Genomic DNA, 40,891 nt, shown 5'->3' on the forward strand with positions numbered 1-40,891 from the left:
CCACGGCATGCGGCGCCTTCGCATCCGCTGGGAACGCCGCGACGATATTCACGAGGCGTTCCTCGGCCTGGCTACCTGCGTGATCTGCTACCGACACGTCAAAACCCTCTGTTAGGAACTCTAAGCAGGCACATCCGCAGGTCGTCGAGGTCGAGGATTTCGTTCAAGCGCAGTTGCTTCGTCGGTCGCGCGCGGCTGGTGGATTCTCGGCCAGAAAGAAGCTGGTGCGGGGGTCGAAGCGGACCAAGCGGGTGTACCCGCTTCGAGGACGGGTGAAGTGTGGTTATTGCACTCGCCGGATGGAGGGCACGCCGCGCGGTCCGAGGACCTACTACCGCTGTGCGCTTCGGACGATGGTCCCCGGTTCGCCCGCGTTGAAGGGGCACCCGACGAACGTGTACCTGCCCGAGGCTGCGGCTATGGAGCACTTCAACAAGTGGATTGATCACCTCTTCGACCCGATGAACGTCGACAAAACGGTGTCGGCTCTCGTCGCGTCCCAAGAAAACGGCGAGACTGGCGCGTCCGACCATGCTGCGGCGAGGCAACGTCTCACCGATGCGGAAGCGAAGCTGCGCAGGTTCCAGGACGCCATTGCGGCGGGAATCGACCCGTCCGCCCTGGTCGAGGCGATGAACGAGGCGCAGGAGAAGCGCGCGGCTGCTCAAGCCGAGTTGAACGGGGCACCGAAACGCGTCGGGCGAAGCGCCGCCGAGATCCACGCCATGATTGATTCGCTCGGCGACGTGAAGAAGGTAATTAGACAGGCGGACCTCGCCGAGCTGCAAAGACTGTACGAGGCGCTGAACGTCGAGATCGTCTACAACGCAACGGGCCGGATGCTCGATGCGAGCATCCGGCCCGTTGGTAGGGATAAAGCTGGTGTCCGAGGGGGGACTTGAACCCCCACCCCCTTTCGGGGACTAGCACCTCAAGCTAGCGCGTCTGCCATTCCGCCACCCAGACTTACCGCTCAATCATAGAGGACACCAGAGCACCCCCTGCACGGGGGTCACCGTCGACGAAGACCCCCGGCGGCCGGACCGTCGAGGGCGTGGTGACGGGGCAGGGTCAAGGTGGGGAGCGCTGGGCGTGACCGCGCAGGTAGCCGCATGAGGTCATGCGGGAGCTCCGGCCGACCCCCCACACCACGTACAGCTGTACCAGCACGACTCATCCACCGATGACGAGATAGGTTGGGCCGGCAGCAGAGGAGGCCGGCCGGTGAAGGTGATCGTCGAGGCAGACGGCGGGTCGCGGGGCAATCCCGGGCCTGCCGGGTACGGGGCCGTCGTCCGCGACAAGCTCTCCGGCGAGACGCTGGCCGAGCGCAAGGGGTTCATCGGCGTCGCCACCAACAACGTCGCCGAGTACCAGGGGCTGATCGCGGGGCTCAGGGCGGCGCAGGAGCTCGGGGCCGAGACCGTTGACGTGCGGATGGACTCCAAGCTCGTCGTCGAGCAGATGTCCGGCCGGTGGAAGATCAAGCACCCTTCGATGCAGCCGCTGGCTCTCGAAGCGCAGCAGCTGGCTCGCACGTTCGGGCGGATCACGTACGAGTGGATTCCGCGTGAGCGCAACCGGCAGGCCGACCGGCTGGCCAACGAGGCCATGGACGGGAACGAGAAGCCGGATGCGAGCAAGGAAGGCGACAAGCAGCCGCACTGGAGTGGTGCCACGGGTGATCCGACGCGGTTGATCCTGCTGCGGCACGGGCAGACCAGGCTGTCGGTCGAGCGGCGGTACTCGGGGCGTGGGGATCACCCGCTGACGGAGCTCGGGCTGGAGCAGGCGGCCAAGGCTGCCGAGCGTCTGTCCAAAGTGGATGGTATTGCGGCGATCATCTCGTCGCCGTTGCAACGGGCCGTGCAAACCGCTCAGGCGCTCGGCCAGAGGACGGGTGTTGAGGTCGTCACGCACCAAGGGCTCATCGAGACGGACTTCGGCACCTGGGAGGGGCTGACGTTCGCCGAGGCGGCGCAGCAGGATCCGGAGATCCACCGGCGGTGGCTCGGCGACACCAGCGTCCAGCCGCCAGGCGGGGAGAGCTTCGACGAGGTCAACGCCAGGGTGCGCAAGGCGCGCAGCGAGATCATCGCGAAGTTCGGCGGCAAGACGCTCGTCCTGGTCAGCCATGTCACGCCGATCAAGACGGTGCTCCGCCAGGCGCTCGACGTCGGGCCGCAGTTCCTGTTCCGGATGCACCTCGACCTGACGGGTGTGTCGATCGCCGAGTTCTACCCCGACGGGCACGCGTCGGTGAAGCTCGTCAACGACACGTCACACCTCAGCTGACCTTCCGCAGGCGGGGCGTCAGGGCCAGTGTGAAACGACCGATCGCGGCCTTTAGCGCGGTGGCCGCTGCCGGTGAGCCCACGTTGCGGTCCAGCACGAACTCGCCGCGCACCACCTGGTCGGCGCCCTTGGCCGCGAGCAGCGGGTGCAGGGCGTAGTCCATCGCCACGAGGAAGCCCTGGCTGCCGCCCGTCGCGAGCGGCAGCACCGGGCGGCCTCGCAGCGCCTTCTTCGGCAGCAGGTCGAGCAACGCCTTCACCAGGCCGCTGTAGGCGGCGCGGTACACCGGTGATGCCACCACCACGCCGTCCGCGGACAGCACCGCGCTCACGGCGGCGGCGATCTGCGGGTCGCGGAGGTCCTCGGTGAGCAGGGACAACGTGGGCAACGAGCGCACGTGCAGCAAAGACACCCGGTGTTCTGCGGCCTCCAGCGCGGCGGACACCGAGGACACCACGACGCCGGTCGGAGCGGTGGGGGTCGGCGCGCCGGAGATGATCAGCAGATCGGACATGGCAAGCACTCCCTGAGGTCGCGGGTGAGAGAAAGCGCGCTCAGCGGAGGCAACACAGGCTGGCTGCCACGCGGCCGTAGTCGACGTGGCGACGTCGTGTCATGGGCTGAGTGAACCAACGTCCGGACCAGCGGACAACCGGTCTCAGCTCCTGGGATATCCTGGTGGGCGCGGATGAGTCGGCAGGGCGGCCGCGGCAGGAGACTGTCGAGGAAAGTCCGGACTCCACAGGGCAGGGTGGTTGTTAACGGCAACCAGGGGCGACCCTCGGGACAGTGCCACAGAAAGCAGACCGCCTCGGCGTGAGCCGGGGTAAGGGTGAAACGGTGGTGTAAGAGACCACCAGCGCCCCAGGTGACTGGGGCGGCTAGGTAAACCCCACCCGGAGCAAGGCCAAGAGGGCACGAAAGTGCCTGCGTGAGCGTTTGAGGGCGGCCCGTCCGATGCTCGCGGGTAGGCCGCTAGAGCCTGTCGGCAACGGCAGGCCCAGATGGATGGCCGCCAAGTGGGACGCGAGTCCCATGAACAGGATCCGGCTTACATGCCGGCTCATCCGCCCCTCATGATCGGCTCATGTCCGAGCAGGACGGCCTGGTGCGAGTCGCGCCGGCCGCGGCCACACCGGGACGGATGCACTGGAGCATCAAGCTCCTGGGCGACTTCCTCTGGCTGAACCTGCCGGAATGCCGCTGGAGAGACTCGACGTGCCCGAGTACCTCCCCGTCGCCGAACGGCTCGATCCCGCGCTGCACCAGGCGTTCAGGAACGAGATCCCGGCCTGAGGTCCACGTGGGACGGTGCCCCTGGCCGAAACCCGGGGCACCGTCGCACGATCAGAACGACGCGACGTTCAACAGCGGCTCGTGCGTGCTGTCCTTGTCGGTCGAGGTGTTCCAGTTGCTGGTCCCGGCGGAGCGCAGGGCCGTCTTCACGGTTGCCGGGGACGCGCTCGGGTGGGTCGCCTTGTACAGCGCGGCCGCACCCGCGACGTGCGGGCTGGCCATCGAGGTGCCCGAGATCGTGTTGTAGCCGCCGCCCTTCCAGGTCGACAGGATGCACACGCCCGGCGCGATGATGTCCACGTCGGCGCCGTAGTTGGAGAAGTCGGCGAAGGTGTCGTCGACGTCCGCGCGGCACGTCGACGCCGCGCCGCCGCCCGGCTGGCCGTTGAAGTCGGCCAGCGCGCTGACCGTGATGACTTCCTCGTAGGTGGCCGGGACGAACGTCGCCGAGTTCGCCGCGCTGTTGCCCGCGGCCACGACGTACGTCACGCCGGCGGACACGGAGCGGCAGATCGCCTCGTGCATCGCGTCCCGGTTGGAACCGCAGGCGCTGTCGCTGCCGGAGCCGCCGAGGCTCATGTTCGCGACCTCGATCTCGTCGGCGTGCGCGGTCACGTAGTCGATGCCGCAGATGATGGCCGAGAACGAGCCGCTGCCCTGGTTGTTGAGCACGCGGACCGGCCAGATGCGGGCACCGGGTGCGACGCCCACGACGCCGGCGCTGTTGTCGAGCGCTCCGATGGTGCCCGCCACGTGGGTGCCGTGGCCGTTGCCGTCGTCAGCGCTGCGGCCGGTGGAGCAGTTCTTCGCGCCCGCCGTGTTCACGTTGAGGTCCGGGTGGTCGAGGTCGACGCCCGTGTCGATCACGGCGACGTCCACGTTCACGCGTTCGTCGGTGCCGTTGATGCGAGCGGTCGGGCTCAGTTCGGCGTCGACGCGGTCGATGCCGGTCGGCACGGTCTGCGCGGCGATCGAGGCCACGCCGTCCGGCTGCACCAGCGCGACCCGCGAGTCACGGGCGAGGCGCGCGGCGGTGGCGGCGGTCATGCGCGCTGAGTAACCGCGAACAGCCGATTGGTAGAGGTTCTCGACGGTGATTCCCGCCAGGTTGGTCACGCTGGGCACACTCACGCCGTCTTTCAGCAGCACGATGTACCCACTGGTCTGGGCATCGGCAACGGCAGGAGCGGCAGGCACGGCGGCGGCGAGCAGGACGGCTGCGAACAGGGCTTTGACGGTGAGTCGTCGCATGTCTCTCCTCAAAGGGGCTTGAGCAGGGACCACGATGCTCGCACCCGAACGGACATATTCACTAGCCCGTTCGGGTGTAATCCGGAAGGGTTGCTCCTGTATTGATATGTCGTGCTGTCTCATCTGGAATGCGCCCGCTGCGGCCTGCACCACGACGCCGATCAGCAACAGAACCTCTGCCACTCCTGCTCCTCGCCGTTGCTGGCCCGCTACGACCTCACGAGGGTCGGCAGGCCCACCGGGGACAACAGCCTCTGGCGGTACCGCGACGTCCTGCCGGTCCGCGACCCCGACCCGGCGTTCAGCCTCGGCGAGGGCATGACCCCGCTCGTCCCGCTGCCCGCGCTGAGCCGCGCACTCGACGCCAAGATCCTCATGAAGGACGAGTCGCTCATCCCGACCGGCTCGTTCAAGGCCCGCGGCGCGGCCGTCGGCGTGGCCAGGGCCAAGGAACTGGGCGTCGAGGGCATCAAGATGCCGACCAACGGCAACGCCGGCGCCGCCTGGGCCCTGTACGCGGCCCGCGCTGGCCTCCGCAGCGTGATCGCCATGCCGGAGGACGCCCCGCTGATCACCCGCGAGGAGGTCGAGGCGAGCGGCGCCGAGCTCCGGATCGTGCCGGGCACCATCGCCGACGCCGCGCAGGCGATCAAAGACGTCGATCTCTTCGACGCCTCGACGCTCAAGGAGCCCTATCGCATCGAGGGCAAGAAGACGATGGGCTACGAGATCGTCGAACAGCTCGGCTGGCGCGTTCCCGACGTGATCGTCTACCCGACCGGCGGCGGGGTCGGCCTGATCGGCATTCACAAGGCGCTCAACGAGATGCGCGAACTCGGCTGGATCGACGGGCCCCTGCCGCGTCTCGTCGCAGTTCAGTCCACCGGCTGCGCGCCGATCGTCAGGGCCTTCGACGAGAGTGCGGACGAATCGGCGTTCTGGGACAACGCCTTCACGGCCGCGTTCGGCATCAACGTCCCGAAACCGTTGGGGGACTTCATCATCCTCCGCGCCATCAACGAAACCAATGGCACGGCAATAGCTGTGGACGATGGGCAGATCCTCGAAGACCGCGCGGAGTGCGCGCGACTCGAGGGCGTTTTCCTGTGCCCGGAAGGCGCTGCGACGATCAGCGCGGTCCGGGCCTTGCGCGGAAACGGCTGGCTCCAGGCGGGTGACGAGGTGGTCGTGCTGAACACCGGAGCAGGCATCAAGTACCCGGGTGTCCGCCTCTGACCGTGGTGCTGGCCCTGCCCAGCCTCCTGACCGAGGTCCCGCACACGAAGCCGAGCCATCCCGGCCGAAGTGAGCAGAACGGCCACCGCCGCGAGCCCGAGCAGGGTCGCGGCGGTGAGCTGTTCCCCGGTCAGCACGCGGGGCAGGGAGTGGAGTGGAACGGCGACACCAGGTTCGCCACGCCGTAGTCCATGCCCAGCGACGGCCCCACGATCTCGCCGAACATGTTGACCACCAGCCACACCACGAACGAGATCGCCACCGCCGCCCGTGGCACGAACCCCGCCGCCAGCATCGCCACGGCACCCACGACCAGCGCGGGCGGCACCTGCAGCAACGCCGCCGTCATGTGCCGCACCACGGTCAGCACCGCCATCAACGCGATCAGCGTGAACGCGATGTCGGCGATCTTCCACCTGATCAGGCCGGGCAGCGTCGGGGCGGTGAGCTGGCCGGTGAACGCGGTCAGCGCCGCATTGCCAGCCACGTCACGGGCGAAGGCGAGTGCGGCCTCAGGAGTGGGGAACAGACCGGTGTACTGGCGGGACACGCTCAGCGCCACGCCCGCGATCAACACGACCCAGGACGTCAGCACGACCCGGTCGCGGCGCAGCAGGAACCGTGACATGCAGCAGAAGCTGCACAGCTTTCACAAACCTGTGAACACTCAACGCTTGGCTGGTCGCCCGGAAGGCATCTTCAGCACGGGCCGGAACGGCTCGCCCGCGTTGTAGAGCTCCTCCAACTCGGTGACATAAGCCAGCACCGCCGGATTCACGATGTCGGCCAGCGAGCGCACCCCCGCCTGAGGTTCGTAGGACGCCAGATACGTCGCCGCCGCACGCGCGCGCTCGAGCACCGACCGGTCGAAGTTGATCGTCCGCTGGACCCGGCGCCGCGATTGCGGGCCCTCCCCGGTAGGCTGATCCACGCCTGGAGCACTAGGGGAGGCTGTGATTCCGTCCACACTTCCGTCCGGCACGAGGTCAGGTTCGAGCATGGGCGAATCTCCTCGGAGTCGTCGCTCCGGGCCGCACCCGCGGCGGGGTCGCGAACCGGCCGATCAGGGCATTCACATGGGTGTACGCGTGCGCATGTTTAGAACGCACGCACTGTGTGTGACCAGGGCGTTCGCAGTCGGGTGAACATTGCCAGCGACGGAGAGAATCCTGGTCCGGGTGTTCCCCACTGACGTCTCCTCAGTGATGATGTGTCGGCCAGATTAGACGTAATTCCTCCCAGGGGGAACGGCCAGATGATCTACAGCCCGCTCCAACAGCTTCACACGTCGTGACGAACTCGTGTTCTACTCGTAGCGCAAGCCCGAGCGCACTCTGGAGTACCTAATGACCGCCATGGACCTGGTGACACTCGCTCAGCAGCAGCCGCCGGTGCCGGGCACAGGCAATGTCCGCGACTGGATCCTGAACAACATCGTTCCGTTGCTCCTGCTCACCGTCGCGCTCCTGCTCCTCTGGCTGGGCGGTGGCAAAGGTGACAACGCGGGTGTCATGCGCCGCCTCGGCGGTGTGATCGTCGCGCTCGCCATCATCGGCCTCGCGGTCACGACCGACGCGGGATCGAACATCGGCAAGTGGCTCGCCGGCTTGTTCGTCGGAGGCTGACACGTGCGGGTCCGCACTGACGACGAGGTCTACCGGGTCGACGCCGTCTGGCTCGGCCCGCCCAAAGCGACTTTTCCCTGGCGCGCGCGGTACGTCGCGTGGGGCGTCGGGATCGTCGTTTTCCTCGCCGTACTCACGATCGAACGCCAGATGGGCATCGGGTTCGGGTTCTTCTCGACCGCGTGGGCCCTCGTGGCGACGATCATCCTCACACGCTTCATCACCCAGCGGATCAGCCATGAACGGCCGCTCACGGCCGTCATGTCGATGTGGGTCCGCGAGCTCACCGCACCTCGAGAGCGCACGGCAAGCACCGGCGGAGCGGCCAGCGCCGCCCGGATCCGGGTCAGCCCGCAGCGGCCTCGTCCCAAGTTGAGCAAGAAACAACGGGCGAGACAGCAGGCCCAGCACCGCCGGACGTCAGCCAGCCGTAAGAAGGAGGTTCGCGGTGTTCGGACGCCGGCGAGACCGTGACCGTCGCTCCGCCCAGCACATCGCCCAGCACGCCGCGGCCGACCCCCGCGAGCGCGCGCAGGTCTACTCCAAGCGCGGCCGCCGCCTGCCCGGCGAGCAGGCCGTCCCCAGCTACACCCCGTCGATCGCCGCCCGCAGCATCGACGGTCACCTGCTGCGCACCGGCCAGGAGGTCTACGCCTGGTACCGGCTCGCGCCGCAGCGCTGGTCGTTCCGCAGCGACTCGCAGCGCCAGGACCTGATCGCCGCGATCGCAGGCCAGTACGCCGAGCTGCAGGGCCGCTGGATGCACCTGCGGGTGACGACACGGCCGTACCCGATCCGCATGTGGGCCGAGGCGCACGTGCACAACGCCGTCAAGCGCCTGCCGGACACGCCCGGCACGCTGTCGTTCGACGACTACATGATCGGCGAGCAGCAGCAGCTCATGGGCCGCTCGATGGCGGAGAAAGAGGTCTACCTGGGCGTCCAGGTGCAGACCCGCAACATGATGGACCGCGCCGTCGAACGCGCCGCGCCCGTGCTGCGCAAGGTCTTCCCGGACGCCGTCGACGCCGAGCTGGTCGCGCTGGACTCCGAGGTCGAGCACCTCGACCAGGTCATCGGCTCCGCGGGTCTCGAAGGCCGTCCCGCGACGGCCGAGGAGATGTCCTGGCTGATGCACCGGTCGTGCTCGCTGGGCCTGCCCGCGCCGCGCAACCTGCCCGCCGTGCCGGGTGCCGCGTGGGAACCGGAGGACCTCGCGTCCTTCACCGACGCCGCGGACTTCCACCAGGAGCCGTACTCGCCGACGGTGACCGTGCGCGGCCGCACCGGCTCGAACGCGGGCATCAAGCGGCACGTCGCGGTGCTCACCGTCGGGCTCATGCACGGCCTGCAGATCCCCGAGGTCGACGACCCGTGGGTGCAGCGCGCGGACCGGCTCCCGGCCTCCGTCGAGTGGTCCGCCCGCATCTACGTGCGCAAGCCGGAGGAAGTCTCCGGCGAACTGTCGCGCCAGATGAGCAAGGTGCGCTCGCAGGTCCGCCACTACACCGACGAGCACGAGCTGGAGCCGCCGCAGTCGCTGGCCCGCCAGGCCGGTCGCGTGCTGGAGATCGACGACGAGATGACGTCGGGCTTCACCGCGCTGGGCACCCGGGTGCGCAGCTGGTGGCGGCTCGCGGTGAGCGGCCCGACCGAGCGCGAGGCGCTCCGGCTGGCCCAGCAGCTGCTGGAGCTGTACAAGCCCAAGATCGCGATCGAACACCCCGAGGCCCAGTACGCGATCGCCCGCGAGTTCATCCCCGGCGAACCGCTGTCCAACGGCGCGTACCTGCGCCGCGGTTCGGTGTTGTGGGCGGCCTCGGCCGTCCCCACGGCAACGGCCGAGGTCGGTGACCGCCGCGGCATCCTGCTCGGCGAGACCGTCACGGCCACCCGCCGGCCCGTCGCGTGGGACCCGTGGATGGCGCAGGAGCTCCGTGACGCCTCGGGTCTGACGGCGATGGTCGCGGGTCTGGGTGCCGGTAAGTCGTTCCTCGGTGGCGGCATCGTCTACAAGACGCTGCGCTCCGGCGCGCACTGGACGCTGCTCGACCCGTCCGGCCCGCTCGCGGCGCTGTGCGACCTGCCGGAGCTGCGGCCGTACGCGCGGCCGATCAACCTGCTCAACGCCCAGCCCGGCATCCTCAACCCGTACCGGGTGGTCGCCGAGCCGATGATCGAGCACTTCCTCGACGAGGACGACCCGGAACGGGCCTGGCGCCGCGAGAAGGCACTGGCCGCGGCGACCCGTCGTCGTCTGGTGCTGGACGTGCTGACGGGCCTGCTGCCCTACGAGGTCGCGCGTCTGCCCCAGACGCGCATCGTGCTGCTGCGCGCGGTCCGCACGGTCGGTGGCCGCTTCGACGCCCACCCCGGTCTCGTCTTCGAGGCGCTGCGACGGGACGCGTCCGAGCACCACGAGCACGCCGTCGTCGTCGCGGACTTCCTCGACGAGATGCGCGAGCGCATGTCGTTGCTCATCCCCGAGGAGAACCACGACCCGTACAGCGAGGTGCGCGACGACCGGCTCACCGTCCTCACCATGGCGGGACTGAACCTGCCCAAGGACGGCGTCGGCCGCGAGCACTGGACGGACGCGGAGTCGCTCGGTGTCGAGATGCTGAACCTCGCCGCGTGGCTCACCCAGCGTTCGATCTACGAGAAGCCGAAGGACCAGCGCAAGGGTGTCTGGATCGACGAGGCGTTCTTCCTCTCGGAGGTCCCGACCGGTCGGGTGCTGATGAACCGCTTCGCGCGTGACTCGCGCAAGTGGAACGTCCGTGTCCTGCTGTCGTCGCAGATCCCGGCCGACTTCCTGAAGATCCAGGGCTTCGTGGCACTGCTCGACTCGGTCTTCGTCGGCCGTCTCGACGACGACCAGGCGCAGGCGGACGCGCTGCGGCTGCTCAAGGTGCCGGTCGGCGCCGGGTACGAGCAGGTCGTCGCGTCGCTCGGCCGCCGCCCCGGTGGCGAGCGCACCGCGACCGAACGCGACCGCGCGCCGCGGCAGTTCATCTTCGGCGACGGTGCCGGTGGCGTGGAGCGGATCCGCATCGACTTCAGCGGCCCGCACCTCGAGCACCTGCGCAACGCGCTCGACACGACCCCGGACGCCAAGCGCGACAACGGCTCCGGCCAGCTCGCGAAGACGGACGACGACCACGCGGCTCCTCAGCCCGCCTACGTGCCCGACGAGATCGACGACGAACTGGCGGCGGACATGGAGCTCGGACTGACGGAGGAAGAGGCCCATCTGGTGGGCCACGGTGACGGCTCCAACCGCCACCGGGACGGCGCCGCATGACGGCGCTGACGATCGTGCTGGCGATCGCCGCCTTGCTCTGGGCGAGGCGGCGGTTCTCGGTACGCATGTCAGCTCGCACGAGGTCGGTCGGCCTCGTGGCAGCCATCCTGGCTCTCCAGGTGGTACTGGGTGCCCCAGCCGCGCACGCTCAATCCTGCAACGAGGCGCCGAATCCGGAGCGGCCGGGCGCGGGCATGGTCGGCGCGCTCGACCCGCCGGTCGGCAACGGCCTGCCGGGCTCGCCGTACCTCGACTACGGCTACGCGGGCATGGTGTGGCACTACTACCAGGCCAACTGCTCGATCGTGCCGAACGCCAACGCCACGCTCGACACGTGGGCGGGCAACGAGCTGTTCAGCATCGGCAAGAACATCGTCGGCGCCACGAACGCGTTGCACTACACGGTGATGGGCCGCGGCCTGCTGGTGCCGCTGGACGATGCCGTGAAGAACGGTGTGCAGAAGGTCTACGACAACGTCTACCTGCGCTGGTTCGGCCTGGTGGCGTTGATCCTGGCGATCCTGATGTTCCGCCAGATCTGGACCGGCGACTTCGCCACGATCTCCAAACGCGGGCTCTGGGCGTTGGCGGCCATGTGGCTGGCGACGTCCACCTTGGCCCTGCCGCAGTTCTACAACCTCCTCGACAACACGCTGGTCTCCAAGACATCGGAGATCCAGGCGGGGTTCATCGAGGCACCTGAGGAACAAGGCACACTCCACGTACTGCCCACGAAGCTGCACGACGCGGTCGTCTACCAGAGCTGGCTGCGCGGCGCGTTCGGCACGCCGGAGGCACCGCAGGCCACCGAGTACGGCCCGCGCATCCTCAAGGCCCAGGCGTGGACGACGGCGGAGATCGCCGAGCACAAGGACGCGGACCAGGCGGCTCTGCAGGCGAAGAAGAACGAGTGGATCGCGCTGGAGAAACAGCTCGGCACCGCGAAGGGCTACTTCGACGGCACGGACGGCAGCCGCACCGGCGCGGGTTTCCTGGCGCTGCTGCAGTCCATCGCGTTCTCGCTGTTCCAGCTGTTCGCGAAGGCCGCGGTGCTGCTCGCCCAGCTGCTGCTGCGCATCCTCACGCTCGCCGGACCGCTCATCGGTCTCGTCGCGCTGATCCACCACGACCTGCTGCGCAAGGTCGCGCGCGCGGCCGCCGTGACGGTGTTCAACGTGCTGGTGCTCGCGGTTCTCGCGGGCGTCCACGCGTTGCTGCTGCAGGCGATCTTCAACGCGACCGGGCTCTCGCTGCTGACGCGCACGTTGCTCGGCCTGATGCTGACGCTGGTGTGCTTCGTGATCGGCAAACCGTTGCGCCGCATGTGGCAGATGGTCGAGATGTCGGTCGGCTCCGCGAGCAACGTCCTGCCGATGAGCGGCGGCATCTGGTCGAAGATGATGGGCAAGAAGAAGCCCGGCCCGTCGCCGCAGGACGAGTTCTGGGAGTCCGTGCGCGAGAACGACACCGACGGCGAAGAGGTGCCGCAGCGCGGTCGCGGCCGTGTTCGCCCGGAGGCCTCCAGCCCGGTCATGGCGACGGCTCAGCGCCTCGACCGCGACGCCCAGCCCGGTCAGATCGTCAGCGGCGGGGACGGCTACGGCGTGCGTGCCGGTGCTCTGCCGGCGGGATCGGGTCCGGCGGCGTTGCCGGTCGCCCGGTCGCGCGTGGTCGACAGCCCGCCGGTCACCGACAGGCAGTGGGACCGGGTCGACGACGCGGTGCTCGTGCCGTCGCGGTCGAACGGCTACTCGGGCCCGGTGCAGGAACCTCGCAGGGCTGAGACGGAAGTGGTGGCAGGGCGTCAGGTGCACGTGATCTACCGACCGTCGCGCGGTTTCGAAGTCAGGGACAACTGAAGGGAGGCGTAGGTGCCGATCCGAACCAACCGCGGCCGTGCCGCGGTGTACCGCAGGCTCTGGGGATGGCCGCTGCGTTCCCCGCGTCACCTGGCCGCCTCGATCATCATCTTCGTGGTGGTGGTCGTCGCGCTGGGCGTGATCATCCCGAGGGTCCTGGACCGCAAGCCCGCGACGCCCACGGTCGCCGGCCAGTCGTCGTCGCAGCAGCCGAACCAGGTCGGGCAGCTGCCCTCCAGCGGCGCCTCGCTGCCGACCAAGGCGCCGGCACCGAGCAACTCCGCGAAGGCGGCGCCGCCTGCCGCCGACGCGCAGGTGACCGCGGAGCTGTGGGCCGAGACGTGGATCAAGCCGCCGCCCAACAACGACGTCAACCAGTGGCTCAAGGAGCTCGAGGAGTACACGACGCCCGAGTTCCTCGCGCAGATGGCCACCATCGACCCGAGGAACGTGCCGGACAAGCTCACCGACAAGGTCGTGGCGGTGAGCTCCACGACGTCGTCGGTCGACTTCGAGGTGCCCACGGATCTCGGCAAGGTGCGCATCACGCTGGTCAAGTCGCCCGGCGGCAAGTGGTTGGTGAACAGTTACACGAAGGCGGACTGACCCATGCGGCTCATGTTGCTGGTCGGGGCTCTCGTCGCGGTCGTGGTGATCGCGGTCGCGACGTCTGGCGTGACACAGGTGGTCAGCAACTCCACGAACCCGGCGGCCGTCGGCGGGCTCAAGCTGATGAGCTGCAACGCGGCCATCGGGCCGTGGGACGCGGGCGGCGGCGACAAGGGCCGTCATGACGCGTCGCGGCTCAACGAGGAACAGCGCAACATCGTCGCGCGCATCATCTCCATCGGCCAGGAGCGCAAGCTTCCGCCGCTCGCGTGGCAGATCGCCATCCAGGCGGGCATGACCGAGTCGGGCCTGCGCCCTCTGAACTACGGCGACCGCGACTCGCTCGGCATCTTCCAGATGCGCCCGTCGATGGGCTGGGGATCACCCGCCGAGGTGATCGACCCGACCTACGCGATCAACAAGTTCTACGACGTGCTGCTGAAGGTGCCGGACTGGGAGACCAAGCGGCCCGGCGACTCGGCGCAGGCGGTGGAGCGCTCGGCGTACCCCGACCGCTACCACAACTGGGAGGCCATGGCGGCCTTCCTGCTCGGTGAGCTCGGCCAGGTCACCGACCCGGCCGGCTGCGGCGCGGGCGCCGGTCAGTTCCTGCTGGCGTCGAACGCGGCGGGCGTGGCCATCCAGTTCACCAAGGAGCAGCTGGGCGAGCCGTACCTGTGGGGCGGCAACGGCCCGGACGCGTGGGACTGCTCCGGAATCCTGGTGAAGGCGTTCGCCGCGGCGGGCGTGAAGATCCCACGCGTGGCGAACGACCAGTACGAGAAGGGCGGCGCCCACCTTCCGGTGCGCGAAGCCCAGGCAGGCGACCTGATCTTCTGGGCGACTGACACGAACAACCCGCGAACTGTGCACCACGTGGGCATGTACCTCGGCGGAGACGAGTACATCCACGCGCCACAGACGGGTGACGTCGTGAAGATCAGCAAGATCAACTGGAACTATTACGAGTTGATGCCGCTGGCCGTCCGGCCGGGCGTGTAGATCGCGGGGAGGCGCTGCATGTTCAACCACGACCCCATCCCGAGGCCTTCCGGACCGCCCGCGTCGAGCACACCGGTGCGTGACTACATGGCTGCCGGTGGTCCAGGGATGTCGTCCGACTACGTCGTCGTCCCGCGCGCGCTGGCCGAGGCGATGCCGTTGCCCTGGCAGCAGCACATGACACACCTGCTCGCCGAGTTCCACCGCACCTACGGTCACCTGAACTGGCCGATCTACCGGGTGGTGCCGTCCCGCTACGAGAAGCTCGTGGACCTGGACGAGGACCAGCTGGCCGAGGTCGGCGCGATCATGGAGATCGACTCCGACGGTTCTCTCGTCTACCGGGACCGCTCCGGGCGTAAGATCGAGAACGCCGAGGACCGCACGGTGCTGGTGTCGTGTTTGGACCCGATCCCGTCGGAGTACGCCAACGCCAACCAGTCAACGCCGCCGCGGGGATTCCCGGCGCCTTTGGGAGGCGAACGCCGATGAGCGACAAGAGCGGTTGGTTCTACTGCCTGACCCACCAGACGGTCGAGCAGGGCAAGGGCTGCAAGGGCCCGGACCGCATGGGCCCCTACCCGGACGAGGCCACCGCGGCCCGCGCGCTGGAGATCGCCCGCGAACGCACCCGCGCGGCCGACGAGTCCGACAAGAAGTGGCGCGGCGACGACGAGGACTGAGGTCCTGATTCCCTAGGCTGTGCGGGTGGCTTCCATGGTGATCCGCACGGGCCGTGCGGACCTGTCCTTCGACGGCATCCGCACGGAGTTCGGGCTGCGGCCGGCGTTCCCCGCCGCAGTCCTTGCCGAGGCAGAGGCGGCGGTGTCCCGACCGGTGGGAGACCGCCCCGACCTCACCTCGATCCCGCTGGTGACGATCGACCCGCCCGGTGCCAAGGACCTGGACCAGGCGTTGTGCCTGGAACGGGCCTCCACGGGCTTTGTCGTGCACTACGCCATCGCGGATCTCGGCGCGTTCGTGACGCCCGGAGGGGCACTCGACAGCGAGGTCCGGCAGCGCGGCCAGACCATGTACCTGCCCGACGGCAACGTGCCGCTGCACCCGACCGTGCTGTCCGAGGGCGCGGCCTCTCTCCTGCCCGGCGTGGTGCGGCCCGCCGTGCTGTGGACGTTCACCTGTTCAGCTGAAGGTGTGCCGACTTCGGTCGAGGTGCGACGCGCGCTGGTGCGGTCGCAGGCGCAGTTCGACTACGCGTCGGTGCAGGAGACGTTCGACACCGGCAACCCGCACCCGTCCGTCGCGGCGCTGGCCGAGTTCGGTCCGTTGCGGCGGGCGCTGGCCCGTTCGCGCGGGGCGATCGAGCTGCAGCTGCCGGAGCAGGAGATCGAGTCCAACGGCTCCGCCTGGAAGCTGGTGACGCGGCCGCGGGCCCTCGTCGACTCGTGGAACGCCGAGATCTCGCTGATGACCGGGATGGCGGCGGCGTCGATCATGCTGGAGGCCAGGGTCGGGATCCTGCGCACGCTGCCGGATCCGGATGTCGCGGCTGTGGCGGCGCTGCGGAAGTCCGCGGCGGCTTTGCGGGTGCCGTGGCCCGCTGACGTGTCGCCGGGGGCGTTTCTGGCCGGGCTGGACGCTTCTCAGCCGGAGGCCTTGGCGCTGTTCACGGATGCCACGCGGTTGTTGCGCGGTGCGGGGTACTCGGCTTTCAACGGTGAGGTTCCCGAGGTTGTGACGCACGCAGGCGTTGCGGCGCCGTACACACACGTCACCGCGCCTCTTCGTCGGCTGGTGGACCGGTTCGCCACGGAGGTTTGCCTGGCGGTGACGGCGGGGGAGGAGCTGCCTTCGTGGCTGGCGGAGGCGTTGCCGCAGCTGCCGTCGTTGATGGGGGCGTCGGACTCGCTGGCCGCGAAGGTGGAGCGGGCGTCGCTGGACCAGGTCGAGGCCTGGGTGCTGGCCGGACGGGTGGGGCAGGAGTTCGAGGCCGTGGTGATGCGGGCGGGGGAGCAGGAGGCCGAGATCTTCGTGGCCGCGCCGCCGGTGCTGGCCAAGTGCGCTGGGAAGCGGCTGCCCGAGGGGGAGCGGATTCGGGTGCGGCTGGCTGAGGCGGATCCTGTTGAGCGGCGCGTGAGGTTCGAGCGCGCTTGAGTGCGCCCGGCACCACATCCGAGCGCAACGTCACGTTGCCCAGCCCGTCCTCGGCCGCCCGTGTGAAGATGCACGGGTGACAGAGATTCGTGACCTCACCGTTGGCGTCCTGGGGGGCACCGGAGCCCAGGGCAAGGGCCTCGCGATCCGCTGGGCCAAGGCGGGCCTCAAGGTGATCATCGGTTCCCGCAGCGCCGAGCGGGCCGAGCTGGCGGCCAAGGAGATCGTCGAGGTCGCCGGCGGCGACGTGCGGGGTGCGGACAACTCCGACTGCGCGGCCGACTCGGACATCGTGCTGGTCGCCGTTCCGTGGGACGGTCACGGTGACCTGCTCCAGAGCCTGCGCGACCAGCTCGCCGGGAAGATCGTCATCGACTGCGTGAACCCGCTCGGCTTCGACAAGCAGGGGCCGTTCGCCCTTCCCGTCACCGAGGGCAGTGCCGCCCAGCAGGCCGAGTTGCTGCTGCCGGAGTCGCGCGTCACCGCCGCTTTCCACCACGTGTCCGCCGTGCTGCTGGCCGACCTCTCCGTGTCCGAAGTGGACATGGACGTGCTCGTGCTGGGCGACGACCGCGACGCCACGGACACCGTGCGCGAGCTGGCCGAGCTGGTGCCTGGCTTCCGCGGCGTCTACGGCGGCCGGCTGCGCAACGCTCATCAGGTCGAGGCGTTCACCGCGAACCTCATCGCGATCAACCGCCGTTACAAGACCCACGCCGGTCTGAAGATCACGGGAGTCTGATGCTGCCCGTCGACGACCTCGGTGAGCCGGTGGTGCTCGACCAGCCGGCCCGCGTGGTCAGCCTGGTCCCCTCCATCACCGAGGCCGTCGCGGTCAGCGTTCCGTCCGCTCTCATCGGCGCGACGGACTACTGCACCCATCCATCCACTTTGGATGTTTCACGCGTCGGCGGCTCCAAGTACCCGGACGTCGACAAGGTCATGGCGCTGAACCCAGACCTCGTCATCGCGAACTCGGAGGAGAACCGCGCCGAGGACGTCGATCGGTTGCGCGCCAACGGCATCCAGGTCTGGGTGACGGAGGCTCCGAAAACCGTCCCCATGGCCCTGAAGTCGCTGCGGCGGTTCTTCGGCACCGCGTGGGACCTCGAACCGGACTGGCTGCGGCAGGCCGAGAACCTGTGGCGGGAGACGAAACCGGCGAGGCTCACCGCGGTGATCCCCGTCTGGCGCCGCCCCTGGGTGGTCGTCGGCCGCGATACTTTCGCCACCGACGTGTTGCGGCGCTTGGGGATCGAGAACGTCTACGCCTCGGACGACGAGCGCTACCCGCGGCCGAGCCTGCAGGAGCTGAACGACCGGCGCCCTGACCTGGTGATCCTGCCCGACGAGCCGTACGTGTTCACCCACGAAGACGGCCCGGAAAGCTTTCCCGGTCTGCCGTACGTGCTGGTCAACGGCCGACACCTGACCTGGTACGGCCCTTCCCTCGTCGAGGCGCGGGAAAGCCTCGAACGGGCCCTCGACTACGGCCAGGGTTGACAACCGTAGGTGGATTCGCGGCACTCGTTGCGCTGACAAGATCTTCGCCATGGGGAAACCAGCCGCGATCATCGCGACCGCCGCAGCCGTCACGACTCTCACCGCCGTCCCGGCCCAGGCCGAGCCGATGGTCCAGTACCAGCTCGCCGGCAGCAACCGCTGCCTCGCCGACAGCGGCACCGACATCGTGCTGAGGGCCTGCAACGAGACAGTCATCAACCAGATCTGGATCGTCCCGAACACCGACGCGGACGTGCCGCACAACAGGGCCACCGGCAACTGCCTGACCGCCACCACCTCGGGGAACGTCCTGGGCCAGGACTGCGGCACCGGCAACCAGCGCTGGCGCCGCGAACCTGTCACCAGCACGTCCTTCCGGTTCCGCAACATCGCCACCGGCAAGTGCCTGACCGCTCAGGTCACGGTTGCCGCGTGCACGACGTCGAGCGCGAAGTGGAACGGTCTGCGCTAGTCGCGGAACCGGTCCGTGGCCGCCAGCAAGGCGGACAGGATGCCGGGCTCGTCGTAGGCGTGCCCGGCGTCCGGCACCAGCACCAGTTCCGATCCCGGCCAGGCCTTGTGCAGGTCCCAGGCCGACACCGCGGGCGTCGCGATGTCGTAGCGCCCCTGCACGATCACGCCGGGAATGTCCCTCAGCCGCCCGGCATCCCGGATCAGCTGCCCCTCCTCGAACCACCCGTTGTTCACGAAGTAGTGGTTCTCGATCCGCGCGAACGCCAGCGCGTACGAGGGCACCGCGAAGTCCGCCACCAGTTCGGGCCGCGGCAGCAACGTCACCGTCGCGCCCTCCCAGGTGCTCCACGCGACGGCGGCCGGGCCGTGCACCTCGGGATCCGGGTCGGCCAGCAGCTTCGCGTACAGCTCGACGGGATCGCCGTCGAGTCCGGAGATCGGCTCCATGAACTTCTCCCACAGATCAGGGAAGAGGTTCGCCGCCCCACCGCGGTAGTACCAGTCCACTTCGGACGAACGCAGCGTGAAGATGCCGCGCAGCACCAGTTCGGTGACCCGCGAGGGGTGCTTCTCGGCGTACGCCAGCGCCAGCGTCGAACCCCAGGACCCGCCGAACACCTGCCACCGCGAGATGCCGAGCGACTCCCGCAGCAGTTCCATGTCGGCGACGAGGTGCCAGGTCGTGTTCAACGACAGATCGCCCGACTCGGAGGCGTGTGGCAACGAGCGCCCGCACCCGCGCTGGTCGAACAGGACGATCCGGTAGGCGGACGGGTCGAACAGGCGGCGGTGCGACGGTGAGCACCCGCCACCGGGGCCGCCGTGCAGGAAGACGACGGGCTTGCCGGACGGGTTGCCGCACTCCTCCCAGTACACGAGGTTGCCGTCACCGGTGTCCAGGCGACCTGACGCGTGGGGCTCGATCTCCGGGTACATGGGCCTATCGTCGACGACATGGCGCAGTTCACGAAGGAGACCTCGACCACCGGGGCGTTCGTCCGGCAGCCCAACCGCTTCACCGCGCGCCCGGAGCCCGAACCGGGCCGCTACCGGCTCGTCGTCAGCCTCGCCTGCCCGTGGGCGCACCGCGCGATCATCGTCCGCAAGCTCCTGAAGCTCGAAGACGCCATCTCGCTCGCGGTGGTCGACCCGATCCGGGACGAACGCGGCTGGCGCTTCCCCGAGACCGACCCGGTCCTGGGCATCGACTTCCTCAAAGAGGCCTACGACAGGGCTGACCCCGGCTACGACGGCCGCGTCACCGTCCCGGCGCTCGTCGACACCACCACCGGCGAGGTCGTCACCAACGACTACCCGCAGATCACGCTGGACTTCAGCCTCCGCTGGCGCCCGGACAGCACCCTCTACCCGGAGCACCTCAGGGACGAGATCGACGCCTGGATCGAGCCGATCTTCCACAACGTCAACAACGGCGTCTACAAGGCGGGTTTCGCCACGTCACAGGAGGCCTACGAGGAGGCGTACACCAACCTGTTCGCCGAGCTGGACCGCATCGAGGAGCACCTCGGCAGCCACAGCCACCTCGTCGGCGACCAGCTCACGGAGGCCGACATCAGGCTCTGGACCACGCTGGTCAGGTTCGACGCCGTCTACCACGGACACTTCAAATGCAACCGGGACAAGCTGACCGAGATGCCGAACCTGTGGGCGTACGCGAAGCGCCTCTACGCGATGTTCGGCGACACGGTCGACTGGGACCACATCAAGCGCCACTACTACGTGACGCACCACCAGATCAATCCGACCGGGATAGTGCCGGCGGGCCCAGACCCGGAGGTCTGGACCCGCTGACGAGAAACCTCAGTGGAAGGTGTGCTCGGGACCGGGGAACTGGTGCCCGCGCACCTCGTTGGCGAACTCGGTGGCCGCGCCCAGCATGATGTTGCCGATGTCCGCGTAGCGCTTGACGAACCGAGGCGCCTTGCCGCGGTTCAGGCCCATCATGTCCTGCCAGACGAGCACCTGGGCGTCGGTGTCCGGACCGGCGCCGATGCCCACGGTCGGGATGACCAGGTCGTGCGTGATCTGCTTCGCGACCTCGGCGGTCACCATCTCCAGCACGACCGCGAACGCGCCCGCCTCCTGCACCGCGATCGCGTCCTGGAGCACCACGTCGTGGTTCTCGTGACGCCCCTGCACGCGGTAGCCGCCCAGCTGGTGCTCGGACTGCGGGGTGAAGCCGATGTGCGCCATGACCGGGATGCCCGCGGCGGTGATCGCGCGGATGTGCGGCGCGAAGTACGAGCCGCCCTCCAGCTTGACCGCGTGCGCCTGGCCTTCCTTCATGAACCGGACCGCCGTCGCGACAGCCTGCTCGACCGACACCTGGTAGGAGCCGAACGGCAGGTCAGCGACCACGAGAGTGCGCTTGACCGAGCGCGTCACCGCGCGTACCAGCGGGACCAGTTCGTCCACCGTGACCGGCAGCGAGGTGTCGTGCCCGTAGACGGTGTTCGACGCGGAGTCGCCGACCAACAGGACGGGGATGCCGGCCTCGTCGAAGATCGAGGCGGTGAACGTGTCGTACGCGGTGAGCATGGGCCACGGCTCGCCGCGTTCCTTCATCTCACGCAGGTGATGGACGCGAACCCTCTTGGCGGGGGCCTTCTGGCCTGCTCCGCCGGCGTAGGGCGCGGAAACTTCGGCATTGGTCATCGTCGACCGTTCCTTTCCTCGAGGCCCGCGTGAGCAGGTCCCCGGGCGCGTTGTGCACGGTTGCCGAAGACCAGAGTGACACCGTTAGCCGGAAACAGGTCGTAGATGCGGCTACCGTCACACACGTGGCATCCCGAATCACCGAGCTGGTACTCGACTGCACCGATCCGGAACGCCTTGCCACCTTCTGGGGAGAAGTTCTGGGCTACGAGGTGCTCGGCCGCGGCGACGACTGGGCCGAGATCGGACCGCCGGACAAGCGCTCGACGTTGCTGTTCCTGCGCAACCCCGACCGCAAGCTGCAGAAGCTCCGGTTGCACATCGACGTGACGGCCACCGACCGCGAGCAGGACGCCGAGCTGGAACGGCTCCTCGCGCTCGGCGCCACGCCCGTCGACATCAGCCAGGGCGAGGTGAGCTGGCACGTGCTCGCCGACCCGGAGGGCAACGAGTTCTGCCTGCTCAGCGGTCGGGCAGACCCCTGAGGACCTCCCGGACGGCCATGACCACGGCATCCGGCCGGTCCATCTGAATCATGTGCCTGCTTCCGGGCACCGGCACGTTGCGTCCCCACGGCACTAGGGCGGCCAACGACTGGTGCTCCGGCCACACCCGACGCCCCGCCGTGAGCACGACGAACGGCACTTTGGGCAGCTCACGACGCCTGCGCAGGCGTTCCAGCGTCGCCACCTGACCGGGGTACGACGCGAGCTCGGCCAGCACCGCCCGGCCCACCCCCGGCCGCCGGTAGACCATCTGCACCAGGTCGGCGGGTGCCGGGTCGGTCACCCCCAGCGTCGACGCCGCCGTCAGCAGGTTGCGGAACGAGTGCCCGAAGCGCCGCGTCATCCGGGCACCGAGCCACCGGCTGCCGAACGCCCGGAGTCCCTGCGCGACCACCGCGGACACGTCGAAAGGCGCGCCCGCGCCCGGCGTCTCCGTGTCCGGATCGAGCAGAACGAGCCCGTTGACGCGGTGCGGCCGTAGCCGGGCATAGGCCTCGACGTGCATCGACGCCATCGAATGCCCGATCAGCACCGCATGCGGGATCCCGCGCAGCACGGCGTCCAGGACGGCCACCTCGCGCGCCAGCGACGGTCCGCGCCTGGCTGGTCCGCTCATACCGAGCCCCGGCCGGTCGAACACGATCACCCGAGCCAGCGGTTCGAGCAGCCGCACCGTCCGGTCCCAGTCGAACCACGCCCCGCCGAGCCCGGAGCTGAGCACCACGACAGGCTGGTCGACACGCCCGTAGGAGGCGACGTGCACCCGTCCGGCCGAAGACGGGATCATGGCGGTCATGGGTGGACCTCGGGAGCTGACGTGACACCGGCGTGGAAGTGGAAGGCCGCGGGCGCGATCGCGACGGTGGTGCAGCTCGCCGGGGTCTTGTCGCTCTTCCGGCTGGTCCTGCCGGAGGACAGCTGGTTCACCGACGTCGCGGACGGCGTCGGGTACCTCCTCGGCCTGCCGATCGACGGCAACCTCTTCATCGCCCTGGTGTTCTTCGTGCTGGGCTCCGCGTTGCGCAGGCACAAGCGAGCGGCGCTGTGGGCGCTGCTGCTGTTCCAGGTCGTCGGCCTGACGCTCGTCGGGTTCATCATGGTCATCTTGGCCGTAGCACCTGAAGAAGTCCTGGAGGACGGCGAGCAGGCGCACTGGGTGTCTCTGAGCGTCGGCCTCGCGAGCTCCGTGGTGTTCGTGACGCTGCTGTGGATCGTGCGTGACGCGTTCCCCGCCCGGCTGGCCCGCGGTGCGTGGCGGCAAGCGCTTGCGTCGTTCGTGCTGGGCATGGTCGCGCTGGTGCTCCTCGGCTGGGGCCTCGCCGAGGTCTTCCCCGGCAAGCTGGTGGAACAGCTCGACAAGCTGGCTTGGGCGGCGAACCAGGCCACGGGTGAGGTCGTCCGGCTGGGACGGCTCGACATCCCCGAGGGCCCGCAGTGGCTGAGTGTGCTCCTCGGGCTGGGTGGCACGCTCGTCGCGATCCGCGGTCTGTACGTGTTCCTCCGCGGTGTCCGCACCCAGAGCATGATCACACCGGACCAGGAGCTCGACGTGCGCCGGCTGCTGGCAGCCGACGGTGAGCCCGACTCGCTGGGCTACTTCGCGACGCGGCGCGACAAGAGCGTGGTGTTCGCGGCTTCCGGGCGGGCGGCTCTGACGTATCGGGTGATCGGGGGCGTGACGCTGGCGTCGGCCGACCCGATCGGTGACGAGGAAGCCTGGCCGGAGGCCGTGCTGGCGTGGCTGTCCGAGGCCCGCACCTACGGCTGGATGCCCGGCGTTCTGGGTGCTTCCGAACGGGGTGCGCAGGTCTACTCCGACGCCGGGCTCAAGGCGCTGGAGATCGGCGACGAGGCGATTCTGGACGTGCGCGAGTTCAACCTCGCCGGTCCGGAACGCCGAGGGCTGCGGCAGGCGGTGTCCCGCGTCGAACGCGCCGGGTACACCGCGCGGGTGCGCCGGCACAGCGAGATCGCGCCGGACGAGATGTCGTCCATTCTGGACCTCGCGCAGGCGTGGCGGGGTGCCGAGACCGAGCGCGGGTTCTCGATGGCGCTGGGACGTCTGGGAGATCCGAGCGACGGCCGGTGCGTGATGGTCGAGGCCTACGACGCCTCCGGTGCGTTGCGCGGGCTCCTGTCGTTCGTGCCGTGGGGCCGTCGTGGCGTGTCGCTGGACCTGATGCGGCGTGACCGGGCGGCGGAGAACGGCCTGAACGAGTACATGGTCGCCCAGCTCGCGGCCGCCGCCGGCCACCTCGGCGTGCAGCGGATCTCACTGAACTTCGCGATGTTCCGCGCGGTGTTCGAGGAGGGCGAGAAGATCGGCGCGGGCCCGGTGCTGCGGGCGTGGCGGAGGGTGCTGTCGCTCGCGTCGCGGTTCTTCCAGCTGGAGTCGCTGTACCGGTCGAACGCCAAGTACCTGCCGGACTGGGAGCCGCGTTTCCTCTGCTACCAGCGTTCCCGGTCGTTGCCGCGGGTCAGCATCGCCGCTGGCGTGGCAGAGGGTTTCGTGCCGTCACTGCGGTCGTTGCGCAAGCGCGCTCTGCAGAAGACGGACGTGAGTTCCGACTTCGCCGCGAAGGTCGCCGAGATCGACGCGATCCGCGTCGAACCGAAGGTGGTCCGGCGTCCCGAACAGGTGCGGGTGCGCATCGCGAAGGTCGAACGGCTCGTCTCGCAGGGCGTCGACCCGTATCCGGTCGGCTTCGACCGCTCGGATCTCCTCGTCGCGGCGCGGGACCGCTTCGGCGAGGTGGTCTCGGTCACCGGACGCGTGGTGGCGCTGCGGGAGATGGGCAAGCTCTGCTTCGCGCGGCTGCGGGACTTCAGCGGCGAGATCCAGCTGATGCTGTCCGTCGACTCGCTCGGCGACGCGCTCGCCTCCTGGAAGTCCGATGTGGACCTGGGCGACCACGTCGGCGTCACCGGCGAGGTGGTCAAGTCGGACCACGGCGAGATCTCCGTGCTGGCCTCCTCGTGGACGATGACCGCGAAGTGCCTGCACCCGTTGCCGGACAAGCGGAAGGGCTTCACCGATCCGGAGGCCCGCGTCCGTCAGCGCTACCTCGACCTCGTGGTGAACCAGGACTCGGCGGCGTTGCTGAAGCTGCGCAGCGACGTCATCCGCAGCGTGCGCGAGTTCCTGCACTCGCACTCCTACCTCGAAGTCGAGACGCCGATGCTGCAGGCGGTGCACGGCGGCGCGAACGCGAGGCCGTTCGTCACCCACATCAACGCCTACGACATGCGCATGTACCTGCGGATCGCGCCGGAGTTGTACCTGAAGCGGCTGTGCGTCGCTGGCGTGGACCGGGTGTTCGAGCTGAACCGCAACTTCCGCAACGAGGGCGCGGACGCCACGCACAACCCCGAGTTCACGATGCTGGAGGCCTACCAGTCCTATGCGGACTACCGGGTCATGCTCGACCTGGTGCGCAAGCTGATCCAGCACGCGGCGCGCACGGCGTTCGGCGCGGAGGTGGCCGAGCGGCCGGACGGCACGTTCGACCTCTCGGGGGAGTGGCCGGTGGTTCCGGTCTACACCGCCGTTTCCGCGGCGCTGGAAACCGTCGTCACACCGGACACGTCGGTCTCGGAGCTGCGTTCGCTGCTCGCTTCGCGGGGCGTCGAGATCAACGAGGACTGGGACCACGGCCAGCTGGTGCAGGAGGCCTACGACTCGTTCGTCGAGGCTTCCACCGTCGGCCCGACCTTCTACATCGACTTCCCGACCTCGGTGTCACCGCTGACCCGTCAGCACCGCGTCGACCCGCGCCTGGCCGAGCGGTGGGACCTCGTCGCGTTCGGCGCGGAGATCGGCACCGCGTACTCGGAGCTGACCGACCCGCTGGAGCAGCGGCGCCGGCTGGAGGCGCAGTCGTTGAAGGCCGCGTCCGGTGACGTCGAGGCGATGGAGCTGGACGAGGACTTCCTGCGGGCGCTGGAGCACGGCATGCCGCCGACGGGTGGGCTCGGCATGGGCGTCGACCGGTTGCTCATGATGCTGACCGGCACGTCGATCCGGCAGACCGTGCTCTTCCCCTTCGTCCGTCCCCAATGAGTTCGGCTCAGTGATCGAGGTACGCGAGCACGGCCTGGACCCGGCGGTCACCCGTGCCGTCCTCGGAGTTCAGGCCGAGCTTGAGGAAGACGTTGCCGATGTGCTTGTGCACGGCTCCCGCGCTGATGACCAACCGCTCGCCGATGGCCGCGTTCGACAACCCCTGCGCCATCAGCCCGAGGACCTCGCGCTCACGTGGTGACAGCACGCTGAGCGCGTCGTCAGCCTTGCGCCGCACCAGCAGCTGCGACACGACCTCGGGGTCGAGCGCCGTGCCGCCGTTCGCCACCCGGTGCAACGAGTCGAGGAAGTCCGCGACCTTGCCAACACGTTCCTTGAGCAGATAGCCGACACCACCACTCGTTCCCGCCAGCAGCTCGTGCGCGTAGCTCTGCTCCACCCACGCACTCAGCACGAGCACGGCGAGTTTCGGGTGCCGGCGTCGCGCCTCCACGGCCGCCTTGAGCCCTTCGTCCGTGAACGTAGGTGGCATCCGCACGTCGACAACGGCGATGTCCGGCTCATGCTCGGCCACGGCGTCGAGGAAGTCGTCCGGGTTGTCCGTGGCCGCTGCCACGTCGAGCCCTTCGTTGCGCAACAACAACGTCAGCCCCTCGCGGAGCAACGCGTCGTCCTCGGCGATCACGATGCGCATGGGTCACTTCCCAATCGGTAGTACGACGGTGAGCACGGTGGGACCGCCCTCAGGACTGGTGATGTCCGCCGTACCGTCGAGCGCCGCCACCCTGCCGCGAATGCCTTCCAACCCCGTCCCCCGCTTCTCGTCCGCGCCACCCTTGCCGTCGTCGTGGACGATGACGGTGAGCTTGTCGTTGTCCATCCCGAGGCTGACCCACGCGTGCCTGGCCCCGCTGTGCTTGGCCACGTTCGTGAGCGCCTCGGCCACCGCGAAGTAAGCGGCCGCCTCCACCGCCGCCGGCAACCGTCCCAGATGCTCGGCCTGCAACACGCACGGCACCGGACATCGAGCCGCGAGCGCCTGGATGGCCCCGTCCAGACCCAGATCCTCCAGCACGGGCGGGTGGATGCTGCGCACGACGTTGCGCAGTTCTTCGAGCGCCTCGCCCGCCGCGTCCTGCGCCCTGAGCAACGCCTTGAGCGCGTCGTCCGGGTTGTGGACCAGCGTCCGTTCCGCGATGCCGAGCATCATCACCACGCCGACGAGCTTGTTCTGCGTGCCGTCGTGCAGGTTCCGCTCGATGCGCCGCAGTTCCGCGCCGTGAGCCTGAAGCGCGGCGGCCCTCGTGGCCACGACCTCCGCCAGCCGCTTCTCCAACGTGGCCCGCGGCGGCGCCAGCAGCGCCCGCGCCCACCTCGCGTCCAGCGCCGCCAGCCGCGGCAGCTGGGTCAGGATCAACGTGAGCACGATCGCGATCGGCACGCTCAGGAACGCCTTCGCCCACGAGTCGACGTGGACGCCGAACGAGTTCTCCATCCCGCTCGGAAGCGCCCACCAGAGCAGCGGCACGAACGGCTGCTGCACCAGCGCCCCCGCGCTGCCGATGGCGATCGCCCCGAACAGCGTGCCGAAGAAGGCGTGCGCGACCAGCCACATCCCCTCACGACGACTCTCCGGGTCAGCCAGCACCCGTTGCGCCCGGTGCAGCCACGGCCCGTCGAGCGGCTCCGGCGACTGCACCTCGGCACCGGTGAGACGGGTGAGGCGCCGCCGGTCGAAGTCCACGATCCGGCGGATGTACGGCGCGGTGACCGGCAGCAACGGCAGGACGACGACGGACAGCAGCAGGACTCCGATCGCGAGCCACGACGCGATGGCCGTCAGCAGCCCCGTCGCCAGGTAGACGAACGCCGCCCAGATCCGTTTCATGTGGGCAAACGTATCGGCCGCGGTTTCAGCTCGCGGTAGAGCAGACTCCACTCCTGTGAAGCACCACCCGAAGAGGCTGGACGGCCTGACCGGACGTGCCTCGTACGTCACCCAGGCTCGCGGCGTCTACCTCGGCTACCGGCCGGTGAACCGTCAGGCGTGCTCGACGGCGGTGCGCCTCCGGAGGTCATCAAGCGGGCGGTGACCTTCCAGCAGCGCTGGGGCGGGCTGGTCCTGCCGCCCGCGCCGGAGTACGAGGGCGGCCCGCTGATCCTCGAGGCGGGCTTCCCGGAGCCCGGCCCCTCCGGCGAGTGGTACTTCGGGGCAGGCAGCGTGCGGGCCACCGTTCCCTACGAGTTCGTGGTCGGGCCACAGAACGAGTTCGGCATCGGAACGCACGTGTGGACCGTGCTGCACGCGACGGTGGACGGCTGGGTCGAGTCGGTCGCACTCGCGTACCACGCGGCCTGGACGGCGCGCCGGGTCACACGGGTGCGGGGCGCCGAGGTCGACGACATCGACCTCGACGGCTTCGAGCCCGTGCGCGCGGCGTGGTGGTGCGGGCCGGACGGCGTGATCGCGATCCACCGGGGTGAGGCGGAACTGCTCGGCGACCCCGCGCTGAAGGTCACGCGCGTCTACGAGGGCGTCACCCTGGACGGGTGGGAGGACTGATCAGCCCTCACGCCACCCGTTGGTGATCGGCAACCGCCGGTCCCGCCCGAACGCCTTGTTCGAGATCTTCGTGCCCGGCGGGTACTGCCGCCGCTTGTACTCGGCCTTGTCCACCATCCGCAGCACCCGATCGACGAGCTCCGGCGCGAACCCGGCCGCGAGCAGGTCGTCGTACCCGCGATCCCCGTCGACGTACTGGGTGAGCAGCGAGTCCAGCAGCTCGTAGTCCGGCAGCGAGTCCGTGTCGACCTGACCGGGCCGCAGCTCCGCCGACGGCGGCTTGACGATCGAGTTCTCCGGGATCGGCGGCACCTCGCCGCGCTTCTCCGCCTCGTCGTTGCGCCACCGTGCCAGGCCCCAGACCAGGGTCTTGAACACGTCCTTGATTGGCGCGTACCCGCCGACCGCGTCGCCGTAGATCGTCGAGTAGCCGACCGCGAGCTCCGACTTGTTGCCCGTCGCCAGCACCAGGTGCCCGTGCTGGTTGGACAGCGCCATCAGCAGCATGCCCCGGCAGCGCGCCTGGATGTTCTCCTCGGCGAGACCCGTCAGCGAGAGCTGGCCCACGTACGTCGACACCATCTCGCCGATCGGCTCGGTGGTGAAGTGCAGCCCGGTCCGGGCGGCCATGTCGGAGGCGTCCGAACGGGAGTGCTCGGACGAGTACGAGGACGGCATCGAGACGCCGTAGACCGAGTCGGCCCCAAGCGCGTCCACGGCCAGTGCCGCGACAACGGCCGAGTCGATGCCACCGGACAGACCGAGCACGACGGACCGGAAGCCGTTCTTGTGCACGTAGTCGCGCAACCCGGTGACCAGCGCGTGCCACACCTCTGCCTCGTCGGACAGCGGCTCGAACACGCGCGGTGCGGGCAGCGGTTCGTACGCCGGTCCGGCGTCGGACAGGAACACGCGGCGGACGTAGAAGTCGCCGATCTGGCCCTGCTCGTACTCCGAACCAGCGGGCAGGTCGAAGTCCACCAGCATCAGGTGCTCGACGAACTGCGGCGCACGGCCGATGAGCAGGCCATCAGTCGCAACCACCAGCGAGTCGCCGTCGAACACCAGCTCGTCCTGCCCGCCGACCAGGTTGCAGTAGGCGAGCGGCGCACCGGCTTCGGCGGCGCGGCGGACCACCAGCGGCAGCCGCTGGTCGTCCTTGTTGCGCTCGTACGGCGAGGCGTTGGGGGAGACCACCAGGTCGACGCCGGCGTCACCGAGCGCGGTGATCGGGCCGCCGTCCTGCCACAGGTCCTCGCAGATCACCATGCCGACCTCGACACCGTTGATCCGCACGATGTCCAGCGACGACCCCGGCTTGAAGTACCGCCGCTCGTCGAACACCCCGTAGTTGGGCAGGTGGTGCTTGCTCTGCCGCGCCACGACACGCCCGCCGTGCAGAACCGCCACGGCGTTGCGCGGCCCCACGGAGTCGTGCTCCAGGTACCCGACGAACGCGGCGATGTCGCCCAGGCCGGCCTCGACCAGCGTGGTGGCCAGCGACTCCAGCGCCTCGGAGGACGCGCGGGCGAAAGACGTGCGGATCGCCAGGTCCTCGACCGGGTAGCCGGTCAGCACCATCTCGGGGAACACCACGAGGTGCGCGCCGCCCTCACGGGCCTTGCGCGTCCACTCCACGACCAACGACGCGTTGCCGGAAAGGTCGCCAACAGTGGCGTTGACCTGGGCGAGCGCGATGCGAAGCTGCGGCATGCCCTCATCATCTCCCATACCATCGGGCTGTGGTCCGTCTCTTGAGCGTGTTGCTCGTCATTCCCCTTCTCGCGTCCTGCACGTCGATCGTCGACGGGACGGCCAAGCCCGGCGTGTCCCTGGAGAAACCCGGTCCAGCCGGGACTGTCCCGGCGGGTCTGGAGAAGTTCTACGGCCAGCAGCTCGCCTGGCAGGACTGCGCGCCGTTCGCCACCACGGGATCGAGCCGCCAGGCCTACGGGAGCAAGCGCGACGTCGAGTGCACCCGGCTGCAGGTCCCGCTCGACTACTCCAAACCGGACGGCGACACGATCACCATCGGTGTGCTCAGGTACAGGGCCACCGGCCAGAAGATCGGCTCGCTGCTGATCAACCCCGGCGGGCCGGGTGCGTCCGGCATGGCGTCGGCCGCGGGCCTGATCACGGACTACCGCAAGACCGAACTGGCGAAACGCTTCGACCTGATCGGGTTCGACCCGCGGGGCATCGGCGCGAGCGAACCGGCGGTCAGGTGCCTCACCGGAGCGGAGCGCGATGCCGAGCGTTTGGACCTCGACGTTGATACGAGCGCCGAGGGAATCGCCCAAACGGAGCAGGAGAACAAGGCGTATGCCGAGAAGTGTGCCGCCGGGACAAAATTCGGGGCGGCAATGCTCGCCAACTTGGGCACGCGGGACGTAGTTAAGGACATGGATGTCCTCCGCTCTGCGCTCGGCGACGCGAAGCTGAGCTATCTCGGGTACTCGTACGGCACCCGGATAGGTACCGAGTACGCCGAGACCTTCCCCCAGAACGTGCGCGCACTCATCCTCGACGGCGCCGTCGACCCCACCCAGGACCAGCTCGCGTCGCTGGTCGCCCAGGCCGCCGGCTTCCAGAAGGCGTTCGACGAGTTCGTCAAATGGTGCCGCGAGAAGAAGGACTGCCCTCTCGGCGACGATGCCAACGCGAGCTTCCGGCAGCTCACCACCCCGTTGATCCAGAAGCCGGTCAACGTCGGTGACCGCAAGCTGTCCTACAACGACGCGATCACCGCCACGATCCAGGCGTTGTACTCGGAGCAGCTCTGGCCGTTGCTCCTGGACGGCCTCGACGAGCTGAAGACCGGCAAGGGCGGCACACTGCTGCGCCTCGCCGACGCGTACCTCGACCGAGACGACCAGGGCAACTACTCGACGATCACGGACGCGTTCACCGCCGTGCACTGCGTCGACGACCCACGGCTCACGGACAAGAACGCGCTGTTGGAGACCGCGAAGAAGTACAAGGAGGCGGCGCCGTTCCTCGACGACGGCAACCCACCCGGCGCGGCACTCGACTCGTGCGCGTTCTGGCCGGCACCGGTGTCCGGCCGCACCGCGCCGCCCAAGGCCGACGGCATCCCGCCGCTGCTCGTCATCTCCACTACCGGTGACCCCGCCACCCCGTACCAGGCGGGCGTGAACCTCGCCAAGGCGCTCAACTCGCGGCTGCTCACCTTCGAAGGCGTCCAGCACACGGTCTTCCTGCAGGGCGACAAGTGCGTGGACGAGGCCGGCGTGAAGTACCTGATCGACCTGACCTTGCCCGCCGACGGAACCCGGTGCGCCTAATGACGAAGAGGCGATCCCGAGTCACCGCGGCCTTGTTCGCCTTGATCGTCCTGCTCGGCACGTCAACGTCCTACGCGCGCATAGACGGCAATCCCGTCGCCGCGCGCAAGGGTCTTGCACGCTTCTACGAGCAGGTGTTGTCGTGGGGCGCGTGTCAGCCCTACGCGACCGACGCGAAGAGCAAGGGTCTGTATGAACGCGAGGGCATCCAGTGCGCGCGTCTGCAGGTCCCGCTCGACTACGAGAAACCGGACGCGGGGACGATCACCGTCGGACTGTTGCGCCGGCCTGCCGCCGAAAAGGAGCGGCGGGTCGGTTCTCTCGTGGTGAACCCCGGTGGTCCGGGTGGTTCGGGCATGTCGCACGTCGCGAACATGCAGCCGAACAACCCGGTCGGCAAGCGGTTCGACGTGGTGGGTTTCGACCCGCGCGGCGTGGGGGCGAGCCAGCCCCGCGTGCAGTGCCTGACCGACGCCGAACGGGACGCGCAGCGGTTGCGCCCCAAGGGCGAGAGCGCGAACCAGACCGAACAGGAGAACAAGTACTTCGTCGACAAGTGCGCCGAACGCAGTGGTATCGACCTGCTGCGCAACGTCGGCACGCGTGACGTCGCACGGGACATCGACGTGCTGCGCGCCGCGCTGGGGGAGAAGAAGCTGAGCTACCTCGGCTACTCCTACGGCACGCGTATCGGCACGATGTACGCCGAGATGTACCCGCGCAACGTGCGCGCGATGGTGCTCGACGGCGCCGTGGAGGTGAACAGCGACAAGGTGGCCGCGTCGGCACGTCAGGCGCAGGGCTTCGAGGAGTCGTTCCAGCGGTTCGCCGGCTGGTGCGCCCAGCGCGACTGTCCGATCGGGACGGACGCGGCCGCCGCGGAGCCCAGGTTCCGGCAGATGATCGAGCCGCTGAAGAAGGCTCCGCTGCAGGTCGGCGACCGCAAGCTGTCCCACTCGGACGCGAACACCGCGATCATCCAGGCGATGTACTCGGACCGCCTGTGGGAGACCGCTCTGAAGGGTCTGCAGGAGCTCCGGCAGAACAAGGGCAGCACCCTGCTGCAGCTCGCCGACCAGTACCTCGGCCGCGCCCCGGACGGCACGTACTCCCGCATCCAGGACGCGTTCGTGGCCATCCGCTGCGTCGACGAACCACCGGTGAAGGACCGCGCCACGCTGGAGTCCAACCGTCGGAGGCTGTTGGAAATCCTCGGCAACGACACGATCCCCACCGACGAGACCGCACTCGGCCCGTGCGCGTTCTGGCCGGCCCCGCACACGTCGGAACCGCATCCGCCGAACGTGAACGGGCTGCCGCAGGTGCTGGTCATCTCGACGACCGGTGATCCGGCGACGCCGTACCAGTCCGGTGTGGACCTCGCGGCCGCGCTCGGCGCGCGTTTGCTGACCTACAACGGAAACCAGCACACGGCGTTCCTGGCCGGCATCGGCTGTGTGGACGGTGTGGGCACGAACTACTTGGTGGACTTGAGACTGCCGGAGACGGACTCGGTCTGCTGACGCTTTGAGGGGAGGAGTACCGAACCCAGCGCGCCGAGCGCGCAGATCACCGCCGTGATCAGGAAGATCTCGTGGTACTCGGTGAGCAGCGCCTCGGTGAGCCTGCGCTGGTACTCGGCCATCTGCCGGGCGTACTCGGCTTTCTCGACCCCGAACGGCAGCGGGGTGTTCAGGCCTGCCGTGAGCTCGCCGAACCGGTGGAGTCCCCACGCGGACAACGCCGCCACGCCGACGAGCATGCCCGCCATGCGCGCGACGACGACGAACGCCGACGCCACGCCGTGACGAACTGACGGCACGACACGCAGCACAGCACCGGACAACGGCGCGATGACCAGCCCGAGCCCGAAACCGGCGATGGCCAGGTCACGCGTCAGAACGAACCCGGACACGTCGGCGGGCCACTGCGCGATGAGCACGTACGACGCCGACGCGATCGCGAGCCCGGCGAAGGACACCCAGCGGTCGCCGAGGCGTGCCGCCAGGAACCCGCCCACGACGGCACCGACGGGCAACGCGATCAGGAACCGCGCCAGCAACGCCGCGGCAGCCCCGGAATCCCGGCGCAACACCGTCTGCGCGAACAACTCCACGTCGACGAGCGTGACCATCAACGCCGCACCGGCCGCGAGCGAGACGCCGAGCACGGCCCAGAACGGCAGCCACTGCACGCCTTCGGAATCGAGGAGCCGCACAGCAGCACGCCGTTCCCACAGGAAGAAGGCGACCAGCACGACCAACGCGGCACCGAGCACCGGCCAGCCCCACGACGGCAGCACCGATTCTTCGGGCTTCGGGTTGTAGAGCGCCACCACCAGCAACGACAGCGCCAGCGCGAGCAGCACTCCGCCAACAACGTCGATGCGAACTTCACGCCGTGTGTTCGGCACGGTCCGTTGCACGATCACCATCGCGATGACTGCCAACGGGACGTTCACCCAGAACACCCAACGCCAGCTCTGCGGCTCCCACGCCTCGAACAACGGCAACGCGTTGAACAGTGACGCGACCCCGATGCCGTAGAGCGTGCCGAGGACGGATCCCAGCTCTTGTGCGGCACCGACCGCCCCGAGCGCGGCCGAACGCCGGTGCTCTTCCCACAGATCCGCGACCAGCGCCATCGTGACCGGCAGCAACGCGCCACCGGCCAGACCCTGCACGACGCGCCCGGCGACGAGCAGCGGCACGTCCGCGGCCAGCGCCGTGACCACCGACCCGACCAGGAACCCGAGCAGCGACACCTGCAGGACGAACCGCCGCCCCAGCCGGTCCGACAGCTGCCCGAGCAACGGCATGCCGGCCACGTACCCGAGCAGGTACCCGGTGACGATCGGCGTGGCTTCCTGCAGCTTGTTCACCGCGATGCCGAGATCGCGCACCATGTCCGTGAGCACACCGACGACGACGTACGCGTCGAGCGCTCCCAGCAGCACAGCCGCACCGGATGCGGCGAGAGCCACTCTTCTCATCATTTCCCGGCCCGCATCACGCCGGGGCCGTGACCGTGACGGGCTTGTCGAAGTCGGTCAGTCCGATGTCGACCTTCTGACCACCGGGCAGTTCGAACAGGGCGCTCTTGAGCTTGTTGTCCTTGTCCACGGAGAACGTGCTCTTCACGTCCGCGGAGATGCCGGGCACCAGACCGGCGGCGACGTCCTTCGGCACGGTCGCCTCGATCACCGACACGTCACCGGAGGACTTCGTCTTGGCGTCCTTCGCGCTGGCCAGAACCTTCGCCACACCCTTGTCCGGGTTCAGGATGGCGGACGGGTCGTACACCTGGCCCGCGAACGCCGCAGGCAGCTTCGTGAACCCGCCCGTCGGGCCCTTGAAGTGCAGGTTTCCGCCGGTCAGGACGTATTCGATCGCCAGCAGCTGGCCGGCGAACGTCACCTTCGCGGTGCCCTTCGAGTCACCGGCGGACGTGAGGTCGCCGTCGGCGTCCTTCACCGGCACGTCCGGCAGCTCTCCGTCCACCTTGATGGTGAAGTGGACGGTCTTGACCGAGCGCATCGACTCGGCCGACCTGGAGAGCAACGTCGCACCATCGGGGAGATCTCCACCGGACGTGCAGCTCGTGAGCAGGGCGAGTGCGCAAACCAACAACCAACGGGCGGACATGCGTTGATCCTAGTGCCGTGCCGCTGACCTCAGCCGCGTCTTCGGTGGTCAGACGGGCGCGTCGCGACACCGGCCCCACGCCCACAGCCAACCAGGATGAGGACGCGGGGCCGGCACCCCGACGCACCCGTCTGACCACCGAATACGGCGCTAAGGCCAGCGGCCACGGCACTGGAGAGTCCGGAGCCCTTAAGCTGCGCCCTATGGACCGCCAGCAGGAGTTCGTGCTCCGCACGCTCGAGGAACGCGACATCCGGTTCGTCCGGCTCTGGTTCACCGACGTCCTGGGCTTCTTGAAGTCCGTGGCGGTCGCACCGGCCGAGCTCGAGGGCGCCTTCAGCGAGGGCATCGGGTTCGACGGCTCCGCGATCGAGGGCTTCGCCCGCGTCTACGAATCGGACATGGTCGCGAAGCCGGACCCCGCCACGTTCCAGGTGCTGCCCTGGCAGACGCCCGAGGGCACCAACTACTCGGCGCGCATGTTCTGCGACATCACCATGCCGGACGGCTCCCCGTCGTGGGCCGACCCGCGCCACGTGCTGCGCAGGACCCTGTCGAAGGCGAGCGAGGCGGGCTTCACCTGCTACGTGCACCCGGAGATCGAGTTCTTCCTGCTCAAGGACCTGCCGGGCGACGGCAGCGAGCCGATCCCCGCGGACAACGGCGGCTTCTTCGACCAGACGTCGCACGAGACCGCCACGCACTTCCGCCGCCACGCCATCGAGGCGCTGGAGGCGATGGGCATCTCCGTCGAGTTCAGCCACCACGAGGGCGCGCCCGGCCAGCAGGAGATCGACCTGCGCTACGCCGACGCGCTGACCATGGCGGACAACGTCATGACGTTCCGCTACGTGGTGAAGGAGGTCGCGATCACGCAGGGCGTGCGCGCCTCGTTCATGCCGAAGCCCTTCTCGGACCAGCCGGGGTCGGGCATGCACACGCACATCTCGTTGTTCGAGGGCGACCGCAACGCCTTCTACGACGAGGAAGACCCGTACCAGCTCAGCGACATCGGCAAGATGTTCGTCGCGGGTGTGCTGAAGCACGCCCGTGAGATCTCCGGTGTGACCAACCAGTGGGTGAACTCGTACAAGCGCCTCATCGTCGGCGGCGAGGCCCCCACGGCCGTGTGCTGGGGTCACGCGAACCGCTCGGCACTGGTTCGTGTGCCGATGTACTCGCCGGGCAAGTCGTCGTCGCGCCGCGTCGAGATCCGCTCGCTGGACTCCGCGTGCAACCCGTACCTCGCCTACTCCGTGATCCTGGCCGCCGGCCTCAAGGGCATCGAGAAGGGCTACGAACTGCCGCCGCCCGCCGAGGACGACGTGTGGTCGCTGACCGACCGCGAACGTCGTGCCGCCGGGTACGCGAACCTGCCGCAGAACCTCGGCGAGGCCCTCACCGAGATGGAGAACTCGGAGCTGCTCCCCGAAGCGCTGGGTGAGCACGTCTACGACTTCTTCCTGCGCAACAAGCGGACGGAGTGGGACGCGTACCGTCGAAGCGTCACCCCGTACGAGTTGCGCACTCTTCTTCCCGTGCTGTGAGGCCGATACGTTGCTCTCCGTGACAGAGGTACCCGAGTTCCAGCCGGCGATCTGCGCGTGCACGGTCGCCACGGCGGCGGAGCTGCCCGCGGTCAAGGTCCTGTCCAGCTCGTTCCTCGCGGAGCACCCCGAGGGCCGGTTCGTCGCGCTGGTCGTGGACGCGCAACCGGAGCACGCAGGACCGGGGCTGATCACGCCAGCGGAGATCGGCGTGCCCGAGACCGAGCTGCACGTGCTCGCGACCTCGATGGAGGCCGACGCGCTGAAGGCCGCGATGCTGCCGCGGCTGCTGGAGGCGTTGCTGTCGCAGGGCATGCCCGTGCTGTACCTCGACCCGTGGGTGCAGGTGTTCGGCTCGCTCACGAAGCTCGTGCTGGAGGCGTTGCGCAACGCCCCGGTCGCGCTGTTGCCGCGCACGTTGCGCCCGCTGCCGTCGGACGGCCTCCAGCCGGGGCCCGCCGAGCTGCACGACCTGGGCGCGTTCGACCCCGGCTTCATCGCGGTCGGTCAGGGCTCCGAGCCCTACCTGGGCTCGCTCGACATGCCGGCGATCGTGCCGCACCACGTGGTGCGTGACGCACGGGTCGGGGTGTCGGTGTGGAACGTCGCGGACCGGCCGTTGCACCGCACCGAGTCGGGCTCGCTGGCCGTCGTCGGGCAAGACCTGCTGACCGTGCACTTCCGAGGGTTCGACCCGCGGCGGCCGTGGCTGCTGTCCGCCGACTTCGCCGACCGTCCCCGTGTGCTGCTCTCCGAGCACCAGGAGGTCGCCGAGCTGTGCACGGCGTACCGCGCCGAGCTGGTGCGTTGCGGCTGGACCGTGCAGCCGGTGCCGTACCGGTTCGGTTCGCTGATCGACGGGACGCAGATCCCGTCCGAGCTCCGTGCCGACTACCGGGCCGCCTCGCCGACGCCGCCGCCAGCTTTCGGTGAAGACGGTGGTGGTGGGTTCCTCACCTGGGCGTGCGAGCAGACCGCGAGCGGTGGAACGCGTTGGGCTGATGCGGTGTGGCGTGCTGACACGTCGCTGCAGCAGCAGTTCCCGGCGCCGTTCGGTGCGGATGCCGATGCCTGGCGCGAGTGGTGCGCCGGGGTCGGGGTGGCTTCCGGGCGGTTGCCCGTGCCGGCCGTGCCGCAGCCTCGTTCGGAGGGGCCGGCGCTGCTGGACCAGCTCGGCGTGTCCGTCGTCGGTTCGGGGCCGTTGTCGCAGCTGATGCTCGCGGCGGCGCGCGCGTCCGGGCTGCCGGTGTCGACTTCCGCCGGCTATCCCGTCGTGATGCGGACCTCGCCCGACGACGAGGTGCCCGCCGGGCGGTTCGTGGTCGAGGTCGCGCTGGACGCCACCTCCGCGGACGACCGCACGGGCGTGAACGAGCTCTGGCTGTCGTCGGATTTATCGCGTGCTGCCGCCGAACGCATCGGCGGACCCATCGTTCGTGTGGTGCCTGTGCCGGTGCACGACGTTGGCGCGCGTGAGCACACGGCCGGCGACGTGGTGGTGTTCGCGGCGATCGCGGACCACTCTCTCGACCGGCCCGGCAACGTGCTGGGCGCGGTGTCGGCGTTCTTGAGCGCGTTCCCCGATCGCACCGACGTCGAGCTGCGGATCGCGGTGTCCGGGGCGTTCGAGCACCCGGAGGCGGCCGAGCGGCTGCGCCTGGCCACGGCTTCCGACCCGCGGATTTCGCTGGTCGAGGACGTCGACGTGTGTCTGGACGCCGACGCTGTCGTGTCGCTGCACCGCGGTGGGGCGGACGACGCGATCGCGTTGCGCCTGGCCAACCTGGCCGTGCGGGGGATTCCGATCGTGGCGTCGGACCACGGCGCCGTCGCCGAGCTGTTCGGCAAGACAGCGGTTCTCGTGCCGTGTCACCAAGGTGCCGAGCCCGATGTGCAGGCGGCTGCGAAGCTGCTCCACTCGCTGGCCGACGACCTGGCGACCGCGGAGGCGCTGGGTGCGGCCGCACGCGAGCACGTGCTGTCGGTGCGGTCGGTCCCGCGGGTGGCCGAGCTGCTCCGCGAACGCGTCGAGCACGCGTACCGGGGATGGCGGGCGCGCCGGCCGAAGCCGAAGCCCGAGGTCGACCCGATGCTCGCGCTGCAGTCGGCGAAGCACGCGTTACTGCGCCAGCCCAACGTGGACACCGCTCACCGGACGCCGATGGCACCCGCGTTGCGCAAGGTCGTGTTGCGCGCGTTGGACCACTACGACAACCACATGCGCCAGGTGCTGCACACCCTGATCGACGGGGTGGAGCGTACGGTGTCCGAGCTGGTCGACCGGCAGGACGCGCTGAAGGCAGGGGTCGGCGCGGGCGAGCTGGAGCTGCTGCGCGCCGAGGTCGAGCAGGTCGCGGAACGGCAGTCGCACTTCGGCGACCAGCTGGTCGGTGTCGACGACGGGGTCGTGCGCGTGCGCGCGGACATGGCCGGTCAGGGCCGCCGGCTGCGGGACATCGAGGACGCGGTCGTCGCCGAGGCGGCCAAGCGCGCGAAGTCGAACGACGTCCTGGCGGAGCGGATCGACAAGCTGACCGTGGCGCTGGATCGCACGCTGGACCGGATCGACACCTTGGAATCCAAGGTCGTCGAGGTCTTCCGCGAGCGCGACTCGCGGCTGGACGCCGCCATCCGGGCGGCTCATCACGCGCAGCAGACCGCGGACGCCCTGCGTCGCGTGGTGGTTCGCCAGCACGAGGCTGCCGGGGACGCGCCCGAGGTGCGTTCGTCGCTGGTCTTGTGCGACGCGGGCATGATGCGACTGCCCTCCGACGACGCGTTCATGCTTCCGCTGTTGTCGTCCAACGGTGTGTGGGAGCCGGACCTCGCGGAACTGCTCGACTCGGTGCTCGAGCCGGACGGCATCTTCGTCGATGTCGGTGCGTACGTCGGGTACCACTCGATCCGCGTGTTGTCGCGGATGGGCCTGATGGGCGCCGTTGTCGCCGTTGAGCCCGATGCGTCGGCGGCTGCTCTGCTGAGGCACAACGTCTCGGCGAACCTGCCTGCCGCCGTGGCCTCGCGGTTGACCGTGATCGAGGGCGCCGCGTGGGAGAGCCCCGGTGAGCTGGCCGCGTCGCCGACGCTGACCGGTGGTGTGTCGGTGTCGCCGCTGCCCGCTGATGCGTCCGCGGATGTCGCTCGGGTGCGGGCGGTGCGCCTGGACAAGGAGCTCGAAGAGATCTCCTTGGTTCAGGGCATGAAGCTCTCGGTCGTGCGGGTGGACACGCCAGGGCGAGGTCATCGTGCGCTCGCCGGCCTGGTCCGGTTGTTGCGGCGCGACCGGCCGCACGTGTTCCTGGAGTTCTCGGCGACGTCGACCTCCGAGTTCGGTGACGATCCGGTGACGGTCCTGAAGGAGTTCGGCGTCTGGGGCTACGACCTGGTGCCGCTGGCCACCCGCCAGGTGGCCGCACCGGACCAGATCGTGCGGGCGATGGAGGGTCTGCGTTCCATCACCCTGTGGCTCCGGCCGCGTCCGGTTGGCGCCAAGCCGGCTGCTCCGACCCCGTCCGTGCCGATCAAGCAGCCCGCTGACCAGGCGATTTGACTTTGAACCTCCCGGTGAGTAACTTTCTTCGAGTCGCAAGCGAGACCCCCGGAACGAGCGGTTGACACCGCGGATCGGGCCGGGTAAAGTATCGCGGCGTCAAACCCCCAGAAGTGAATGAACGGCCTAACGTGCTGTCCGGGATCCGAAAAGACCCCGATTTGACACCGGAAAAGCCTCTCAGATAACTTCTGAACCAAGCCAAAAACTGAATGCGAAGCGAGTTTGCGCCGAGCAGAGAAGCCCGAAACGGCCGATTTGACAAGCGAAAAACGAACGAGCTAAGCTTTCAACACAAGCCCCGAGAGAAACTCTCCGGAAACGGAGAATGGAACCGGTGAGCGCGTGTTCTTTGAGAACTCAACAGCGTGCCGAAACACAGCCAGTAATATGAATACTCCTCGTCAGGAGTATTCCTTTGAGTAGTTTTACCAGATTGCCAGACATATTCCGTCTGGAGCGATCAACACAATCCTTATTGGAGAGTTTGATCCTGGCTCAGGACGAACG

35 protein-coding genes, 1 tRNA gene, 1 other RNA gene and 2 pseudogenes are annotated in these 40,891 nt (G+C 68.9%); 26 read left to right on the forward strand and 13 right to left on the reverse strand.

The window, feature by feature from the left end:
• The 3 genes and pseudogenes from ABFX45_RS42370 to ABFX45_RS42375 form a co-directional block, all read left to right on the forward strand.
• Nucleotides 1–115 (forward strand): annotated as a pseudogene (locus ABFX45_RS42370) (IS5/IS1182 family transposase); the annotation flags it as partial.
• A gap of 136 nt (nucleotides 116–251) precedes the next feature.
• Nucleotides 252–341 (forward strand): annotated as a pseudogene (locus ABFX45_RS46695) (recombinase zinc beta ribbon domain-containing protein); the annotation flags it as partial.
• Nucleotides 342–419: 78 nt separating this feature from the next.
• The gene (locus ABFX45_RS42375) at nucleotides 420–902 is read left to right on the forward strand and encodes a hypothetical protein (protein ID WP_346136668.1); all 483 of its coding nucleotides are present in this window, start codon (nucleotides 420–422) and stop codon (nucleotides 900–902) included.
• On the opposite strand, the gene ABFX45_RS42380 is transcribed toward ABFX45_RS42375, so the two are convergent.
• Nucleotides 881–966 (reverse strand) — tRNA-Leu (locus ABFX45_RS42380). The genes ABFX45_RS42375 and ABFX45_RS42380 overlap by 22 nt on opposite strands.
• 264 nt (nucleotides 967–1,230) lie before the next feature.
• Here ABFX45_RS42380 and ABFX45_RS42385 point away from each other — a divergent pair.
• The gene (locus ABFX45_RS42385; RefSeq protein WP_346136693.1) at nucleotides 1,231–2,295 is read left to right on the forward strand and encodes a bifunctional RNase H/acid phosphatase; all 1,065 of its coding nucleotides are present in this window, start codon (nucleotides 1,231–1,233) and stop codon (nucleotides 2,293–2,295) included.
• Here ABFX45_RS42385 and ABFX45_RS42390 read toward each other — a convergent pair.
• Complete coding sequence (locus tag ABFX45_RS42390) at nucleotides 2,288–2,809, reverse strand: NAD(P)H-dependent oxidoreductase (RefSeq protein WP_346136670.1); 522 nt, start codon at nucleotides 2,807–2,809, stop codon at nucleotides 2,288–2,290. The two genes, ABFX45_RS42385 and ABFX45_RS42390, sit on opposite strands and share 8 nt — an antisense overlap.
• A 175-nt stretch (nucleotides 2,810–2,984) precedes the next feature.
• On the opposite strand from ABFX45_RS42390, the gene rnpB reads away from it, so the two are divergent.
• An RNA gene (rnpB, locus tag ABFX45_RS42395) (RNase P RNA component class A) lies at nucleotides 2,985–3,365 on the forward strand.
• Nucleotides 3,366–3,642: 277 nt separating this feature from the next.
• Here rnpB and ABFX45_RS42400 read toward each other — a convergent pair.
• The gene (locus ABFX45_RS42400) at nucleotides 3,643–4,842 is read right to left on the reverse strand and encodes a S8 family serine peptidase (protein WP_109632712.1); all 1,200 of its coding nucleotides are present in this window, start codon (nucleotides 4,840–4,842) and stop codon (nucleotides 3,643–3,645) included.
• Between the two features lie 111 nt (nucleotides 4,843–4,953).
• Here ABFX45_RS42400 and ABFX45_RS42405 point away from each other — a divergent pair, with 111 nt between their 5' ends.
• The gene (locus ABFX45_RS42405; RefSeq protein WP_346136673.1) at nucleotides 4,954–6,078 is read left to right on the forward strand and encodes a threonine synthase; all 1,125 of its coding nucleotides are present in this window, start codon (nucleotides 4,954–4,956) and stop codon (nucleotides 6,076–6,078) included.
• Between the two features lie 130 nt (nucleotides 6,079–6,208).
• Here ABFX45_RS42405 and ABFX45_RS42410 read toward each other — a convergent pair whose 3' ends face one another.
• Entirely contained in the window at nucleotides 6,209–6,706 is a 498-nt protein-coding gene (locus ABFX45_RS42410; RefSeq protein ID WP_346136675.1) for a hypothetical protein, read from the reverse strand.
• Nucleotides 6,707–6,745: 39 nt separating this feature from the next.
• Nucleotides 6,746–7,009, reverse strand: coding sequence for a hypothetical protein (locus ABFX45_RS42415; RefSeq protein ID WP_346136677.1), 264 nt, complete (start codon nucleotides 7,007–7,009; stop codon nucleotides 6,746–6,748).
• Nucleotides 7,010–7,424: 415 nt separating this feature from the next.
• Between ABFX45_RS42415 and ABFX45_RS42420 the strand changes: the two genes are divergently transcribed.
• The 12 genes from ABFX45_RS42420 (at nucleotide 7,425) to ABFX45_RS42475 (ending at nucleotide 18,567) form a co-directional block, all read left to right on the forward strand.
• Nucleotides 7,425–7,703 carry a hypothetical protein gene (locus ABFX45_RS42420; RefSeq protein WP_170154763.1) on the forward strand — a complete coding sequence of 93 codons (279 nt, stop codon included), beginning with the start codon at nucleotides 7,425–7,427 and terminating at the stop codon, nucleotides 7,701–7,703.
• A 3-nt stretch (nucleotides 7,704–7,706) separates the two neighbouring features.
• Nucleotides 7,707–8,177 carry a hypothetical protein gene (locus ABFX45_RS42425; RefSeq protein WP_109632721.1) on the forward strand — a complete coding sequence of 157 codons (471 nt, stop codon included), beginning with the start codon at nucleotides 7,707–7,709 and terminating at the stop codon, nucleotides 8,175–8,177.
• Nucleotides 8,152–11,007 (forward strand): ATP-binding protein, encoded by a 2,856-nt coding sequence (locus tag ABFX45_RS42430; RefSeq protein WP_211337168.1) that lies wholly within the window; start codon nucleotides 8,152–8,154, stop codon nucleotides 11,005–11,007. Before ABFX45_RS42425 ends, ABFX45_RS42430 begins: the two co-directional genes overlap by 26 nt.
• The gene (locus ABFX45_RS42435) at nucleotides 11,004–12,866 is read left to right on the forward strand and encodes a hypothetical protein (protein ID WP_112232388.1); all 1,863 of its coding nucleotides are present in this window, start codon (nucleotides 11,004–11,006) and stop codon (nucleotides 12,864–12,866) included. Before ABFX45_RS42430 ends, ABFX45_RS42435 begins: the two co-directional genes overlap by 4 nt.
• Before the next feature lie 12 nt (nucleotides 12,867–12,878).
• Nucleotides 12,879–13,472, forward strand: coding sequence for a hypothetical protein (locus tag ABFX45_RS42440; protein ID WP_109632725.1), 594 nt, complete (start codon nucleotides 12,879–12,881; stop codon nucleotides 13,470–13,472).
• Nucleotides 13,473–13,475: 3 nt separating this feature from the next.
• A complete protein-coding gene (locus ABFX45_RS42445; protein ID WP_112232390.1) occupies nucleotides 13,476–14,477 on the forward strand; it encodes a C40 family peptidase in 1,002 nt (333 codons plus the stop codon).
• Nucleotides 14,478–14,495: 18 nt separating this feature from the next.
• Nucleotides 14,496–14,969 carry a hypothetical protein gene (locus ABFX45_RS42450; protein ID WP_109632729.1) on the forward strand — a complete coding sequence of 158 codons (474 nt, stop codon included), beginning with the start codon at nucleotides 14,496–14,498 and terminating at the stop codon, nucleotides 14,967–14,969.
• Complete coding sequence (locus tag ABFX45_RS42455) at nucleotides 14,966–15,160, forward strand: hypothetical protein (RefSeq protein ID WP_109632731.1); 195 nt, start codon at nucleotides 14,966–14,968, stop codon at nucleotides 15,158–15,160. The genes ABFX45_RS42450 and ABFX45_RS42455 overlap by 4 nt, the downstream gene beginning before the upstream one ends.
• A gap of 34 nt (nucleotides 15,161–15,194) precedes the next feature.
• A complete protein-coding gene (locus ABFX45_RS42460) occupies nucleotides 15,195–16,592 on the forward strand; it encodes an RNB domain-containing ribonuclease (protein WP_346136695.1) in 1,398 nt (465 codons plus the stop codon).
• A 76-nt stretch (nucleotides 16,593–16,668) separates the two neighbouring features.
• Nucleotides 16,669–17,334, forward strand: coding sequence for an NADPH-dependent F420 reductase (gene npdG, locus ABFX45_RS42465; protein ID WP_346136681.1), 666 nt, complete (start codon nucleotides 16,669–16,671; stop codon nucleotides 17,332–17,334).
• Nucleotides 17,334–18,095 (forward strand): helical backbone metal receptor, encoded by a 762-nt coding sequence (locus ABFX45_RS42470; RefSeq protein ID WP_109632735.1) that lies wholly within the window; start codon nucleotides 17,334–17,336, stop codon nucleotides 18,093–18,095. The genes npdG and ABFX45_RS42470 overlap by 1 nt, the downstream gene beginning before the upstream one ends.
• A gap of 49 nt (nucleotides 18,096–18,144) precedes the next feature.
• Nucleotides 18,145–18,567, forward strand: coding sequence for a ricin-type beta-trefoil lectin domain protein (locus tag ABFX45_RS42475; RefSeq protein ID WP_109632737.1), 423 nt, complete (start codon nucleotides 18,145–18,147; stop codon nucleotides 18,565–18,567).
• Here ABFX45_RS42475 and pip read toward each other — a convergent pair.
• Entirely contained in the window at nucleotides 18,564–19,505 is a 942-nt protein-coding gene (gene pip / locus ABFX45_RS42480) for a prolyl aminopeptidase (RefSeq protein ID WP_346136684.1), read from the reverse strand. The two genes, ABFX45_RS42475 and pip, sit on opposite strands and share 4 nt — an antisense overlap.
• Before the next feature lie 18 nt (nucleotides 19,506–19,523).
• Here pip and ABFX45_RS42485 point away from each other — a divergent pair, with 18 nt between their 5' ends.
• Nucleotides 19,524–20,381 carry a glutathione S-transferase family protein gene (locus ABFX45_RS42485; protein WP_109632742.1) on the forward strand — a complete coding sequence of 286 codons (858 nt, stop codon included), beginning with the start codon at nucleotides 19,524–19,526 and terminating at the stop codon, nucleotides 20,379–20,381.
• A gap of 9 nt (nucleotides 20,382–20,390) precedes the next feature.
• On the opposite strand, the gene panB is transcribed toward ABFX45_RS42485, so the two are convergent.
• Nucleotides 20,391–21,245 (reverse strand): 3-methyl-2-oxobutanoate hydroxymethyltransferase, encoded by an 855-nt coding sequence (panB, locus tag ABFX45_RS42490; RefSeq protein WP_109632745.1) that lies wholly within the window; start codon nucleotides 21,243–21,245, stop codon nucleotides 20,391–20,393.
• 125 nt (nucleotides 21,246–21,370) lie between these two features.
• Between panB and ABFX45_RS42495 the strand changes: the two genes are divergently transcribed.
• On the forward strand, nucleotides 21,371–21,730 hold the full coding sequence (locus ABFX45_RS42495; protein ID WP_112232397.1) for a VOC family protein: 360 nt from the start codon (nucleotides 21,371–21,373) through the stop codon (nucleotides 21,728–21,730).
• On the opposite strand, the gene ABFX45_RS42500 is transcribed toward ABFX45_RS42495, so the two are convergent.
• Nucleotides 21,708–22,547 (reverse strand): alpha/beta fold hydrolase, encoded by an 840-nt coding sequence (locus ABFX45_RS42500; protein WP_109632751.1) that lies wholly within the window; start codon nucleotides 22,545–22,547, stop codon nucleotides 21,708–21,710. The two genes, ABFX45_RS42495 and ABFX45_RS42500, sit on opposite strands and share 23 nt — an antisense overlap.
• Before the next feature lie 21 nt (nucleotides 22,548–22,568).
• Here ABFX45_RS42500 and lysX point away from each other — a divergent pair, with 21 nt between their 5' ends.
• On the forward strand, nucleotides 22,569–25,811 hold the full coding sequence (gene lysX / locus ABFX45_RS42505; protein ID WP_346136688.1) for a bifunctional lysylphosphatidylglycerol synthetase/lysine--tRNA ligase LysX: 3,243 nt from the start codon (nucleotides 22,569–22,571) through the stop codon (nucleotides 25,809–25,811).
• Nucleotides 25,812–25,818: 7 nt separating this feature from the next.
• Here the strand turns inward: lysX and ABFX45_RS42510 are convergent, their stop codons facing one another.
• Both ABFX45_RS42510 and ABFX45_RS42515 read right to left on the reverse strand, forming a co-directional pair.
• Entirely contained in the window at nucleotides 25,819–26,466 is a 648-nt protein-coding gene (locus ABFX45_RS42510; RefSeq protein WP_112232401.1) for a response regulator, read from the reverse strand.
• Nucleotides 26,467–26,469: 3 nt separating this feature from the next.
• A complete protein-coding gene (locus ABFX45_RS42515; RefSeq protein WP_109632758.1) occupies nucleotides 26,470–27,660 on the reverse strand; it encodes a sensor histidine kinase in 1,191 nt (396 codons plus the stop codon).
• Nucleotides 27,661–27,819: 159 nt separating this feature from the next.
• On the opposite strand from ABFX45_RS42515, the gene ABFX45_RS42520 reads away from it, so the two are divergent.
• Nucleotides 27,820–28,335: a hypothetical protein gene (locus tag ABFX45_RS42520; RefSeq protein WP_215732659.1), complete on the forward strand. Its 516-nt coding sequence runs from the start codon at nucleotides 27,820–27,822 to the stop codon at nucleotides 28,333–28,335.
• On the opposite strand, the gene ABFX45_RS42525 is transcribed toward ABFX45_RS42520, so the two are convergent.
• Nucleotides 28,336–30,048 carry an NAD+ synthase gene (locus ABFX45_RS42525; protein ID WP_109632760.1) on the reverse strand — a complete coding sequence of 571 codons (1,713 nt, stop codon included), beginning with the start codon at nucleotides 30,046–30,048 and terminating at the stop codon, nucleotides 28,336–28,338. It abuts the gene before it with no gap.
• A 29-nt stretch (nucleotides 30,049–30,077) separates the two neighbouring features.
• Here ABFX45_RS42525 and ABFX45_RS42530 point away from each other — a divergent pair, with 29 nt between their 5' ends.
• Nucleotides 30,078–31,640: an alpha/beta hydrolase gene (locus tag ABFX45_RS42530; protein WP_112232403.1), complete on the forward strand. Its 1,563-nt coding sequence runs from the start codon at nucleotides 30,078–30,080 to the stop codon at nucleotides 31,638–31,640.
• On the forward strand, nucleotides 31,640–33,163 hold the full coding sequence (locus ABFX45_RS42535; protein WP_112232405.1) for an alpha/beta fold hydrolase: 1,524 nt from the start codon (nucleotides 31,640–31,642) through the stop codon (nucleotides 33,161–33,163). Before ABFX45_RS42530 ends, ABFX45_RS42535 begins: the two co-directional genes overlap by 1 nt.
• On the opposite strand, the gene ABFX45_RS42540 is transcribed toward ABFX45_RS42535, so the two are convergent.
• Complete coding sequence (locus ABFX45_RS42540; RefSeq protein WP_233439276.1) at nucleotides 33,118–34,632, reverse strand: MFS transporter; 1,515 nt, start codon at nucleotides 34,630–34,632, stop codon at nucleotides 33,118–33,120. The two genes, ABFX45_RS42535 and ABFX45_RS42540, sit on opposite strands and share 46 nt — an antisense overlap.
• Before the next feature lie 16 nt (nucleotides 34,633–34,648).
• Nucleotides 34,649–35,284: an LppX_LprAFG lipoprotein gene (locus ABFX45_RS42545; RefSeq protein WP_109632770.1), complete on the reverse strand. Its 636-nt coding sequence runs from the start codon at nucleotides 35,282–35,284 to the stop codon at nucleotides 34,649–34,651.
• Between the two features lie 203 nt (nucleotides 35,285–35,487).
• On the opposite strand from ABFX45_RS42545, the gene ABFX45_RS42550 reads away from it, so the two are divergent.
• Both ABFX45_RS42550 and ABFX45_RS42555 read left to right on the forward strand, forming a co-directional pair.
• Nucleotides 35,488–36,831: a glutamine synthetase family protein gene (locus ABFX45_RS42550; protein ID WP_109632772.1), complete on the forward strand. Its 1,344-nt coding sequence runs from the start codon at nucleotides 35,488–35,490 to the stop codon at nucleotides 36,829–36,831.
• Nucleotides 36,832–36,850: 19 nt separating this feature from the next.
• Nucleotides 36,851–40,381 (forward strand): FkbM family methyltransferase, encoded by a 3,531-nt coding sequence (locus ABFX45_RS42555; RefSeq protein ID WP_146772090.1) that lies wholly within the window; start codon nucleotides 36,851–36,853, stop codon nucleotides 40,379–40,381.
• Nucleotides 40,382–40,891 lie beyond the last annotated feature (510 nt).

The sequence above is a fragment of the Lentzea roselyniae genome (assembly GCF_039537795.1).
GTDB classification, from domain to species: Bacteria; Actinomycetota; Actinomycetes; order Mycobacteriales; family Pseudonocardiaceae; genus Lentzea; species Lentzea atacamensis.

Coding starts and splice junctions, on each gene's coding strand:
- ABFX45_RS42460 (WP_346136695.1), top strand. CDS start 15,195: ATGGTGATCCGCACGGGCCGTGCGGACCTGTCCTTCGACGGCATCCGC.
- ABFX45_RS42515 (WP_109632758.1), bottom strand. CDS start 27,660: ATGAAACGGATCTGGGCGGCGTTCGTCTACCTGGCGACGGGGCTGCTG.
- ABFX45_RS42500 (WP_109632751.1), bottom strand. CDS start 22,547: ATGACCGCCATGATCCCGTCTTCGGCCGGACGGGTGCACGTCGCCTCC.
- ABFX45_RS42455 (WP_109632731.1), top strand. CDS start 14,966: ATGAGCGACAAGAGCGGTTGGTTCTACTGCCTGACCCACCAGACGGTC.
- ABFX45_RS42475 (WP_109632737.1), top strand. CDS start 18,145: ATGGGGAAACCAGCCGCGATCATCGCGACCGCCGCAGCCGTCACGACT.
- ABFX45_RS42545 (WP_109632770.1), bottom strand. CDS start 35,284: ATGTCCGCCCGTTGGTTGTTGGTTTGCGCACTCGCCCTGCTCACGAGC.
- ABFX45_RS42400 (WP_109632712.1), bottom strand. CDS start 4,842: ATGCGACGACTCACCGTCAAAGCCCTGTTCGCAGCCGTCCTGCTCGCC.
- ABFX45_RS42550 (WP_109632772.1), top strand. CDS start 35,488: ATGGACCGCCAGCAGGAGTTCGTGCTCCGCACGCTCGAGGAACGCGAC.
- panB (WP_109632745.1), bottom strand. CDS start 21,245: ATGACCAATGCCGAAGTTTCCGCGCCCTACGCCGGCGGAGCAGGCCAG.
- ABFX45_RS42390 (WP_346136670.1), bottom strand. CDS start 2,809: ATGTCCGATCTGCTGATCATCTCCGGCGCGCCGACCCCCACCGCTCCG.
- ABFX45_RS42485 (WP_109632742.1), top strand. CDS start 19,524: ATGGCGCAGTTCACGAAGGAGACCTCGACCACCGGGGCGTTCGTCCGG.
- ABFX45_RS42535 (WP_112232405.1), top strand. CDS start 31,640: ATGACGAAGAGGCGATCCCGAGTCACCGCGGCCTTGTTCGCCTTGATC.
- ABFX45_RS42410 (WP_346136675.1), bottom strand. CDS start 6,706: ATGTCACGGTTCCTGCTGCGCCGCGACCGGGTCGTGCTGACGTCCTGG.
- ABFX45_RS42470 (WP_109632735.1), top strand. CDS start 17,334: ATGCTGCCCGTCGACGACCTCGGTGAGCCGGTGGTGCTCGACCAGCCG.
- ABFX45_RS42420 (WP_170154763.1), top strand. CDS start 7,425: ATGACCGCCATGGACCTGGTGACACTCGCTCAGCAGCAGCCGCCGGTG.
- pip (WP_346136684.1), bottom strand. CDS start 19,505: ATGTACCCGGAGATCGAGCCCCACGCGTCAGGTCGCCTGGACACCGGT.
- ABFX45_RS42435 (WP_112232388.1), top strand. CDS start 11,004: ATGACGGCGCTGACGATCGTGCTGGCGATCGCCGCCTTGCTCTGGGCG.
- ABFX45_RS42445 (WP_112232390.1), top strand. CDS start 13,476: ATGCGGCTCATGTTGCTGGTCGGGGCTCTCGTCGCGGTCGTGGTGATC.
- ABFX45_RS42510 (WP_112232401.1), bottom strand. CDS start 26,466: ATGCGCATCGTGATCGCCGAGGACGACGCGTTGCTCCGCGAGGGGCTG.
- ABFX45_RS42540 (WP_233439276.1), bottom strand. CDS start 34,632: ATGAGAAGAGTGGCTCTCGCCGCATCCGGTGCGGCTGTGCTGCTGGGA.
- ABFX45_RS42525 (WP_109632760.1), bottom strand. CDS start 30,048: ATGCCGCAGCTTCGCATCGCGCTCGCCCAGGTCAACGCCACTGTTGGC.
- ABFX45_RS42375 (WP_346136668.1), top strand. CDS start 420: ATGGAGCACTTCAACAAGTGGATTGATCACCTCTTCGACCCGATGAAC.
- ABFX45_RS42450 (WP_109632729.1), top strand. CDS start 14,496: ATGTTCAACCACGACCCCATCCCGAGGCCTTCCGGACCGCCCGCGTCG.